This window comes from Rhodococcus sp. NPDC127593 (assembly GCF_042671975.1).
Lineage (GTDB): Bacteria > Actinomycetota > Actinomycetes > Mycobacteriales > Mycobacteriaceae > Rhodococcus_F.
This window is the reverse complement of sequence record NZ_JBHXWI010000015.1, coordinates 1-56,796: the sequence shown is the minus strand read 5'-3', so window position 1 is coordinate 56,796 and position 56,796 is coordinate 1. Positions and strand designations below refer to the sequence as shown.

Sequence of the window (56,796 nt, the reverse complement as noted above, 5' to 3'; positions counted from 1 at the left end):
TCCACGCCGGCATCCATGACGGTGTGTTCTATTCGCTCTGCTACAGCGGCCACGGTGTCCAGATGGCGGCGCACATGGGCAAGAAGATGGTCGCCTACATGGGCGGCGACAAGACCGCGAATGTCTGGGAAGGCCTGAAGAATCCCCCCGTTCCCGGGCATTTCGGGCCCCCGTGGTTTCTGCCGATCATCGGCGGCGCCGCGAAGATCATCGACCGCATCAAATAGGCAGGGTAGGCAACCTCATGCTCTCATCCACAATTGTCGTTGACGCGCGCCCGGAACCAGATGCCCGTCGGTCAGAGACCCCGGTTCTGCCCGGAGGTGCGTTCGTCGAAGGCCAATGGCAGTCCGCCGACCTGACGCTGGACGTGCGCGATCCCGAGGATGGGGCGCTGGTCGGCCGGGTGTGCACCTCGACGGCGCAGGATGTGCGGCGCGCGATCGCCCACATCCACCGTCACCTGCAGGTCGAGCCGTGGCCGCTGCGTTCGCGCCGGCAGGCGCTCGAGAAGGCGGCTCTGCTGCTGGGCGAGCAGTCCGCGCGGTTCGCCACCATCATTGCCGCCGAAAGCAGCAAGACCATCACCGAGGCGGAGCGTGAGGTCCGCCGCTGCATCGAGACCTTGCGGCTCTCCGCTGCCGCGTCGACCGAACTGTCCGGATCGACCCTGGACTTCGAGGACAGCCTCGCCTCCGGGCACAAGATCGGTTGGTACAGCCGGAAACCGGTGGGAATCGTCGCGGCCATCACACCGTTCAATGATCCCCTGAACCTGGTCGCGCACAAGCTGGGCCCGGCCCTGATCGCCGGCAACGGGGTGGTCCTCAAGCCCTCCGAGCGGACCCCGCTGAGCGGGCTGGCTCTGGTTCAGCTGCTGCTCGAGGCGGGGGTGCCGCCGGGCCGGATCGCGGCCGTCGTCAGCGGCCCGGGTGTGGCCGAGGCGCTGGTGACCGACGAGCTGATCGACCTGATCTCCTTCACCGGCGGACCCCGGACGGCCGAGCGGATCGCCGCCGCTGCCGGGGCCAAGAAGATCCTCTCCGAACTCGGCGGCAACAATGCCACGATCGTCTGCGCCGACGCCGACCCGGCCGCCGCGGCCGACGCGATCGTCGCCGGAGCCTTCGGGGTCGCCGGGCAGAACTGCCTGTCGGTTCAACGGGTGTACGTGCACACCTCGCTCTTCGAGCGGGTCCTCGAGGAGGTCACTCGCGGAACGCAGGCGCTGCGGACGGGGCCGAAATTCGACCGCCGCACCGACGTCGGTCCGCTCATTTCCGAGGACGAGGCCCGGCGCGTCGAGGAATGGGTGGACGAGGCCCTCGCCGCGGGGGCGTCGGTCCACGCGGGCGGGCAGCGGCGGGGCGCCTTCTACGAACCGACCGTCCTGACCGGTGTGCCGGCGCAGTGCCGGGTGCTCCGCGACGAGGTGTTCGGTCCGGTCGTGACCCTCATCCCGTTCGTCGAGGTCTCCGACGCCGTCCACGCGGCCAACGACTCCGAGTACGGACTCCAGGCAGGAATCTTCACACAGTCGATGGATCTGGCCTTGGCGATGGCCGAGAACCTGCACGTCGGCGCCGTGGTCATCAACGAGACCAGCGACCTCCGCATCGATTCGATGCCCTTCGGCGGCTTCAAGAAATCCGGCGTCGGCCGCGAAGGCGTGCGGTACGCCGTCCACGCGATGACCGAACCCAAGAACACCATTGTCAACCTCGGAGAATCGGGGGCACCCTGGCAACTGCTGGGCGGCCTGCCAGAGCGGACCACACCATGAGCACATACAAGATCGCGGTCATCGCCGGCGACGGCATCGGGAAAGAGGTGGTCCCGGCGGCCATCGCCTGCCTCGACCGGATCGCGGAGGTGCACTCACTCGACCTGGAGTTCACGTACTTCGACTGGGGGTCGGAATACTACCTCCAGCACGGCCGGATGATGCCCGTCGACGGCCTCGAGCAGCTCGCCGCGCACCACGCGATCTTCCTGGGAGCGGTGGGTTCCCCCCAGGTGTCGGACGCCGAATCACTGTGGGGCCTGCTGATTCCCATCCGCCGGGAGTTCCAGCAGTACATCAACCTCCGGCCGGTGAAGACCCTCGACGGTGTCACCTCACCGCTGGCGGCCAAGGACCCCATCGATCTGCTCATCGTCCGGGAAAACAACGAAGGAGAATATTCGGAGGTCGGCGGCCGAATGTACCGGGGCCTGCCACACGAGAGCGCGGTGCAGGAAACCATCTTCACCCGACTCGGGGTTACCCGGGTCACGCGCTTCGCCGCCGGTCTGGCAGCCTCCCGACGGGGCCACCTGACGTCGGCGACCAAGAGCAACGGCATCGTGCACACCATGCCGTTCTGGGACGAAGTCGTGGAGGAGACGGCCCGGCTCTACCCCGAGGTGAACCTGACCAGCGAGCTCGTGGACGCCCTGGCCGCACATCTGGTCCTGCGGCCCTGGACCTTCGACGTCATCGTCGCCTCCAACCTGTTCGGTGACATCCTCTCCGACCTCGGAAGCTCCGTCACCGGCTCCATCGGGTTGGCGCCCAGCGCCAATCTGAATCCGGAGGGCGACTTCCCGTCCCTGTTCGAACCGGTGCACGGGTCGGCCCCGGACATCGCAGGCAAAGGCCTGGCCAACCCGGTGGGACAGATCTGGTCGGGGGCGATGATGCTCGAACACCTCGGCCATCCCGAGGCCGCCGATCACCTGCAGGCCGCGTTCGAGTCGGCGCTGCGTGAGGGTTTCGGCACCCGCGATGTCGGCGGAACGTCGTCGACGGCCGAGTTCACGTCCGCGGTCCTGTCCGCCATCGATACCCTCGCCGCGAACCAGGCGGACCCCACGCCATCACCGGTGTCATGACCACGGCAGCGCAGCGCACCCGGCCGGTCGTCGCAGTCCTCTACCGGCAGGCCCTGCCGCCCCGGTTGGCGGAGATCGAGGAGATCGCCAACGTTCGGCTGACCACAGCCGACGGTCTCGCCGAGGCCCTCGACGGCGCGGACGTGCTGTACCAGTGGCACTCGTTCTCATCGGCGCTACGCGAGAATTGGGATGCCGCCAAGTCCGTGCAGTGGGTCCATGTCTCGGCTGCGGGGGTGAGTCAACTCCTGTTCGACGAACTGATTCGCAGCGACATCGTCTATACCAACTCCCGGGGCGTTCTGAGCAGGGCCATCGCAGAGTTCGCGCTCGGATTCGTCCTGGACATGGCCAAGGATGTGCAGGCCTCGTTCCGGCTGCAGCAGCAACACCGCTGGCGACACCGGGTTACCCGCAAGATTCAGGGGCAGTCCGCGCTGGTGGTCGGCACCGGCTCCATCGGCCGCGAAATCGCCCACCTCTTCCGTGCCGTGGGCATGGAGGTCAGCGGCGCCGGCCGCTCCCACCGGTCCGGTGACGACGATTTCCATCAGATTCACTCCTCGAAAGACCTGACCCGGATTGTCGGTGACTACGACTACCTCGTGCTGGCGGCCCCGCTGACCGCCGAGACCAGGGGTTTGGTCAGCGCCGACGTGCTCGCTGCGATGTCACCGACCGCGCGCCTGATCAACGTCGGGCGCGGGGAACTCGTCGACACCGAAGCCCTGACGGACGCAGTGGCGTCCGGCTCGATTGCCGGTGCCGCCCTCGACGTCGTGGATCCCGAACCTCTGCCCGACGGGCACACCCTGTGGGGCATGGACAACGTCATCATCACTCCGCACATGAGCGGCGACACCCAGGATTATCTAGATGATCTCGGCCAACTCTTCGTCGACAATTTGCGGCGGTTCTGCCACGGCGAACCACTGGAGAATGTCGTGGACAAGGCGCTCGGATTCGTGTCCGCTTCCTGACATCACACCACTTACCACACCCTCATTTCGTCCGAGACCACCATCGCGAGAACCGAGAGCCATGGCACAGATGACCGCACCGTCCCTGCTGGAAGCGAATGAAGGCAGGATCGAGACAGACTTCATGGGTGCCCGGGAAGTCCCGGCCGCCGCCTACTGGGGGATCCAGACGCTGCGCGCGGTAGAGAACTTCGCGATCACCGGTACGCAGATCTCCTCGTATCCACTGCTCGTCACGGCGCTCGCGCAGATCAAGCACGCCGCAGTACTGACCAACTTCGATCTGGGCCTAATCGACGAGGTGAAGAAGGACGCCATCGGGCAGGCCTGCCAGGACATCGAACAGGGCCGACTGCTGGATCAGTTCGTCGTCGATGTCATCCAGGGTGGCGCCGGCACCTCGACGAACATGAACGCCAACGAGGTCATCGCCAACCGTGCGCTGGAGATTCTCGGGTTCGACAAGGGCGAGTACTCCAGGATTCACCCCAACGGCGACGTGAACATGGGCCAGTCGACCAACGACGTCTATCCCACCGCGATTCGGATCGCAACCATCCAGGGCGCCCAACAGTTGTTGTCGGCGATGGGTCATCTTCGCCTGGCCCTGGCACGCAAGGCCGTCGAGTTCGACGATGTCGTGAAGGTCGGAAGGACCCAACTGCAGGACGCGGTGCCGATGACCCTCGGCCAGGAGTTCAGCACCTACGCGGTGATGGTCGACGAGGACGAACGCCGGATCCGCGAAGCGCTGGTGCACCTGCACGAGATCAACCTGGGCGCGACCGCCATCGGCACCGGCCTCAACACCCATCCCGACTACGCCGCCCAGGCATGCATCCACCTGCAGCGGATCACCGGGCTGCCGCTGGTGACGGCCGGCAACCTGGTCGAGGCAACCCAGGACTGCGGGGCCTTCGTGCTGTTCTCGGGGATGCTCAAACGAGTCGCGGTGAAGCTCTCGAAGATCTGCAACGACCTGCGGCTGCTGTCCTCCGGACCCAGGGCCGGCTTCGCCGAAATCAACCTCCCCCCACGACAGGCGGGATCGAGCATCATGCCCGGAAAGGTCAACCCGGTCATACCGGAAGTGGTCAACCAGGTGGCCTTCGAAGTCATCGGCTACGACCTCACCGTCACCATGGCGGCCGAGGCGGGACAGTTGCAGCTCAACGCCTTCGAACCGATCATCGCGCGCTCCTTGTTCGCCAGCCTGGCCTCGCTCACCGCGGCCTGCACCAGCCTGGCCGACCACTGCATCGACGGGATCACCGCGAACAAGGAATTCCTGCGCTCCCAGGTAGAATCCAGCATCGGAGTGGTGACCGTCCTCAACCCGCTGATCGGTTACGACGCAGCGACTTCCATCGCCCGTCAAGCGCTGGTCGACGGTCGCAGCGTCACCTCCCTGGTGCTCGAGCGCGGACTGCTCACCGCCGCCGAACTCGACGAGATCCTGCGCCCCGAGCGCCTGGCCAATCCTCTAGCCCGCGCCACGGAACCGCCGCCTACCGCGGTGGCCGTGCCGCGTCCTGACTCTCTGCCAGCCGAGCGAGAAGTGGCGCCACGCGCTGTGACTTCTACGCCGAACACCGAAGGACAGTATTGAACAGACTCACAATCATGCCACCCGAAACTGTTCAGGACCGGCATCGCTCCTGAAACGCACACGTGCCGGCGGGCGGGTGCCTACCCCCGCTCGCCGGCGCTCTTCACCCCGCGTCCCGATGACGGTTGCACAGCCAGCAACTCGCACGACTCCCAGCTCGGGACGTCCGCGGACACACCAGTCATGACAACCCTGCGGCCTGGCTAGTGAGCCGATCAACCTCGCCGGCCGGGCCTCGAACTCAAACCCGCACATCGAACAGAGAAGCCAATGGTTACATCCGACAAGGGGGCAGACCCGGGGGGAAGCCCGGATCAACCGGGCCAGACGGGACCGAACGGATTCGATCCGGTGGAGTCGGATATCCGGCGCTACCGTCGACGGCGCGAACGACGACAGGACGCAGAACGTCGTCGTTCGAAACAGCTCAGCAAACAGGCAAAAGAAGTAGAGGACATCCTCGCGTTCGCTCGGATGTGGGCGCCATTCGGTGGTGTCCCGGAGGACGAGACCTTCATCAAATTTGGCATGCACCCATGGCGGTTCATCGAAAGACTCTGGCACATTATCAGCGAGATACCATGTGACAGAGCTGAAATGGACCAACTGCTGCAGGCCTTCCCGCCGACTGCGGTGGCGGTGACAGGTCCTGACTCCGACGCTCCCACGACTTCTGACAGTCACTCGCTGCCGGGCGGCACGCCGTGATTCCCGCCGCCGAACACCGGAGAAAAGGCATGCAGGTCGCGCAGCCCTACACCAGCGATGACATCCTCGATTTCGCCATCCTCTGGGCACCGATCGGCGGACCGAGCGCGGACCAGATTCACGTGAAGTTCAGCCTCGCCGTGGAGGAATACCGTCGACGACTCTGCGACGTCGTGCAATCGCACCGCAGAACTCGAGCCGAGAAGGGCAGTAGGGCGTTACCGGACCGGGTGTATGCGGCGTCCGTCCTCGAGAGCTTGTTGAGCGAGTGCGCGACGTAGTACGACCTGTGGCGGCCCTTCCTGCAGGCACAGTGAACGGGCGGGTGCCTACCCGCGCCCCGCGCCTTCCATCCCGGGCTCTGACGCTGACCATCAAGACCTTGCCGAACCCGCCATCCGTCTCACATGGATCATGCCGTCGGTTGTCGGCTCATGACCCGGTCGAGCAGACGATCGATGTCCCCCGTGATGGCGACAGAGGAGGCGTCGTGGGGGGCGTGGGTCCTGCGATCATGGCCGCAAGATCGAGCAGCTCGTCGGCACGACCGAGATCAGATCGTGTGTACTACCTCGGCCCGGACCAACCTGGCGAGGAAGTCCGCGGGCACTTCCTGCCACTCGGGCCGCCAGTGCCCGTTCCGCTGGTCCTCATGCAGGCCCCTGAGTGTGGCCGCCACGTATGGTCCGCCGTCGAGGAGGTAGCGGAACGATTCGAGGTGGGCGCACTGGGCGGCAATGGTCGCCAGCACCGTCTTGGCCTCGTCGGTTCGTTCGGCCGCGGCCAGGCAGGCAACCAACAGCCGCCTTGCCCGCAGCAGAGCCTGCGGCCGGTGCCGTTCGGCCAGCCAGTCGACCCATTTCTGAGCCCACCGACAGGCGAGGTCCACTTTTTCCGGATCCTGCTCGACGAGCAGCGTCCGGATCGCGGACGCCTCCTCGTGCTGGACGGTGATCTCGTCGATCGCATCGATCGGACGTCGGCGAGTGTCATAGGACACCACCGGCAACACGCCGAAATCCGGGTGGGCCGGAAGACCCAACCGGATCCGCTCGTTCTCGGCCAGTGCACGCAGACGCGTCAGCGACAACGTCTGCGCGATTTCCGCACCCTCGTGAAGCCGGCGGATCGCGGTCTCCCGGTCACCCAGCAGCGCCTTGACGCGGGCCCCGGACACGTATCGTGCGATCTTGAAATCGACCGGTCCGCCTTCGGGCCCGAGCTTGTACCCCTCGTCCAGGAGCCGTTCGGCTTCGTCGAGCTCCCCGCGGTCGTAGAGCGACTCGCCGAGCAGCGAACTCGCCAGGCGGGCGGTGTATGAGTGACTTCCACCGGACTGTTTGGCCAGCTTCAAGGCCTTGCGGAAGCATTCCTCTGTCGTTCGAGGGTCGAGCAGCAGTCGGTTCGCCAGGCCGGTGAAGCACAGCCCGTGAATGGGGTTGAACGAATCCCGGCCGCGTTCGAAATAGATCGATGCCCAGGCCTGCAGGCGGCTGACCTCGTCGAGGTCGCACCGGTAGGCGGCGGCGAAGGTGGCCAGGTTGGCCGCCTTGCCGATCACGAAGGGGCGGACGGTGTCTGCTCGAGCCAGGCACGGCGCAATGTGTTCGTCGATGCCCTCGAGGTGGTCGGCGCGCAGCGCCATGAGGGCTCGTACGACGTCCGCCTCGGCGCGGACGTCGGCGATCTCATCTGTACTGAGACCGGCTTCTTCCACTGTGGATTCCACCAGTGCCAGCGCCTGGCCGGTGGCTTCGGCGCGGTGCAGCAAGATGTTCGCCCAGGCCAGGGCGAGTTGCAGGCGCGGATGGGTCTGCACGATCGTCGGCGGCAGTTTGCCGACCCAGCCGATCAGTGTCGACATCTGTGAATGCGCGAACATGTAGAGTCCGTCGTTCTCAATGATCTCGACCGCCCGCTGCTCGTCGCCGGCGGCGAGCGCATGATCGATTGCGTCACTGACCAATCGATGCTCGGCGAACCACCCCGAGGCGATGCGATGCAGCCCTGCCACCCGATCCGGCTGATCCCGCTTCAACCGGTTCCGGAGGAACTCGGTGAACAGGTGGTGGTAGCCGAACCACTGATCGTCGATGCGGTTCAGGAACAGATCGTGTTCTTCGACCTCCTCGAGCATCTCCAGTCCATGCGACACCCCGGACAGCGCGGCGGCAAGATCGCCGCAAATTCGGTCGGGAATCGAGGTGGCCATCAGGAAGTCGAGCATCGACGGTTCCAGTGTGTCGAGCACGTTCTCGGCGAGAAACTCACTGATCGCGTGGTGGCCACCGGTCATGGAACTGATCAACTGGGACGGGTCGTCGCAACCCCGTAACGACAATGACGCGAGTTGCAGCGCCGCCACCCAGCCGTCGGTGGACGTCGTGAGGTCCTCGACATCACTGAGATCGAGGGGTAACCCGCGCAACCCGACCAGGAAATGCTCCGACTCGTCGACGTCGAAACGCATTGCGGTGGAATCAATCTCGACGAGTTCGTCCTGCATCCGCATGCGACTCATCTGCAACCCGCTCTGACTGCGACTGGTGACCACGACCTTCAGCGTGGGGCACATATTGTCCAATAGATAGCGCAGCGCCTTGATCGTCGCCTTCGCGCTGATCACATGCCAGTCGTCGATCACCAGAGTCAGCGGTTCGCCGCTCTGGTGGATCTCGTTGATCAGCGAGGTGAGCACGTAGCGCTCGGACTCGTCCCCACGCTCCTCGAGCACGTCGTTCAGTTCGGTGGCCAGCGTGGCGTTGACGGCTCGAATGGCTTCGATCAGATGGGACAGGAACCAGACGAGGTTGTTGTCGTCGTTGTCGACGGTCAGCCACGCGACGGTGACGCCTTCGGCAGTCAGCACTTCGCACCACTGCGCGGCGAGGGTGCTCTTGCCAAATCCGGTGGGCCCGTGGATCACGGTCAACTTCCGGGACCGCCCGGCGCGCAGCGTTTCGATCAACCGGTCCCGTCGCACCAGGGCCCGGGCCGGCGAGGGCGGGCGGAATCTGGTGGCCGGGGCCGGCGGGGTCAGCGACCGTGCCGGGTAGTGGCGCCGCAGCGACCCGGTGGTGGGCCCGGAGACACTGTGCCCTTCCGGGGCCGGAAGCGGAACCGGTATGTCGTCGACCGCAATGCCGTGCCGGCGCTGTACCGCGCGCAGCAGTTCACCTAACTCGGCCGCCGTCGCAGGCCGGTCGCACGGGTCGCGGGACATCGCTTGCTCGATCACTTCGCCGACGTCGGCCGGCAGGCCCGAATCGTGCAGGTCCGGCATCGGATGCTTGGTGATCCGAAGGAACTGGACGACCGCCTGCTCGCCCTTGCGGCGCTCATAGAGCGCATGCCCGGTACCGGCGCAGAACAGAGTCGCCGCCAGGCTGTACACGTCAGAGGTCGCGGCGGATGGTTGGCCCTGCAGAATCTCGGGGGCGGTGTAGGCAGGGGACCCTGTGATCGCCCCGCTGGTGGTTTCGAAGCCGCCGCTGATCCGGGCGATGCCGAAGTCGGTGAGCTGCGGCTCGCCGTACTCGGTGAGCAGAATGTTCGCGGGCTTGACGTCGCGGTGCAGGGTCCCGCGCTGGTGCGCGGTCTCCAAAGCACCGGCCATCTTCACACCCACATGCAGGACCTCCCGCCAGTCGATGGGGCCGCTGTTCTGGATCTTGGCGTCCAGGGAACCGTGCGGGTGATACTGCATCACGATGTACGGCCGCCCGCCCGCGGTCGCGCCGACCTGAAAGATGCTCACGATGTGCGGATGTCCGGACAGTTTCCCCATCGCGACTTGCTCACGGACGAATCGCGCGAGATTGTCCGGATCGAGGTCCGCGGTCAGGACCTTCACCGCCACTGTTCGATCCAGCGCGCGCTGCACACAGCGGTACACGACGCCGAATCCGCCACGTCCGATCTCCTGCGGACGTTCAAACCCTGCGGCTATCAGCTCCGCCGGTATACCGGCGTTTAGATCGCGCTGTGTCGATAGCGGGTCGCCGTGAACCATCCGGTCGCCTCGGTACACATATCGGGGCACGGCTGCCCGCCGTGGCCATGATCCGAGCATAGTCCGAACGAATGCACGTCGGGCCGGACACCGTCTCGGCCTCGCGCCGCACCGGCCGCCTTCGGATCGACCAGACCAGGCAGGACGGCAATTCCCTGCCGGTCACCGTCAGCCGCGGCACAGGCCTGCACGCCAATGCCGAGACCATCGAATCCAACTCATTACCGCGATCCGTCCTGTGTTTCGATGCTTCATGCCCTCGGCGGTAGTCCCACCCCGACTCCGTCGAGCAGTTCGTCGACGCACACATTGATGGAGACACAGGTGACCCGCCGCGTTCGCGGCGTTACTCGAGCAGGGTCGCTGATAGCGGCACCAGCAGCACATCAGTCGAAGTCGGGCGCATTGTGTCGTGGTCGGCCCGGTGAGGAGATCGGTCAGGTACTGGTCGGTGTTGCTTGGTTCCGTGCGACGACGGGGCCGGTGTGCTGGTGCAGTGTGGTGAGTTCGTCGTGCTGGGCGGCCAGGCCCGACAGTGCCCGCGTGCGGAAGGCTTTGAGATCGTCGATTTCTGCTTGCCGCGCGGCCAGTCGTGCCCGCAGCTAGGTGACTTCGGTTTTCAGCCGGTCGATCTGGGCCAGGCGGGGGTCGGGCTGCCGCCCGGCGGCGCGGGCGATGCCGCGTTGCTCCTCGAATTCGGCGCGCAGGTGCGGGTAGGTGCGGTAGAAGGTGGCCCGCGGGACGCCTGAGAGCTGGCAGGCTTTTGACGTCGCATTTGAGCCCGTCGGGAACGGAACCGTCGAGCAGTTGCCGCATCGCGGCGCGGATCCGGTCCTCGGCCGACGCGGTGAGGGTATCGGTCATGGTTCGGTGTCCTCAGCGGCCGTCTGGGCGGTGTCGATCTCGGTGATCACGCGTGCGGCACGATGATAGGCGGTTTGGGCGCGGGCGCGCTCGGGTCGCGCCTGCCGGGGATTGCCCAGAAAGGTCGGTCTCCACGACGAATGGATGCAGCCGAGATCGATCATCGGGTCGGTGGGATCCCAGTGGGCCCGCACCCGTTGGCCGCGCCCGGTCGGGCTGATCCGGTGGGCCGGGATACCGGCGGCGCGGCGGTGTTCGATCGCGCGGCGCAGCCGGTCGACCTCGCCGAGGAAGTATCAGACATTACGTCAACAGTTGAGAGCCTCACCACAGCGCGCCTGACCAGGAACTACGCGTACTTCGTTGGATTTTCGGTGATTACCTCCGGAACCCCAACAACCGGGTCCGCTCACGTTACGTATGGAAGGGAACCCTAACGGACTGTGCCAGAACCTATTCCGTGAATTCTGCGCCGGGCGATCAGGACTGCTCGCCCTGTCTGCGCTCGATGATCCATGCCGCGATCTGGGTACGGGAGGTGAACCCCAGTTTGGCGAGGATGTGCTCGACGTGCCCCTGGGAGGTGCGATGGGAAATGACGAGTTTTTCGGCGATTGCCCTGTTGGTCAGGCCCTCGGCGACAAGTTCGGCTACCTGCCGTTCCCGCCGCGTGAGAGTCGTCGATCCCGGCCCGACCGAGGTAACGGTCGTGCCCTTCTCGTCGAGTGCGTACGCGGCAGCGTCCTCGAACCTCATCCCGAGGCCGTGCCCGAACTCGGTCTCGAACGCTCGGTCACCGATCGTCCCGCGGGCCTTCTCCTCGCACCGGTCGTGACGAACGAGCAGGTTCGGGTAGATGGTGCTCGGGCTGCAGCCGGCCTGGGCGAGGGCCTCGGCGGCACCCATCAGCGTGGCCGCGCGCCGAGGGACTCCCTCATCCAACGCGACCCACGACAGGACCTCGATGCACCCCGCGGCGTTGGTGCGGTCGTCCACCGCCCGGGCGAGCTGCAGTCCCTGCGAGAGTAAATCTTTCGCACGGGGTTGCTCGCCGCGCCGCCACGCCCCCATCCCCGCACCCCACAGCGCCCATCCCCGGTACATGGACTCGTCTCGCGGCTCGGTCAGTGCAAGCATCTCCCGCTGACACTCCTCGCTCCGTGCCCAGTCTCCGTCCGCGTCACTGGCCGCCGCGAGTCCGAGCAGGGACCAGATCTTGTACAGCACGTTGCCGTCCTCGCGGAAGACCACGAGCGAGGATTCGAAGTGCTCACAGGCAGCCCGGGCATCCCGGGTAATCAGTGCGTGATGGCCGGCGGCATCGTCCATCAGCGCCGCGGCTGTCCGATCGCCGAGCTGCGCCGCCAGGGCGCCTCCGCGCTGAACATAGACCGCCGACGCCTCCGGGTCGCCGTGCAGCCCGGACAGCACACTGAGCACGTACAACGCCATGATCTGCTCCACACCGGGTTCGCCGCCCCGAACCGCCAGAAGCTGCGCGAGCCATCGCATCCCCTCGCGTAGCTTGCCCCGCACCCGCCAGTACGGATACAGAGCCGCCGCCATGCGAATCCCGGCGTTCGCCTCATTCTGCCCGGTCAAGCAGAACTGCAGAGCCGCAACGATGTTGGGCTGCTCGGCGTCCAGACGCGCGACCCAGGACACCTGCCGCGAACTCACCCAGTCCGACTCCACCCGCAGCACCAGGCGTGCGTACCAGTCCCTGTGCCGCCGCAACAACGATGCGAACTCGCCGGTTTCCTGCAACCGTTGCGTACCGTAGTCACGCAGCGTCTCGAGCATCCGGTACCGCGCCGCGCCGCCCGTCTCCTCCCTGAGCACGATCGATTTGTCGATCAGCGACGCCACCACGTCCACAACCTGGTCCGACGTCATGCCGCCCGAACAAATGCCTTCCACCGCGTCGAGCTCGAAACCGCCCGCGAAGACCGTCAGCCGTCCCCACAGCTCCCGCTCCGCCCAGGTGCACAACTCATAGCTCCAGTCGATACTCCCCAGGAGAGTCTGCTGCCGGGACGGCGCCCCGCGACTGCCCGTCGTCAGCAAGGTGAAGCGGTCGGTCAACCGTTGCAGGATCTGCTCCACCGACATCACCCGCAGACGCACCGCCGCCAATTCGATCGCAAGCGGCAAACCGTCCAGACGACGGCAGATCGCCGCGACCAGGCCCTCATTGCTCTCGGTGATCTCGAAACCCGGGACCGCGGCCTCCGCGCGTTCGGCGAACAGGTTCATAGCCTCGTAATGGCCGAGCCCACCGCTGACCACCGACCGCTGGTCCGGTTCCGGCAGCGTCAGCGGCGGCACCCGCAGCACGGCTTCTCCCCCGATCCCGAGCGATTCCCGGCTGGTCGCGAGAATCCGCACGTCCGGACAGCTGCGAAGAAGGCTTTCCGCAAGGCCTGCGACCGGTCCGACGAGATGCTCGCAATTATCCAGCACGAGCAGCAGCTTCCGCGCCGTCAGATACTCGACGAGCTGCCTCTCCGGTGACCCCGGGCCCTCACGCAGGTTCAATACCGACAACACCACATCGACAACCGCGCTTGGGTCATACAGTTCACCCAACCCGACCAACCACACACCGTCGTCGAACGCGCGAGACGAATCGGCGGCGACCCGCAGTGCGAGCCTGGTCTTTCCTACACCCCCGACACCAGTCAACGTCACGAGCCGCGACACGGAAAGCAGACGGCGAACCTCAGCGATCTCATGGCGACGGCCGACGAAACTTGTCAGTTCGAAGGGAAGGTTCCCCACGTTCGCCTTGCCACCGGAAGGCATGAAACCGTCACTTTCATCTCGCACACCCTTGCCGACCACGGTACCGCCGCCGCAGCGGCATTCAGCCGTAAATGCGTGGCACGGCGGGGCGGTCGAGGAACGCACTCTTCCCCGTGATCCGCCAAGCATGCGCCGCCCGCGAAAACATCGTCCGCACACTACGGGCGTAACCATCGACGATATAGAACACGTGTCAGATCTATCGCCCGCGATACCTACCGCTGTAGCATTCGGGGATGAGTCGAGTAGGTAGCTACAGTGACGATGACGTGGCAGGTTGGCTGGCGATCTCACCCGAGCTGGGTGGTGCACTCGGGGCTTTCACAGACGCCGTGTACAACCGGAACCGGTTACCGTTACGGGTCCGGGAGATCGCGCGGATGGCGGTCGCGGAGGCCAATGAGTGCGCCGTGTGCCTCGGCACCCGCGACAGGAGTGGAGCCGATGCGGGGATCGACGAGCACTTCTACGATCACGTTCTCGAGTGGGAGTCGTGGCCCGGGTACAGCGCCGAGGAGCGGACGGCGGCGGAGTTCGCCCACCGGTTCGCCACCGATCACACGGCGCTTCGCGACGACGAGGACTTCTGGGCGCGGTGTCACGAGCATTTCACCGACGAGATCCTGACGGACCTGGCGCTGTCGTGCGCGTTGTGGCTGGGGACGGGCCGGGTGCTGCGGGTGCTCGACATCGGTCAGACGTGCAAGCTCACGCTCTGAGCGCTCCGGTTCTCATTCCCATTCCCGCTGTGGGAGGACGTCCTCCATGAACCTGCGCAGCGCGGGGTTCCGGTTGTCCGTCCGCCAGGCGGCGTTCATCTGGACGGGCCGGTCGCGGACGGCGGAGATGGGCCGGAATACGACCCCCTCCGGGTGCATCGTCTGCGCGGACTCGGGGACGAGGGCCATGCCCAGCCCGGAACGGACGAGCACCAGCATGGTGTGCACCTGCGTGACGTACTGGACGTAGCGCGGCGAGGCACCGACGATCGTGAACGTGCTGATCAGCAGTTCGTGGAAGTACCGCGCATCGACGGGCGAATACATGACGACGGGCTGATCGTCGAAATCCTCCACCGCGAGCTGCTCTGCGTCGGCGAGGGGGTGACCGGCGGGCAGCGCGGCGACGAGCCGCTCGTGGTGGATGGAGCGGGTGTCGATGCCGGGGCGGGTGAGGATGGGGCGGATCAGCCCGAGGTCCAGTTCACCGCTGATCAACGACTCGATCTGCACGGAGGTGACCATCTCCCGCAGAACGACTTTCACGTCCGGGAGTCTGTCGCGTGCGGCCTCGAGCAACCTCGGTAGCACCGCGTGCGCGGACGCACCGGTGAACCCGACGACGACGGTGCCGAGGTCACCGGCCGGTACGCGCCGCACCGTCAGGGCGGCACTCTCCGACAGGCTCAGAATGCGCCGGGCGTCGGGCAGAAACGCGGTACCGGCTGCGGTGAGGGTGACGGATCGGCTGGTGCGGTCGATCAGCTGCACGCCGAGTTCGCTTTCGAGCTGCTGGATCTGACGGCTCAGCGGCGGCTGCGTCATGTGCAGGCGCTCGGCGGCGCGACCGAAATGCAGTTCCTCCGCGACGGCGATGAAACACGACAGCCGTGCGAGGGAGAACATTCGATCCACTCCTTTGCCTCGAGGTGGGCCCGAGCCCGAAGCTCAATCTAGCCCACCCGGAAGACGCCGACCGAGACCGCGGTCGGCGCCTTCCGTGAGACAGCTACCAGCGAGGGCAGGTGTTCTCGAACGTCGGGTCCACCGACTTCATGTATCCGGTGTCGTCGCGGTCGCGCACCCCGCAGTCGAGGTACTGCTGGTGCAGGGCGGCGAGAGCGTCCTCGTCGATCTCGACACCGAGCCCCGGAGTCGTCGGCACCGGGACCGCGCCGTCGACGAACTTCAGCACCCCGGGCTTGACGACGTCCTCGGTCTTCCACGGCCAGTGCGTGTCACACGCGTACGTGAGGTTCGGTGTGGCGCCGGCGAGGTGCACCATCGCGGCCAGGCTGATGCCCAGGTGCGAGTTGGAGTGCATCGACAGGCCCAGACCGAAGTTGTCGCAGACACCGGCGAGCAGCCGCGACCGCTGCAGGCCACCCCAGTAGTGGTGATCCGACAGCACGACCTGGACCGAATCCTTCAGGACCGCGGGCTTGAGCTGATCGAACGCGACGACGCACATGTTCGTGGCGAGGGGCATCTTCGCCTCACGCGCGACCTCGGACATGCCGTCGAGGCCCGGCGTCGGGTCCTCGAGGTATTCGACGATGCCGTCGAGTTCCGACGCGACCCTGATCGACGTGTCGACGGTCCACGCCGCATTGGGATCGAGGCGCAGCGGCAGGTCGGGGAACGCGGCCCGCAGCGCCTTGATGCCGGCGATCTCCTCGTCCGGCGAGAACACGCCGCCCTTGACCTTGATGGCCTCGAAGCCGTATTCGCCGATCATCTTCTGAGCCTGACGGACCAGACCGTCGGGGTCGATCGCCTCGCCCCATTCGTCGGGCTCGGCGCCGGGGTGGCCGGCCCACTTGTAGAACAGGTAGGCGCTGAACGGAACGGCGTCGCGCACCTTGCCGCCGAGCAGATCGGACACCGGCCGGCCGAGGGCCTTGCCCTGCACGTCGAGGCACGCCACCTCGAACGGAGAGAACACACGGTCGGTGGTGCTGGCTGTGGTGATCATGCCCGCGACGCCGTCACCGCCCGTGACGGTCAGGGTGGCGATCTTCTGGTCGATCGCCGCGCGGATCGCGTTGAGCGCGAACACATCCAGCCCGACGATCGCCTCGGCGGCCGCTTCGAGCCGGATGAGGTGGGCTGTGTCGGCGTAGGTTTCGCCGAGGCCGACGAGACCGCCGTCCGTGTCGAGCTGAATGATCGCACGCAGCGCGTAGGGCTGGTGCACGCCGACGGTGTTGAGGAGCGGCGGGTCGACGAACGCGACGGGCGTGATCCGTGCGCCGGTGATCCGGATGGGTGCGGCAGTCATCAGACCGCCGCCTGCACGGCGAGGGCGTCGGCGAGAACGGCGCGGCCGGCTGCGATGATCTGCGCGAGTTCCCGCACGTGGGCCGCGCTCGTCGGGACGAGCGGCGGCCGCACCGACCCGGCGTCGATTCCTTCCATCGCGACTCCCGACTTGATCAGCGACACCGCGTATCCGGGCACCTGGTCACGCAGGCGCACCAGGGGGTGGAAGAAGTCGCGGAGCAGTGCGTCGGTGAGCTCCTCGTTTCCGGATTCGAGTGCCTCGTAGAACCCGAGAGCGAGCTCGGGCGCGAACGCGAACGTCGCGGACGAGTACAGCGTGACGCCGATCGCGCGGTACGCCTGCTGGGTGACCTCGGCGGTAGGCATGCCGTTGAAGAACAGGAACGGCTTGCCGGACGGGGCGAGCGCGTCCTTCACCGCGCGGACGATGCGACCCACCTTGTCGAGATCACCGGTGCCGTCCTTGAACCCGACCACGGTCGGGAACTGCGCCACCTCCACGGCGGCCGCCTCGTCGAACCGGGCGTTGCCGCGGTTGTAGACGACGAGCGGGAGGTCGGTGGTGTCGGCGACCGCGCGGGTGTACTCCACCAGTCCGGCCTGCGGCATCGTCACCAGGTACGGCGGGAGCAGCAGGATGCCGTCGGCGCCGTTGGCCTTCGCGCTGGCGGCGAACTCCTTGGCCTGCTGCACCGAGCCGCCGGCCCCGGCGAACACCGGGACGCGTCCGGCGACGACCTCGGTGGCCTTGGCGACGATCTTGCCGAACTCCTCCAGCCCGAGGGCGTGGAATTCGCCGGTGCCACAGGCGATGAAGACACCGCCGGGGCCTGCGTCGACACCCTTGGCGACGTGCTCGGCGAGCCGGTCGTAGTCGACGTCGCCGGATGCGGTGAACGGGGTGACGGGGAAGAACAGGACGCCGTCGAGCATGGGGAACTCCTTCACGAAGGGAAAATCAGGCTTGGGTGAGTCGGCCGTCGATGCGACGCCACAACTGGTCGGGGTTGCCGTCGGCGATGGCGGCGGGGAGCAGCGAGCTCGGAACATCCTGGTAGGCAACGGGACGCAGGAACCGTTCGATCGCCAGCGAGCCGACGGACGTGGTGCGCGAGTCGGATGTCGCGGGGTGCGGGCCACCGTGCACCATCGCGTGGCCGACCTCGACCCCGGTGGGCCAGCCGTTGAACAGGATCCGGCCGGCCTTGAGCTCGAGGACGGGCAGCAGTCGTCCGGCCTCGTCGAGATCGGCGTCGTCGACGTGAACGGTCGCGGTCAGCTGGCCTTCCAGTTTCGACGCCACGGCGCGCACCTGCTCGGCGTCGCGGCACTTGACGATCAGGCTGGAGGCGCCGAATACCTCCTGCTGCAACACCTCCGAGCCCAGGAACGTGTCGGCCTCGCTGCTGAACAGTGCGGCCCGGCACGAATTGGGGGCGTCGGACTCCACGCCGCGGGCCTCCACGGTGGCCGCGCCCTCGAGGGCGGCAACCCCGTCGGCGTAGGAGCCGGCGATGACCGGGGTGAGCATCGGCGTCGGCACCGCCTCGGCGACCGCGGCATTCGCGGCCGCAATGAACTCGGCGAGGCCGGGACCGTCGACGGCGATGACGAGTCCGGGGTTGGTGCAGAACTGGCCGGATCCGAGCGTCAGGGATCCGACGAATGCGCGACCGAGGTCGGCGCCACGGGTCGCGAGTGCGTTCTCGAGCACGAACACCGGGTTGATCGAACTCATCTCGGCGTACACCGGGATGGGTTCCGGACGTCCGGCGGCAGCGGCCACCAGAGCGGTTCCACCGGAACGGGATCCGGTGAATCCGACGGCCTTGATGCGCGGGTCGGTGACGAGTGCGGTGCCGAGCCCACGGCCCGAGCCGAACAGCAGGGAGAACGTGCCCGCGGGCATGCCGGTGCTCGCGGCGGCGTCGGCGATGGCGCGGCCGACGAGTTCGGACGTGCCGGGGTGCGCGTCGTGGGCCTTCACGACGACGGGGCAGCCCGCCGCCAGCGCGGACGCGGTGTCGCCGCCGGCCACGGAGAAGGCGAGGGGGAAGTTGCTCGCGCCGAACACCGCGACGGGTCCGAGCGGCACCTTCCGCTGACGGATGTCGGCACGGGGCAGGGGCGTCCGGTCGGGCATCGCGGGATCGATGCGGGCACCGTTCCAGCCGCCGTCACGCAGGACGCCGGCGAACAGCCGCAGCTGTCCGGACGTGCGGCCCACCTCACCGGTGATGCGGCCCTGGGGAAGTCCGGATTCGGCGCACGCCCGTGCGACGAGCGTCTCGCCGAGGGCCTCGATGTTGTCGGCGATGGCCTCGAGGAACTGGGCGCGCTTCTCGCTGCTCGTGGCGCGGAACGGCGCGAACGCCTCGGCCGCGGCGGTGCAGGCGGCGTCGACGTCCCGTTCGTCACCGTGCGCAAAACCCGGTTCCAGCCGGCCGTCGGTGGTGGGGTCGATCCCGTGGATCGTCGTGCCGGAACCCTGGACGGGCTTCCCTGCGATGATCATCTGTCCGGTCACGTCGGTCCGGTTCACCGTTGCTGTCATGATTCAAATCCTCGAGTTCTCGTCTGCGTTTCGTATGTGCCGGTCAGAGGTCACTTGGTTGCCACGGTGGTCTCGTCGGAGGCCACCTCTGCCAGGTCCGCGACGTCGTCGATGTCTTCCTTGTCCCGCCGGAAGTACGACACCGCCGCGGCCGCGGCCAGGGCGAAGAACGACAACACGACCAGGCCCATCGTCACCGTGCCGGTCTGCTCCTTGATCACACCGAAGCCGAACGGGGCCACGAAGCCACCCAGGTTGCCCAGTGAGTTGATGATCGCGATCGCGGGCGCCAGCACCATCGGGTGGAGCGTGCGCTGCGGAATGGACCAGAAGAGCGGGCTCGCGCTCTTGAATCCCATCGTCGCGATGCACAGCAGCGGAAGCGCCAGCCAGGGTGTGACGAACGCGGCGGCCATCGTGCCGATACCGCCGATGAGCAGCGCGGCGACGAGGTAGGGCTTGTGCCGTCCGGTGCGGTCGGCGGAGCGGTTGGAGAAGTACATCGCGAAGATCGCGCAGATCCACGGCAGCGAGGAGAGCAGCCCGACGGTGACGTCGGTGGTGCCGGGGATGCGGCGGATGATCGACGGCAACCAGAACGTGTTGGCGTAGATCGCCATGGTGATCGCGAAGAAGATGCCGCAGCACACCAGGATCCGCGGCTGCAGGAGCAGCTTCCAGCGCGAGCCCGATTCGCCACGCTTCGCAGACGCCTCACTGCGCAGCACGTCCTCCTCGGCGATGACGGCCTGCAGGTCGTGCTTCTCCGCGCCGGTGAGCCACTTCGCGTCGTCGATCTTCGAGTCGAGCAGGCGGTAGGCGATGCACCCGACGACGACGGACAGCAGGCCTTCCAGCCCGAACATCCACTGCCAGCCGTGGTGCCCACCGAGTCCGTCGAGCGACAGCAACGGTCCGGACAGCGGTCCCGAGATGGCGGCGGCGATGGAGGACCCGGCGATGAACAGCGCCGTGGCGCGGCTGCGGTGGTTGTTCGGCAGCCAGCGGGTGAAGTAGAAGATGATGGCCGGGAAGAAGCCGGCCTCGGCGACACCGAGGAGGAACCGCAGGACGTAGAACATCTCCGGGCCGTTGACGAACACCATCGCCGCGGACACCAGCCCCCAGGAGATCATGATGCGGGTGAGCCACACTTTGGCGCCGAACTTCTCCATGAGCACGTTCGACGGCAGTTCGAAGATCGCATAGGCGATGAAGAAGACACCCGCACCGAAGCCGTACGCCGCAGCGCCGATGCCCACGTCCGCCTCGAGATGCGTCTGCGCGTAACCGATGTTGGATCTGTTGAGCTGATTGCAGATGAGCATGACGATGAACAGCGGGACGACGCGACGGAAGATCTTGGAGACCGCGCTGTCGACTGCCGGGGAAACGGCGAGGGGGAGGGTCATCGGTGACTCCTCTCTGTGCTGGCGCTGGTGGTGCGGGGAACGTTGGAGGACTCCGATCACGCCCGGCTACCAGGCGTGACCTGAGTCATACGAATCACGCTAGAGGGATGTTCGATACATGTCCAAGTCAAAGATTCTCGTTATCGATGCCGAAGTTGAATCGACGGGGTTCCTGCTAGTTTTCCTGTCGTGAGCGCCGACGCAGTCACCTTCGAGTTCGTCCGTACGACGCGCGATTCCTTCCCTCAACTGCAACGATGGCTTCGCGAACCGCACGTCGCGCGGTTCTGGAACCACGACACCGCGGACGCCGACATCGAGCGCGATTTCGGCGGCAGCATCGACGGCACCGAGCCCTGCGAGGACTTCCTCGTCCTCCGAGGCGGCCTGCCGTTCGGATTCATCCAGCGGTACCGGATCGCCGACTACCCCGAGGACCTCGCGCTCCTCACGGCCCTCGTCGAGATCCCACCGGGGAGCATCTCGATCGACTACTACGTCGGCGACCCGCAGCACACCGGCCAGGGGCTGGGAACCGCGATGATCAGCGCGTTCGTCGCCAAGTGCCGCGCCGACCTACCCGACGCCACCGCGATCGTCGTCCCCGTCGTCGTCCCCAACCGGGCGTCGTGGCGCGCGCTCGAGAAGGCCGGCTTCCGCCGCGTCGGCGAGGGCTACCTCCTGCCGGACAACCCGATCGACGACGGCGCCCACTACATCAGCAGGCTCGATCTGGCTGAGAGCCTGCCGATTCAGCCGGTGTCGCCCGCCCGCTGAGCGCGCCAGCGACTCGGGCTGCACCCGAACCGCCCACTGAACCAGCGTGAGAAGTTGCTCGGCGCCGAGAACGCCAGCATGTCCGCGATCTCGGTGAGACTCAGGCGGGGATTCGCGACCATCCGTTCGGCGAGTTCGACGCGGGTCGCGTCGAGGACGGTCGAGAACGTCTCCCCGCTCTCGGCAAGGCGGCGATGCACCGTTCGCCGGTCGACCCCCAGGCTGCGAGCCACTTGCTCGACTGAACAGCGGCCCGTCGGCAGCAGTAGTTCGATCAGCTCGCGGACCCGGCTCACGATCGTCACGTCGTCCGACGGCTCCCAGGACTCGAGGAGTTGCTGAGTGTAGGGACGGAGCAGTGGATCGGACATCTTGTTCGGCGCATCCAGGTCGCCGGCCTCGGTGACGATGCCCGCGAACTCGTGGCCGAAGTTCACGACCGGCCCGAACAGACGTCGGTGGGTCGCCATGTCTGCCGGAGCCGGATGGGGGAAGCAGACGGCGAGCGGTTTCCAGCTGCCCCCGAGGAAGCCGCGCAGCAACCGGTGCAGCACCCCGACGGCCAGTTCCACCGACTGCCGGATCTCGGTCGCCTCCCCCACGTCCAGTTCGACGCGCAGGGTCACGAGCCCGCCGCCCTCCGACATCCGTGTCCGCAACGCCTCGTTGTACGTGTGCTCGTAACGGGTGAGGACGCGCAGGGCACTGCGGACGTCGGGCTCCTCGCGCACGACGAGGCTGAGAGGGCCGAGGTTGGAGAACTGCCTGCGCTCGGCGAGGCGCAGCCCGAAGTCCTCGTACCCGGATGCGCCGACCGACTGCTCGAGCAACCGCGCGATCGCCGCGGCCGGGATCCAGCGGTCCTGCAGTGCGAGGCCGGACGGATCGAGGCCGGCGGACCTCATCAACGGCACCGGATCGACACCGAGCGACCGGCACAGCTCGAGGTATCCGTTCAGCGACGCGTAGCGCGCAAGGGGTTTCATGCCACCTCCAATGCCTTGTCCCAAAATGATAGGCCGCCTGTCCCGTCAGGATAAGCAATCGACCGGATGCGCCCGTACTGTTAGGTGCATCACAGAAGCGGTCGGAGAGGTGATCCGCCACACCGGCTCACCCCCGCCCCGCCCGACCGCGACCGGTTAGGCGGCGGCACCGCACCGATCATCACATCGAAGAGGAGAAATACTGTGGCACAGGCTGTTCGGTTCTACGAGCACGGCGCTCCGGAAGTCATGAAGTGGGAGAACGTCGAGGTCGGGGAGCCCGGTCCCCACGGGGTCCGGATCCGGCACGAGGCCGTCGGACTGAACTTCGCCGACACCTACTTCCGCACCGGCCTGTACCCGGCCGAGTTGCCCGCGGGCATGGGAGTGGAGGCGGCCGGTGTCGTCGAGGAAGTCGGCTCCGGCGTGACCCACGTGCAGGTCGGTGACCGCGTCACCTACACGGGCAGCCCCCTCGGGGCCTACAGCACCGAACGCGTGATGCCGGCCGCACCGCTGATCCCGCTGCCACAAGCGATCCGCTTCGACACCGCGGCCGCGATGACGATGCGCGGTCTGACCACGGCCTACCTGCTGCGCCGCATCCACCCGCTGAAGGCGGGCGACACCGTACTCCTGCACGCGGCGGCCGGCGGCGTCGGCCTGATCTTCACACAGTGGGCAAAGCTTCTAGGCATCAACGTGATCGGCACGGTATCCACCGACGAGAAGGCCTCGATCGCCCGCGCCCACGGGTGTGAGCACGTGATCGTCTACACCCGGGAGAACGTCGCCGAGCGGGTTCGGGAAATCACCGACGGTGCCGGCGTCCCCGTCGTGTACGACAGCATCGGCGAGTCCACCTTCCAGACCTCGCTCGACTGCCTCGCCCGGCGCGGACTTCTGGTGTGCTTCGGAACGGCCTCCGGACCGATTCCTCCGATCAACGCGATGCAGTTGGCCGTCAAGGGTTCGCTGTTCGTCACCCGCCCCGCGCTCGCCGACTACATCGCCGACCCGGCGGAGCGCGCCGAACTCGCCGGTGAACTCTTCGGGCACGTCGAGGCCGGCCGGATCCGGATCGAGATCAACCAGAGCTACGGGCTCGAGGACGCCGTCCAGGCGCACCACGATCTCGAATCCGGCCGCAGCATCGGCTCCTCCGTGTTCCGACTCTGACAGCGCGCCAACACATTCACCCCGACGGAGACACCACCATGACCGACACCGCGCAACTGACCTACTCGCCCGAGCCGCACACGATCCTCTCCCCTTCCGGGTCCTTCCGATTCGCACCGCTCACCTGCTCGATCGGCGCCGAACTGTTCGACGTGAACCTCGGTGACGCCGCCCGTGACGACGCCCTGTTCGCCGAACTGCGGGAACTGCTGCTCGAGTACAAGGTTTTGTTCCTCCGCGACCAGGACATGTCCCGCGCCGAGCACGTGGCGCTGGCCGAGCGGTTCGGCCCGCTCGAGGATCACCCCGTGGCGGGCAGCGACCCCGACCATCCCGGACTCGTGCAGATCTACAAGGACCTCGACAGCCCGGCCGAGCACTACGAGAACGCCTTTCACTGCGACGCCACGTGGCGGGAGAACCCGCCCATGGGCTGCGTGCTCCACTGCGTGGAGACGCCCCCGATCGGCGGAGACACCATCTGGGTGAACATGGCCGAGGCCTACACGAAACTCCCCGACGCGGTGAAGAAGCAGATCGACGGACTCCGTGCCCGGCACAGCATCGAGGCTTCGTTCGGTGCCGCGCAGCCGACGGAACAGCGGCACGCATTGCACCAGCGGTTCCCGGACGCCGAGCACCCCGTGGTGCGCACGCACCCCGAGACCGGCGAAAAAATCCTGTTCGTCAACGCTTTCGCGACCCACTTCGTCAACTACCACACCCCCGAGCACATCCGGTACGGCATCGACTACGCGCCCGGCAGCAGCAACCTGCTCAACTACCTGATCAGCCAGGCATCGATTCCCGAGTACCAGGTGCGGTGGCGGTGGACGAAGAACAGCGTCGCGATCTGGGACAACCGGTCCACCCAGCACTATGCGGTCCAGGACTACTGGCCGGCCGTCCGCAAGATGGAGCGCGCCGGCATCATCGGCGACCGGCCCTTCTGAATTTCTCACTGCCCCTATTCATCAGATCCGATTTCGAACGGAGAACACCCATGCACTTCCACGACGACGCCCTCTTCCCCGAGACCCAGGAGAAGCTGGTCATCACATGTGCCCCGTACGGTCCCGAGTGGGAGCCGGACGACTTCCGCGAAGACCTGCCGCTGACGATGGAGGAGCACGTCCAGAAGGCGGTGGACTGCTACGAGGCCGGCGCCACCGTCCTGCACATCCACGTCCGTGAGCTCGACGGCAAGGGCTCCAAGCGGCTCTCGAAGTTCAACGAGTTGCTCGCCGGACTGCGCCAGGCGGTGCCGGACATGATCCTGCAGGTCGGCGGATCGATCTCCTTCGCACCCGAAGGCGAAGGGGCGGACGCGAAGTGGCTCTCGGACGACACCCGGCACATGCTGGCCGACCTCGATCCCGCACCCGACCAGGTGACGATCGCGATCAACACCTCTCAGATGAACATCATGGAACTCATGACCGCCGACGACATCGCCGGCACCTCGATGGAGCGGCCCGAGCTCGCCGAGGCGTACCGGGAGATGACGGTACCGGCAGGCCCGGCGTGGGTCGAGGAGCATCTGCGTCGCCTGCAGGCGGCCGGAATTCAGCCGCACTTCCAGCTCTCGAGCATCCCCCAGCTCGAGACCGTCGAGCGGCTCATCCGGCGCGGGATCTACACCGGTCCGCTCAACCTGACCTGGGTCGGCATCGGCGGCGGCTTCGACGGCCCCAACCCGTACAACATCATGAACTTCATCCAGCGAGTCCCGGACGGCGCCTGCCTGACCCTCGAAACCCTGATGCGCAGCGTGCTGCCGGTCAACGCGATGGCGATCGCGATGGGCCTGCATCCCCGTTGCGGTAACGAAGACACCATCTGGGGACGCAAGGGCGAGAAGATGACCTCCGTCCAGCAGGTCGAGCAGTTGGTCCGCGTCGCGGGTGAACTGGGTCGCGAGGTGGCCACCGGCAAGGAGGCCCGCGACATCTACCGGATCGGTGAGACCTACGCCGATGCCGACGAGACCCTCGCCAAGCTCGGCTACGCGCCCAACCGCCGCCGCGGCCAGGTGGGCTTCACCCACCACGCCTGAGTTCCGGCGCCGGGGGGATCTCGGTCACGACCGGGGAGAGAGCGGGTAAATCGCTGCTCGCTCTCTCCCCCACCCCTTTATCACTCCTGACGGCCATAGGAGGCCTCATGGGACTGCCTGCCACCACCGCCCTGAACACCACCATCCCGAATACCACCACCGGGAACACCGCTCCGGCCTCCCGGTCCCGGTTCTACCCGTGGATCGTCTTCGCACTCACCTTCGGTCTGCTGCTGTCGGACTACATGTCCCGGCAGGTCCTCAGCGCCGTCTTCCCGCTCCTCAAAACCGAATGGGCGCTCACCGATTCACAGCTCGCGTCGCTCAGCAGCGTTGTCGCGCTGATGGTCGGACTGCTGACGCTCCCGCTGTCGCTGCTGGCCGACCGGTGGGGCCGCGTGAAGAGCCTGCTCCTGATGGCCGTGCTCTGGAGCCTCGCCACGCTGCTCTGCGCGGTGGCGAACAGCTACGAGCAGATGCTCGGGGCCCGCTTCCTGGTCGGCGTGGGTGAAGCCGCCTACGGCAGCGTCGGCATCGCCGTGGTTCTCAGCGTGTTCGCCCCGCGAGTGCACTCCACACTCAGCGGTGCCTTCATGGGCGGCGGATCGTTCGGGTCCGTGATCGGCGTCGCCCTCGGCGGCGTGATCGCCGTCAACCTCGGCTGGCGCTGGTCGTTCGCCGCGATGGCCGTCTTCGGGCTCATCCTCGTCGCACTCTTCCGGGCTCTGGTCTCCGAAAAGAAACTGGCGCAGCACGCGGCCGACGACGACCCGGCCGACGCACCCGGCCCCATCGGATTCCGGGCGCCGATCTCGAGCCTGTTCACCACCCCCGCCGTCGTATTCGCCTACATCGGTGGCGGACTCCAGATGTTCACCGCCGGTGTCCTGCTCGCGTGGCTGCCGAGCTTCTTCAACCGGTCCTACGGCCTCGCCATCGACAAGGCCGGTGCGATGGCGTCGATCTTCGTCCTCCTCGTCGGCAGCGGCATGGTGGTGTGCGGCATCATCACCGACCGCGTGAGCCGCAACGATCCCGCACGGAAATGGACCACCGCGGTGATCTTCGGCGTGATCTCCCTCGTCTTCCTCGGCGCCGGGTTCCAGCTGCCGACCGGCACGCCCCAACTGGTCCTGATCGGCATCGGCGCCTTCTTCTCGGCCGGCTCGTCCGGCCCCATCGCCGCGATGGTCGCGAACCTCACCCACTCGTCGGTGCGTGCCTCGGCCTTCGGCACGCTCACCCTGGCCAACAACCTCCTCGGGCTGGCACTGGGACCCTTCGTCGTCGGGATGCTGGCCGACCGCTTCGGGCTGGTCACCGCATTGCAGATAGCTCCCCTGATCTACATCGTCGCGATCGTGGCCCTGATCCTCGGCAAGCGCGCCTACCCGGCCGGACGCCGCAAGCTCGCCGCCCTCACCGCCGCACCCGCCTGATCCACCTCCGAAGAATTGGAATCGACCGTGACCACCTCCACCTCACCGACCGTCGTGATCGTGCCCGGACTGCGCGACCATGTCGCCGACCACTGGCAGACCTTGCTCGCCGAGAGACTCGACACCGCGCGGACGGTGCCGCCGCTCGAACGGGACAAGCTCAGCCTCGCCGCCCGGGTCGCCGCACTCGACGCCGTCCTCACCGACATCGACGGACCGGTCGTGCTGGTCGCTCACAGTGCGGGAGTCGCGATTACCGTCCACTGGGCGCAGCAGTCCACCCGCCCGATCCAGGGCGCCCTGCTCGCCACCCCACCGGACCTCGAGGAACCACTGCCCGCGGGGTATCCCACCCCCGAGGAGCTCGAGCAGGGTGGTTGGGATCCCGTCCCCCGCCGCCGGCTGCCGTTCCCCAGCGTCGTCGCCGCCAGCACCAACGATCCGATGGCCCGATTCCGTCGGGTCGCCGGGATGGCCGAGTCGTGGGGCAGCAAGCTCGTCGACCTGGGTGCCGTCGGCCACCTCAACCCCGCCGCCGGCTACGGGTACTGGCCGTACGCCGAGGAACTGCTCCGAGACCTCATCGAGAGCACGGTCGTCCCCGGCCTCGCGAACGCGGATGCCCGATGACGCGCAAGGTCTTCGGTTCGGCCGCCGACGCCGTCGCGGACATCACTTCCGGTGCGTCGCTGGCGGTCGGCGGGTTCGGGTTGTGCGGCATCCCGGACGAGCTGATCGCCGCGATCGCCGCCGGTGACGCCACCGACCTGGAGGTGTTCTCCAACAACTGCGGTATCGACGGTCACGGGCTCGGGATCCTGCTCACCCGCAACCGGATTCGACGCGTCACCGCGTCGTATGTGGGGGAGAACAAGGAATTCGCCCGCCAGTATCTGTCGGGTGAACTCGAAGTCGAGCTGACACCGCAGGGAACCCTGGCCGAGAAGCTACGGGCAGGCGGCGCGGGGATCCCCGCGTTCTTCACCCCCGCCGGGGTCGGAACGCCCGTGTCCGACGGCGGGCTGCCGTGGCGGTACGCACCCGACGGATCGGTGGCCCTCGCGTCCCCGGCCAAGGAGATCCGCGAGTTCGCGGGTCGCGACTACGTGCTCGAGGAGTCGATCACCGCCGACTTCGCGCTCGTCCACGCCCGCATCGGTGACAGCGAGGGCAACCTCGTGTTCGCGAAGTCCGCAGGCAACTTCAACCCGCTCGCCGCGATGGCCGGCCGCATCTGCATCGCACAGGTCGAGCAGCTCGTCGAGCCCGGAGTACTCGACCCGGCGCGGGTGCACCTACCGGGGATCTTCGTCGACCGGATCGTCCACACCGGGACTCAGGACAAGCAGATCGAGAAGCGCACCGTCGCCGCGAGGAAGGACTGACATGACGACCACCGTCGAGACGATCGGCTGGACCCGCGAGGACATGGCGGCCCGTGCCGCCGAGGAACTGTCGCCCGGCGAGTACGTCAACCTCGGCATCGGGCTGCCCACGCTGATCCCGAGCTTCCTGCCCGCCGGTGTCGAGGTGACCCTGCACAGCGAGAACGGCATCCTCGGCACCGGCCCCTACCCGGACGAGGACGCGGTCGACGCGGATCTGATCAACGCCGGCAAGGAAACGGTCACCGTCAACGCGGGCGCATCGTTCTTCGACTCGGCGCTCAGCTTCGGGATGATCCGCGGCGCCCACATCGACACCGCCGTCCTCGGTGGAATGCAGGTCTCAGCGGCCGGCGACCTCGCGAACTGGATGGTTCCGGGAAAGATGGTCAAGGGCATGGGCGGCGCAATGGACCTCGTGCACGGCGCCCGCAAGGTCATCGTGCTCATGGAGCACTGCGACAAGTCCGGTACCCCGAAGATCGTCGAGCGCTGCACGCTGCCACTCACCGGCCGCCGCGTCGTGCACCGCATCATCACCAACCTGGCCGTCGTCGACGTCACCGACTCCGGTCTGGTGTTGCGCGAGTGCGCGCCCGGTGTGACCGAAGACCTGGTCCGCGCCGCCACCGCAGCGCCGCTGTCGTAGCGCTTCTCCCACTCCCACCACGAGAAAGTTTCCCGTGCTCAACCTTTCCGTCCTTCTCGAAGACTCCGCCCGCCGATTCCCCGACCGTGACGCCTTGATTCTCGGCGACGCACGGATGACCTACGCCGACCTCGACGCCCGGTCGAACCAGATCGCGAACCTGCTGATGTCGTGCGGCATCGAACCCGGTGACAAGGTCGCGCTCTCCTGCCCCAACATCCCCCAGTTCCCCGTCGTCTACTACGGCATCCTCAAGGCCGGCGCCGTGGTCGTACCGCTCAACGTCCTCCTCAAGGACCGCGAGATCGCCTACCACCTAACAGATTCCGACGCCAAGGCGTACTTGTGTTACGACGGCACCCCCGACCTGCCGATGGGCGAGTACGGGCGCTCCGCGTTCACGGAAAGCCCGCACTGCCACACCATGTTCCGCATCACCACCGACCCGGAGGCACCCGCCGCGATCGACGGCATCGGGACGCTCGCGGACGCCGTCGCGGATCGCGACACCGAGGTCGAGACCGTGGTCCGCGAACCCGGGGACACCGCTGTCATCCTCTACACGAGCGGGACCACCGGAAAACCCAAGGGCGCCGAGCTCACCCACGCCAACATGGTGCTCAACGCGCTGACCGCCAACCGCCTCTTCGACAGCACACCCGCCACCCACGACCGGTACCTGGTGACGCTGCCCCTGTTCCACTCGTTCGGCCAGACCGTCACCCTCAATGCCGGCATCTCGGTGGGGGCGACCCTCGTGCTGCTGCCCCGGTTCGAGGCCGTCGCCGCACTCGACCTCATCGAACGGGAGAACATCACCGTCTTCGCCGGCGTACCCACCATGTACTGGGGTCTGCTCGGCGCCCTCGACGGACACCCCGCCGACATCGATCGCATCGCCGGGAACATGCGGCTCGCGATCTCCGGCGGTGCCGCGCTGCCGGTGGAGATCCTCACCCGGTTCGCCCACCGGTTCGGTGTGCAGATCCTCGAGGGGTACGGACTGTCCGAGACGTCGCCGCTCGCGACGTTCAGCGACCCCGGCGGCGATCCACGGCCCGGCTCGATCGGTGTCCCGGTGTGGGGAATCGAGGCGCGGCTCGTCGACAAGGATTGGAACACCGTCACCGGAGCCGGTGAGATCGGCGAGATCGCGTTGCGCGGCCACAACATCATGAAGGGGTACTACAACCGCCCGGACGCCACCGCGGAAGTGCTGCGCGACGGCTGGTTCCGGACCGGTGACCTCGCTCGCGTCGACGACGACGGCTTCTACTACATCGTCGACCGGGCCAAGGACCTGATCGTGCGCGGCGGATTCAACGTGTACCCCCGCGAGATCGAGGAGGTCCTCCTCGGCCACGACGCCATCTCCCTCGCCGCCGTCGTCGGTGTTCCCGACGACAGCCACGGCGAAGAAATCAAGGCGTACATCATCCTCGAACCCGGCGCACAGGTCACCGCGGACGACGTGATCGCCTGGGCCAAGCAGCAGATGGCGAGCTACAAGTACCCGCGCACCGTCGAATTCGTCACCACCCTGCCGATGACCGCCACCGGCAAAATCCTCAAACGCGAACTCGGCCGCGCCCCGGCCGCACTCTGATACCGAAAGCACCACCGTGAGCAACAGTCCCCTCCCCACCATCCCCGACGAGCTCACCGCTCCCCTCGACCTTCTCCTCACGAGCGGGACCCGCGGCGTCGCCGCCCGCATGCTCCCCGACAGCTCGTGGAGCCGCCTCGGGATCAGCCTCGCCGGCCGTCCGAGGACCCTCGCCCGGCGCGGCGGCGCCCTCGCCCGCGAACTCGGCGCAATTGCCGCCGGCACCTCGGACCGGTCTCCCGCGAAGGCCGACAAGCGCTTCGGCGATGCCGCGTGGCAGCAGAATCCGGCCCTGCGCCGGGCAATGCAGGCGTATCTCGCGACGTCGCACACCGCCGCCGCCCTACTCGACGACGCCGAACTCGACTGGCGTGACCACGAGCGGATGCGGTTCGTCCTCGACAACCTCGTCGAAGGCCTGTCTCCCACCAACAATCCACTCCTCAGCCCGCTGGGCTGGAAGGCAATGGTGGACACCGGCGGCCTCAGCGCGGCACGCGGCGTCCGGGCGTTCGTGCGCGACATACAGTCGAAACCTCGCGTGCCTGCCATGGTCGAGCCCGACGCGTTCGCCGTCGGGGAGGACGTGGCCGCGACGAAGGGTGCCGTAGTCCTGCAGACCCGCACCTTCGAACTGATCCACTACACGCCGCAGACGGAAAAGGTCCACGCCACACCGCTGTTGATCGTCCCGCCCGTCATCAACAAGTACTACATCCTCGACATCGCACCGGGCCGCAGCCTGATCGAGTACCTCCTGCAGCAGGGTCAGCAGGTCTTCGCGATCTCCTGGCGCAACCCCCACGCCCGGCACCGGGATTGGGGTGCCGACACCTACGGCGCAGCGATCGTGGAGGCGCTCGATACGGTGCAGTGCGTCGCCGGGACCGACAGCGCCCACGTCCTGGGCACCTGCTCGGGCGGGATTCTCGCGGCGATGGTCGCCGCACATCTCACCGAGATCGGTGAGGGCGACCGCATCGCCGGCCTCACCCTGGCCGTCACCGTGCTCGACCAGACCCAGGCCGGCACCGCGGCTGCCGTCATGAGCGAGCGCGCCGCCGCGGCCGCGATCCGCGACTCGGCCGCCAGGGGTTATCTCGACGGCCGCACCCTCGCCGAAATGTTCGCCTGGCTGCGGCCGAGCGACCTGGTCTGGCGGTACTGGGTGAACAACTACGTGCAGGGCCGGGCTCCCGCCGCCTTCGACGTGCTGTTCTGGAACTCGGACACCACCCGCATGACGGCGGCACTGCACCGCGACCTCGTCCTGCTCGGCCTGCGCAACGCGCTGACGGCACCGGGCGCGTCGACCATGCTCGGCACACCCGTCGACCTGTCCACCGTGACCGCCGACGCGTACGTCGTCGGCGGCTCCGCCGACCACCTCTGCCCGTGGCAGTCCACCTACCGGAGCGCTCGCCTCCTCGGCAGCAAGGACTCCCGCTTCGTGCTGTCGTCGAACGGACACATCGCCTCGCTCGTGAACCCGCCGGGCAATCCGCGGGCGTCCTTCCGATTCGGGCAGCCCGTCCCAGAGACTCCGGACGAGTGGCTGGCGGCGGCGGAGACCGCTTCCGACTCGTGGTGGCCCGACTACGCGCGCTGGCTGGCCGAGCGCAGCGGACCCGACGTCGACGCACCGCACAGCCTCGGTGCCCGGCAATTCCCGCCGCTCGCCCCGGCACCGGGCACATACATCCATCACAGCTGACCCGCACGACACGATCAGAGGCACACCATGACCATGAACCTTGCCCACCCCACCGATCTCCTCGGGCTCGTCGGACAGACCATCGGAACCACCGGCACGCTCAAAATTGCGCAGGATCAGGTAAATCTGTTCGCCGACGCGACCGGGGACCACCAGTGGATCCACACCGATCCCGAACGCGCGGCCCGTGGCCCCTTCGGCGGCACCATCGCGCACGGCTATCTCACGCTGTCGCTGGCCCCGAGCATCCTCGCCGAGCTTCTCACCGTCGACGGCGTGCACGCCGTCCTCAATTACGGCCTGAACAAGGTGCGGTTTCCGGCGCCCGTGCCCGTCGGTTCCGCTCTCCGCGTCACGATGTCCACCATCTCGGCCGAGCAGAAGCCGGCCGGCATCGAAGCCATCTTCCGATTGACGTACGAGATCGACGGCGGAACGCGCCCGGTGTGCATCGCCGACGTCGTGGTGCTCTACACGTGACGGTGACCGAATTGTTCGGCAGGAGCGACCGGTTCGAGGATACGGTCGTCACAGTCGGCGGCCGGCGGATCCGGGTGCGGATCCGCCGCGGGACCGGTGTGCCCCTGGTTCTGTGCAACGGCATCGGAGCGGGCCTGGAAGTGCTGGACTCACTGGTCGCCGCTCTCGACCCGAACACGACGGTCATCCGTTTCGATGTCCCCGGCACCGGGGGTTCGCCGGCATCACCGGTCCCGTACGGAATTCCTGCCGTCGCGTGCGGCATGGGCCGCCTCCTCGACGAGATCGGGGTCGGTGTCGTCGACGTCCTCGGCTTGTCCTGGGGCGGAGCGCCGGCCCAGCAGTTCGCCCTTCAGAACCCGAAGCGCTGCCGGCGACTCGCCCTCGTCGCCACCGGAACCGGTGCCCTGATGATTCCCGGCCACCCGCGTGTGCTCGCGAAGATGCTGACACCGAGGCGGTTCACCGACCCCGGTTACGCGGCGGCGATTGCCGGCGACCTGTACGGCGGCACTGCCAGACGGGGCACAGACGCCGTGGCGCGAGCCTTTCGAAAACAGAAGCAGGCCGGATCTCGCATCGGCTATCTCCACCAGCTCCTCGCGGGTGCGGTGTGGACGAGCCTGCCGATACTTCCACTCATCCGGCAGCCCACGCTGATCGTCGCGGGCACAGACGATCCGATCATTCCCATCGCCAACGCCCACATCATGAACGCGCTCCTGCCGCACGCGACCCTGCACCTCCATCCGGGCGGTCACCTCGACATCGTCACCAACGCATCCGAACTCGCCCCTGCCGTGAGTGCATTCCTCTCGACGTAGGCACGACCGAACGTGTCAGCCATCGGCACCGATCTCGGCGAGCACGGTCCGCAGGCGGTCGTTGTCCGCCGGACTCCAGCCCTCGGGCGGCAGGATCGCGCTCCACGCATCGGCGATGTCGACGACGTAGGAATGCCCGTGCCCGTCGGGGACCCCCGTCGATACCGCCATGTCGGCCGCCACCTGAAGGAAAGTCACGAATGGGAACCACTGCGTGCTGTCGAGGACGTCGTATCCACGTTCCTCCTTCAGCCAGTCCGGTTCGCTCAGCAGGAGTTCCGGCGACCACCAGACGATCGGGTCCGACGGGTGCTGCAGATAGACCATCCGTGGCCGCCCCCACGGAGCATCGGGGCGCGGCAGGTCCTCCGGCGCCCGTGCACCGAAACGTACGGTCTCGCCCTGCTCGTAGATCGGAAGCCATTCGGGCGAGCCCGGATCGCGGTTCGTGGTGACGTCGGTCCATATCTCGTTCGCGTTCGGCGGGCCCGTGAACAGCACACCGTCGGTGCGGGCCTCGACGTCGTCGACGTTGCCGAATGCGCTCTCGCCCCCGAAGGAGCCGAGGCTCTCGCCCATCACGACGAGCTTCGGACGGGACTCCGGTGGCAATACCTTCCACTTGTCGTACACGGCGTCGAACAACGCCTCCCCGGCCTGGTGCGCACGCTCCTTGTCCACGAGGAAAGACAACCAACTCGGCAGATAGGAGTACTGCAACCCGACCATCGCGGTGTCGCCGTTGTACATGTACTCCAGCGAGGAGACGAGACTCTCGTTGATCCACCCCGTACCGGTGGTGGTGGCCACGCCGACCACCGCACGATCGAACCCGCCGGCGCGTTCGAGTTCGTCCGCTGCCAGTTGGGCGTTCTCCCGAATCGAATCGCCGCCGCTGGCGAGCCCGGCGTAGGTCCGGATCGGCTCCAGCGCCGGCCGTCCACCGTTGAACGCGGACAGATCATCGAGGGCCGGGCCGCGCGAAATGAAGGAGCGGCCCTGCCGTCCCAGCGAATCCCACGTGACCAAAGACTCGGGTCCGCCCGAACTCAGGGACGACGTCGGCGGCTCGTCACCTGCTTTGGTCTCCTGGTTGACGGCGGCGAACGAATTGTTCAGCCCCGTCATGATCACGCGCACCACCGCGCCGTTGACGAGGGCGAACAACAGCGCCACGACCAGCACACCGATCACCGTCGCGGAGATCCGCCGCGGCACCACCCGGCTGATCTTCCGTTCGACCCACGACACCGCCCGCAGCAGCACCCGGGCAACCGCAACAAACAGGACGAAGATCAGCACCGCCACGACCACCGTGACGAGATACCCCGTCCACGGGAACGGCGCGGCGCTCATGATCACCCGCAGCTGAGACTGCCAATTCCCGAACCACACGAGCATCGCCACGGTTCCGACGATCCCGATCGCCGTTGCCACCCGGCGAACCATGATCTTCACGCGTGCCGGTGCCTCCCGCTGCACGAGGTAGCGAACCAACTTGGAGCCCAGAAACCCGATGGCGTAGCCGATCGCCGCCGATACGCCGGTCACGAGCCCCTGGAAGAACGGACCGCGGGGCAGAAGCGTCGGCGTCAACGACAGCCACACGAACAGCACCGCGACCACCAGCCCCCCGAAGGCATAGCGGTCCGGAAGCCAGCGTCGATACCCGGGTGGCCGGGCTGGACCGGCTTCGCGCTCGGGTGGACCGTCGATCACATCGGTCGTCATGCCTCGCATCGTCCTCTCTCGACGGGCAGGGCGTACTTCTTCCGCTGACTCAGAGGTTCTCCTCATAACCCGGATTCCACGTCGCGACAGCCCAGATCACGAATACGTCCAGCACGATCATGACGGCCGACCACCACGGGTAGTGGGGCAACCACAGGAAATTGGCGAGGATCGATACAGCACAGATCACCATGGCACCGACCCGTGCCCACGTCGCCCCAGTGAACAGCATGACACCGACCGCAGCAACGATCACCCCGAGCACGAGGTGAATCCATCCCCACGCTGTCGTGTCGAACTGATAGATGTACTCGGGGCCGGCCACGACGAGGTCGTCCCGCATGAGCGCCGAGATTCCAGAGAGCGCATGCAGAATTCCGATAGTGAGCAAAACTATCGCCGCGACCATGGACGTTGCGCCCGCGACCCCTTGTTTGACCAACGACTCATCGGACATGGCGATCCCCTTCCAGGACATACATTGGCCTGCAGATATTTTCCGCCGCCGCGTAGAGCGAGGTCAATGTGTGTGCGTCCGGGCAACTTCCTGACAACGGGGGATCCGCGGGAGGATACTTACCTACGCCAGTTCATTTCGTACGTTGACGAAAGAGGAACGGTCATGTCCGAGGAATCGCTGGTCAAGCAAGGTGTGGCAAAGGGAACGTCGATGGGCGGGGCGGTTCTACTCGTCACCGTCGGCGTGCTCGAGTTCCTCCAGGGGATCTCCGCGGTAGCCAAGGACGACGTGATCGTCGTCGGCATCGAATACACCTACAAGTTCGACGTCACCACATGGGGATGGATCCATCTCGTGCTCGGAGTGATCGTTGCCGCCGTCGGTGCGGCCCTGTTCACCGGCGCGACGTGGGCACGGGTCGGTGCCATGGTGCTCTGCGCCGTGTCGATTTTCGTGAACTTCCTGTGGTTGCCCTACTACCCGTTGTGGGCGATCACGATCATCGCACTGAACGCCGTCGTGATCTGGGCGGTCGCGACGTGGAATCCCGAAGTGATCTGATTCGCAATGGAAAACGACCCGGGCACCGACCCGCTCGACAAGGACGAACGCGCAGAACTTCTCCGGTTGCGCGACGAGGTGTCGACGCTGCGCGGGCAGGCCGCCGGCGCCGCCGCCGGTGTTCCGGCAGAACCGGTCCCCCGCCCACCCCACAACGGGCTGCGCTGGACCGCGGTGACGATTCTGCTGGTCCTGGTCGCCGTTCTCACGCTCGCATCGGTCACCGCCCGCTTCACCCGCAGCCAGATCCTCGACACCGATCGCTACGTGAGCACGGTGGCCCCCCTGGGGGAGAATCCGGCAGTCCAGGCGGACATCACGAACCAGATCACCGACGAAATCTTCACCCGCGTCGACGTCGAGGGGCTCACCGCCCAGGCCCTGACTGCACTGACGGACGTCACGAACCTTTCCGCGAACGCGCCACGACTGGACGCGGCCGTGGTCGGCCTCGCGCCGGTGATCACCAGCCAGGCAAGGAACTTCGTCCACGACACCGTCAGCTCGCTCGTGAAGTCCCAGCAGTTCGAAGACCTGTGGATCCAGGCAAATCGATCGGCGCACACCGCTCTCGTGGCGGTGATGACGGGCAACTACGGTCTCAGCTCGGTGGAGGTCGACCAGAGCGGCACCGTCAGCATCTCTCTGGGTACCGTCATCGACAAGGTGAAGGCCGCGCTGACCGAGCGTGGTTTCGCGTTCGCCGACAAGATTCCCGCGGTGGACAAGCAATTCGTGCTGTTCCAGTCGCCCGAACTGGTGAAGGCGCAGCGAGCCGTCGCCGCGCTCGACAAGGCGTCGGTGATCCTGCCGTGGCTGGGAATCGCATGCGCCGCCGCCGCTGTCGCCGCCGCCCCCCGCGGGCGGAGGCTGCGGGCACTCTCCCTCGCCGGCCTGTCGATCGCACTGGGAATGCTCGTCCTCGCAATCGGGATTCTCATCGGACGCGCGATCTACCTCGACAGCGTCCCACCCGACATCCTGTCTCCCGACGCGGCGACGGCGGTCATCGACACCGTTCTCGTACCGCTTCGGACGAGTCTGCGTGCGGTCGCGGTCCTCGGTCTGGTGATTGCACTCGGCGCCTACCTCACCGGCGGCTCGTCGTCCGCGACCGCCGTGCGTCGCGGCTATGGGCAGGCACTGGACTTCGTCCGCAAGTCCGGTGCCGGCCGCCCGCCGAACGACGTGGAACGGTGGGCCTACCAGCTACGAATTCCGCTGCGCTGCGCCATCATCGGCGTGGGCGTTCTGCTTCTGATGTTCTGGCGCTACCCCACCGGACTGGTCGTGTTGTGGATAGTGCTCGTCGCCCTCCTGGCGCTCGCCGCGCTCGAACTGCTCATTCGCCCGGCTCGCACGTCCGCTGTGCCGACCGACAACACGCCGGCGGACGCTACGCCAGCGTCTTCGCCTTGATCGCCTGGAACTCGGCGTCGGTGATCGCCCCGGAATCGAGCAACGCCTTGGCATCCGCGATCTGCTGAGCCGGAGACTGTCCGGCGACGTCGCGGATGTAGGAGTCCTGGGCCTGCTTGACCTGATGAGCGGCGGCCATCGATCGCTTCGCCATGCTGTCGCTCCTGACGATCAGGTAGATCAGGGCCGACAGAAACGGAACGAAGAACAGGAAGAAGATCCAGATCGCCTTCACCCACCCAGAAGTCTCGCGGTCCCGGAACAGGTCAGAGATGATCGAGAACAACACGGACAAGTAGGCCGCGAAAGCGAAACAGACGAAGATGAACCAGAAAAACTCCCAGAAGCCTTCCATTTCGACGCTCCGTCCAGTCGGTGTTTCGGTCAGGAGGCCAGGATTTTGGCCTTCTCGGTGTTGAACTCTTCCTCGGTGAGGACTCCCTGATCGCGGAGTTCACCGAGTTGTTTCAGAGTGGCAATGCGATCCGTACCACCGGATGGCGGTGCGGGCTGCGCCGGCGGCGGAGGAGGCGGCGGCGGCGCAGTCTCCTGTTGTGGGGCAGATTGGTTCGCGGCCCACCGCTGACCTTGCCGCCGCGACACTCGGTTGGAGACGGCGGCCGCGGTGCCCGCCACAACGGCGGTTCGGGCAATTCCGCGGAGTAGACCAGGCATCGTGTGTTCCTCGAATCACCGTGCGTCGTCGAGCGCGTCGAGCGCCGCCAGAATACCCTGGACGGGGATGCGCCCGGATGCCACGAGCTGGGCACCCTCGCGACGTAGAGCCGATGCGAACGGTGCGGCCCAGCAGTTCTCGTAGACGAGGATCGCTCCGGAACAACCCGGGGCCAGTATGGCAGCCGCCTCCTCGAGGTCTGTTCGGTCGATCAGACCCGTCGCAGCCTCGGCGAACAGCGTCACGTCCATACCGCCCTCGAGCCCGAGGTCCTCGATGGCGACACCGGCGAGCGATCCGTCGGCTTCCTTGCGGACGAAGATCAGGTCGAGCACTCGAATGATTTCCCGTTCGACGAGATCGAGGAGAAGTGGGAGCGCCGATCCGTCCGGCTTTCGGTCGGCGGGAAACTCGACGACGAGATAGTCGATGGGCCCGAGTTCGTCGAAATCGGTGTCGTTCACTGCAGGACCTCTCTTCTGAAGACAGCAGCGACAGCCACATACGGCTTCTTCACCAGTATTCACCACCCGGGGACGACACCGCTAGAGCGCGATGTCACCGGCAGCGGGTGACGTCAGCGCACGGTCGAGATCACGTCGAGCCGCCTTCTCGACCAGAAGCGGAACGAAATCACGGATCCTGCTTTCCGCGAGCCGCTTGTGGACGGTGCGCACGGTGTGCTCGACGTCCACGGACGAGACGGACGGGTACCGAGTGATCAGACGCTCGATGACCTGTTCGACCTGCAGCAATTCGTCATCGCCGGTCATCGGATAATCGTCGTCCCGCCGCAATCCGCCGTCAAGACACGAAATGGTCTCTCGAACAACACGGTTCGGCGCGAGGACTGTGATTGCGTCTGAGCCTGGAATGAGTCCAGAATTCGAGTAGGCACGAAAACACTGTTTCACGACTGAGACGGGTGGAACGGCGGACAATGAACCTACCGGGCCGCCCGGCTCGCAGAAGGGAAAGGGACGGTCATGTCCGAGACAACGTCGGTGAAGCAGGGTGTCGCGGCAGGCACTTCGATCGGGGCGGCCATCATCATGGTGACCGTAGGCATCATCCAGTTCTTCCAAGGCATTGCCGCGGTGGCCGAGAACGAAGTATTCGTGGCCGGGCTGAACTACGTCTACAAGTTCGACCTGACCACCTGGGGCTGGATCCACATCGTGCTGGGTGTGCTCGTCGCAGGGGTCGGCCTCGCGCTGTTCACCGGCGCGGGATGGGCGCGGGTGTCCGCGATCGTGATCGCGTCCGTTTCCATACTCGCCAACTTCCTGTGGCTTCCGTACTACCCGTGGTGGTCGCTGCTCATCATCGCGCTCGACGTCGTGGTGATCTGGGCGGTGTCGACCTGGAAGCCGGATCGAGTCTGATCCATCGGGCGGGGACACATCGTGGGAAAGAAATCGAAGCAGGCGAAATCCGGGCTCCTGCAGCCCCTACCCGACACTGCCGAGCCGGCCGAGCCGATGAAGAACAAGGAGTACCGCCGCCTGCTCCGGCCGCTCCACGGCGAACTCGTCGAATTGCAGGAGTGGGTGAAATCGTCGGGCGCGAGGATCTGCATCGTCTTCGAGGGTCGCGACACCGCCGGGAAGGGCGGCGTGATCAAGGCGATCACCGAGCGGGTCAGTCCCCGCGTGTTCCGTGTCGTCGCCTTACCCGCCCCGACCGCTCGCGAGAAGTCGCAGATGTACGTGCAGCGGTATCTGCCCCATCTCCCGGCCGGCGGTGAGGTCGTCATCTTCGACCGCAGTTGGTACAACCGCGCGGGCGTCGAACGGGTGATGGGCTTCTGCACCGAGGAGGAGGCGCAGCAGTTCCTCCAACTCGTCCCGACGGTCGAACGCGCGATCGTCGACTCCGGCGTCATCCTGCTGAAGTACTGGCTGGAGGTGAGCGAGGAACAGCAGACGCTGCGCCTGCAGAGCAGGATCGACGACCCGCGGAAGATCTGGAAGCTGTCGGACCTGGACCTGAAGTCGTACACCCATTGGTACGACTACTCGCGGGCGCGGGACGAGATGTTCCACTTCACCGACACCGGCTGGGCACCGTGGTACGTCGCGGTCAACGACGACAAGAAACGCGGTCGGCTCAACATCATCAGCCACCTGCTGAGCCAGATCCCCTACGAACCCCTCCACCGCCCCGACATCACCCTGCCGGAGCGGCGAGGCCCGCACGGCTACGAGGCGCCGAGGCAGCCACTGCACTGGATCCCCACCCCCTACTGAGAATCCGAGCCGGAAAGGACGAGCGGTCATGGTCTCCACGGAACCCGCGCAGGCGCGCACGGCCTGGCACGCCCAGGACGCCGACGCCGTGGTGGCCGCAACAGCGTCCGATCGGCAGTCCGGTCTGACGGCCGGCGAAGCGGACGAACGGCGCCGACGATACGGTCCCAACGAGATCGCCTCCGAGCCGGCGCCGTCGACGTGGGCGATCGCGCTGCAGCAGTTGAAGGACCTCATGAACCTGATGCTGATCGCGGTGGCGGTCGTCAGCGTCGTCATCGGTGAGGTACCGACTGCGATCATCGTCGCGGCACTCGTCGGGCTCAACGTCGTGCTGGGCACTCAACAGGAACTGAAGGCGCGCGCCAGCGTCGACGCGCTCGCGAAGATGCAGACACCACTGGTTCGGGTGACCCGGGACGGGACGCTGGTTCAGTTCGCCGCCACCGACCTCGTACCGGGCGACATCGTGCACCTCGAGGCCGGCGACGTCGTCCCCGCCGACGGTCGACTGCTCACGTCGGCGACCCTCGAGACCCAGGAGGCGGCGCTGACGGGTGAGAGCGCGCCCGTCCCGAAGGACCCTCAGACCCTCGGCGCCGCCGACGTCTCCCTCGGCGACCGCAGCAACATGGCCTTCCAGAACACGTCCGTCACCCGGGGCACCGCCACCATGGTCGTCACCGAAACCGGCATGAACACGCAGATGGGCGAGATCGCGTCGATGCTGTCGGCCGTCGCGCCGAGCAAGTCTCCGCTTCAGCGCGAACTGAATTCGCTCACGAAGGTGCTCGGGATCATCGCCTGGACGGCGGTCGCTCTCATCGTGGTCCTCGGGGTGATCCGCGGACAAAGCCTGACGACGGTGCTGCTGCTCGGTATCTCCATGGGGGTGTCCGCGATCCCGACCGGCCTGCCGACGTTCGTGCAAGCGATGCTGGCCTTCGGGGCCCGCCAGCTGGCCGAGGCGAAGGCCGTCGTGAAGAACCTCACCGACGTCGAAACCCTCGGCGCCACCAGCGCGATCAACTCGGACAAGACCGGCACACTGACGATGAACCAGATGACGGTGCGGTCGCTGTACTTCCACTGCCGGTGGTACACCGTCGACGGCGAGGGATACAGCAAGACCGGGAGGATCACCCACGTCGCGGGTGATGCCGTCCCCGACTTCACCCTGCTCGCGTACGGGCTGTGCCTCGACAGTGACGCCACCGTCTCCGACACCGGGGAGGTCGTCGGCGATCCGACCGAGGCCGCGCTGGTCGTGCTCGCCGCCAAGGTCGGCGTCGACGCCCCACTCACCCGGCAAACGTATCCCCGCGTCGCCGAGGTGCCGTTCGACTCCGCCTACAAGTTCATGGCGACGTTCCACCATCTCCAGGTGGACGGCAGCACCCGGTTCGTGGAGCTCGTCAAGGGCGGCCCCGACGTGGTCCTCGCCCGATGCGCCACCGCCTACCGGCCGGGCCGGCAGGTGGCACCACTCGACGAGGTCCGGGAGGAGCTGACCGAAGCGAACCGGACCATGTCCGAGAAGGGCCTGCGGGTACTGGCGTTCGCCGCCCGCCGGCTCGACGGGCAGGAGGAGGCCGTGGGGGCCGACCCCATGTCGTTTGTGGAGGACCTCACGTTCGTCGGCATGGTCGGCATCATCGACCCGCTGCGGCCGGAGGCGATCGACGCCGTGCGGACCGCCCACGCGGCAGGCATCGACGTTCGCATGATCACCGGCGACCATGCGATCACGGCATCCGCGATCGGCGCCGAACTCGGTCTCGGACCGGGCGCCATCGGCGGGCCCGAACTCCAGGCGATGACCGACGACGACCTGGCGGCGGCCCTCCCGAACCTGCACGTATTCGGCCGCGTCACCCCGCAGGACAAGCTCCGCCTCGCCGACATCATGCAGAAGAGCGGCGCGGTCGTCGCCATGACCGGGGACGCCGTCAACGACGCGGCAGCACTGAAGAAGGCCGACATCGGCGTCGCCATGGGATCGGGCAGCGAAGTCACCAAACAGGCCGGCAAGATGATCCTCACCGACGACAACTTCGGAACCCTGATCACCGCGATCCGATTGGGCCGCAACATCTACGAGAAGATCGTCTCGTACATCCGGTACCAGATGTCCAAACTCTTCTCGCTGGTTCTGCTGTTCCTCGTCGCGAGCATCTTCGACATCAACGACGGCGTCGCGCTCACCCCGCTGATGGTGCTGTTCCAGCACTTCTTCATCACACTGTTCCCGGTCGCCGTCATCATGCTCGACCCGGCGCCGCCGGACCTGATGAACAAGCCTCCGCGCGACCCCCGGCTGCCGATCGCCAACCGGACGGCGTTCGTGCAATGGCTGGCATACGGAGTCCTGCAGTTCGCCGTCACGCTCGCCGCGATGCTCCTCGCGCCGGGCGACATGAGTACGACCGAGGCGAGCGTGCCCATGACTACGGCCTTCGTCGTGCTGTCGTTCGGGTCCATCCTCGCCGGACTCGTCATGCGGCGCGATCCCGAATCCGGTCTCACCGCACCGATCCTCACCGCACTGAAGATCCTGTCGGTTCCGATCGTCGTCACCGTGTTCGCGGTCGAGATCGGCTTCCTCCAGGACCTTCTCATGACGACGTCGTTGACGGGCGGCCAGTGGCTCGCCTGCCTCGGCTGGTCGCTGATCATCCCGATCGTCGTGGAGGCGGAGAAGGCGCTCCGTCGCCGGCGGCACACGCGACCGAGCGCACCGATCCCTGCCTCCGTCGCGGTCGACCCGCGACGCGCACGCTGAGGGTTGTCGCGTCCGCTTCGTCACCGCTGCGCGCGGTCCCGTCGAAGATCCCGCCACCCGACGAGCACCTGGTGCAGGTTCTCGGCGCCGTGCAGCGGGTCGGGCGGTGCTGGCAGATCACCGGGGTAGATGACGAACGGGGTGCTCTGCGGTCCGCCCATGCCACCGTGTGAGCCGACCTGCTCCTCGAACGCCGCGACCTCGTCGGTCTCGGGCCAGTACGTGCCGCCGACCATGATGTCGGCGACGTTGTCGAAGGTGTCGGTGCGTCGCACCTTCACCAGCGCGTCGGGGCCCATCACCGCGAGCGGGTCCTCGCCGGTGACCTCGCCGGTCGTCACGTCGACCTGGCCGTGGGGGCCGAGCACCACGGATCCGCCGGGGGTGGCAACGAGCAGGAAGCCGACCCCGGGATGCTCGCGCAGCCCGGTGAGCAGCCCGGGATGGGCGGCCTCGATGGCGTTGACATCCGCGCGTCCGGGCAGGTGCGGGAAGTAGACCAGACCGAGATTGCCCGAGCCGAGCACGATCGGCTCGCCTGCGGAGGCGTGCGCCTCCTCGCCAGCCGTCGGCGAGTGCACGCTGGCCGCGGCGTAGCCGCGCCCCTCCGCCCCGGGCTGTCGGGAAACGTCGGATTCGCGCTCGTACCAGTGACGCTTCACCGCGGCCGGTTCGCGCTGCGCGGCCAGCCGGGCGACCAACTGCCCCAGAGTTTCCCCGAAGCGTTGCAGGAAGGTCGCGCCCTGACTCTGTCCGTGATCGGACAGCACGACGACGTGGTAGGGCCGATCGGCCTGCTCCACCACCGCGAGCAGCATCTCGACGACGTCGTCGAGTTTGGTCAGCACCGCGAGGGTCTCGGGCCGCGAAATGCCGGAATGGTGCGACACCTCGTCGTAGCCGATCAGGTCGACGTAGACAACGCTGCGCCCCTTGATCAGATCGCCGACCACCGCGGCGGCGGCGACGTCGGTGGCGAGCACGGTCGCGAACGCCCGCACGAACGGATAGACCCCGCCACGCGGCACCCGCGGCTGGATGTCCTTTCGCTTCTGCCGCAGTGACTGGCGTAGTTCCCGTTGCAGTTCCGCGACCATCCGGATGAACGTGCGCAGCGCGCTCGCCGGGTCAGCGAAATAGTCGCTGTATCCGGCACCGCCGCCGAGGCGGGCACCACGCATGCGGCTGACGACGAGCACGTTGTCGTGCGCGCCGCCGGTGAACAGGTTGCCGCGGCTCGCACCGTCGTGCGCCAGCAGGCCGGGGATGTCGGTTCGTTCGAGTTCGCGCCGCTCGTTGTCGGCGGGGTTACTGAACACCGAAAGGTGCTCGGTCGTCTTGTCGTACCAGCGAAACGCAGGCACGTTGTGGTTGGAACCGTGCAGCACGCCCAGCTGGGTTGCACCCGTCTGACTGCTCCAGTCGGTGTGCCACGGCACCAGCCGGTGGGTCTCGCGCACCAACTTCGCCAGCCCGGGCGTCACGCCGTCGGCGATTGCGCGACGCAGCACGTCGTAACCGAGGCCGTCGATCTGGATGCACAGCAGCCCCGGGGACGCGTCCACGAGCGCGGCGTTGCGACGCAACCGGAACCGCTGTCGGCGCACCTGCATCAGTCGGTACGCGGTATCGGAACGGGACGCGATTGCGCCCGAGACCACGGAGGTGACCAGCGAGAGCAGTGCCGCGAGGACGAACGAATCGCTCAGCTGGTCCACTGCCGCGACCGGCACCAGGTACAGCGTCAACAGCATGATTACACCGCCGGCGAGGAACGTCCCGACGAACAGCAGCACTGGGCCGATCCACGACATGAACCGCATCATCACCGGCCACAGTGCGGCGTTGAGCAGGCCGAACACCAGCGCGAGCACCAGCGCGGCCGGGAGCGTCGGTAGCGGAGTGAAGCTCGACTGGTCCAGGGTGATGCCGCCGAGGATGCGGTCGAGCACGATGAGCGCGAGCGCCGACGAGCCCCAGAGCACGAGGAACTCGACGAGCAGTCGCACCACGTCGCCCACCGTGCGCATCGCAACCCTTCCGTCGTCTGGAATCGTAAGGGTCGTGAGCGCGACGCCGGGTTCGAATGCCGCCGCATCCTGGGTGCGGTGGCTCGGACATGCCAGCGCACTGATCGTGGACCGCGGGACGGTCATCCTGACCGATCCGGTGCTCACCGACCGCGTCGCGCACCTACGCCGCCGCCGAGGGCCCGCGCCGATCGGGCCGCACGTGCGCAACCCGGACGCCGTCCTGCTCTCGCACCTGCACGCGGACCATACCCACCTGCCGTCGCTGCGGCTACTCGATCCGGGCGTCCCGATCGTGGCCCCGTGGCGGGCGATCGACGGTCTGCCCGCGCTGCGCCAGTTCGCCGACCGCATGGTGTTGCTGCGCCCCGGCGACGAGACCAGGATCGGCAATGTCGCCGTGCGCGCCGTGCCCGCCCGACACGACGGCCGGCGCTGGCGGCGCGGCCCGGAGCTCGCGCCCGCGGTCGGGTACGTCGTCGAGGGGGACCGGCGGACCTACTTTGCCGGCGACACCGACCTGTACCCGGATCTCGCCGACCACGTCGGCCCGGTGAACCTCGCGCTACTACCCGTCGGGGGCTGGGGTCCGACTCTCGGCAAGGGTCACCTGGACCCGACTCGGGCCGCGGTCGTCGCGCGTCTGGTCGAGGCCGGCCTGGCCGTGCCGATCCACTACGGCACGCTGTGGCCGATCGGCCTGGACGCCGTGCGCCCCCGGCTGTTCTTCGGTCCGGGCGCCGAGTTCGTCCACCACGCCGAGAGGGCGGGTGTCGTTGCAGTGGAATTGCACCCGGGTGGCGAGCTCGGCGAACCAGGTGCCGGCACCGGGTCGCCGGGAAACTGATGTGAACTCGTTTGCCCTGAAATGGCGGACCGTGCCGCGGCGATGGGGCGATAATCCATGAATGGCCTGGACAGGAAGCCTCGCCCGGTTACCCGGAATCGCGACGGCGCGGGCGTACCACCGGGAATGGCTGCGCCCCGACATCACCGCCGGTCTCGTCCTCACGGCCCTGCTCATTCCCGCCGGGATGGGATACGCGGAGGCGGCCGGATTGCCCGCCTACGCCGGCCTCTACGCCACGATCATTCCGCTCCTCGCCTACGCCGCGGTGGGACCGTCGAAAATCCTCGTGCTCGGCCCGGACTCGTCACTTGCACCACTCATCGCCGCGGCGGTACTGCCTCTCGCCGTGGCCGATGACCCGGAGAGCGCACTCGCCCTGGCCGGTGTCCTCGGTGTGCTCGTCGGCCTGATTCTTCTCGTCGGCGGGTTTCTGCATCTCGGTTTCGTGACCGAACTGCTGTCGAAGCCCATCCGGCTCGGCTACCTGAATGCGATCGCGCTCATCGTCGTAGTCGGCCAGTTACCCAAGCTGCTCGGGTTCTCCGTCGACGCGTCCGGCCTCATCGGAGAGATCGGGGAGATCGGACGGTCCGTGGTACAGGGCAACATCGATCCCGTCGCCGCCGCAATGGGCATCGGATCCCTCGCCGTCATCGTCGGGTTCCGCATCTGGCTGCCCCGCATCCCCGGAGTCCTCGTGGCCGTGGCCGGGGCGATCGCCCTGTCCGCCGCACTCGGACTCACCGACGACATCGGAATGGTCGGCGCCCTGCCCGCCGGCCTGCCGTTGCCGTCGTTCGGCGGTGTCGACTGGGGGGACGTGGGAAGCCTCGTCGGCCCCGCCGCCGGTATCGCCCTGATCGCCTTCGCCGACACCGGCGTTCTCTCCCGCACGTTCGCCGCCCGGCACGGCGACGACGTGAACGGCAGCACGGAGATGAAGGCGGTCGGCGTGGCCAACATCGCCGGCGGACTGTTCGGCGGGTTCCCCATCTCCGCCAGCGGGTCACGCACCCCGGTGGCCGAACAGAGCGGCGCCCGCACCCAACTGGCGTGCGTCGTCGGAGCACTCGCCGTCCTGGTCTTCGTTCTCGTCGCCCCCGGGGTCACCACCTACCTCCCCGACGCGACGCTCGGGGCCGTCGTGATCGTCGCCGCCACGGCGCTGGTGGACGTGAACGGCATGATCCGGATGTGGCGCATGAGCACCGTGGAGTTCGGACTCGCCATCGCGGCGTTCCTCGGGGTCGCCCTGGTTGGCGTGCTGCAGGGAATCCTCGTCGCGATCGGGCTGTCCTTCGTCGCGGTGGTCGCGCAGGCCTGGCAGCCGTACCGCACGGAACTCGTCCGGACGACCGACCGCCCCGGCTTCCACGACGTCGAACGCCACCCCGGCGGACAACGCATCCCCGGACTGGTACTGGTGCGCTTCGACGCTCCCCTCTTCTTCGCGAACGGCGAGATCTTCGACGAATACGTGCGCTCGGTGGTGGCGAAGGCCCCGGCCCCGGTCGAATGGGTGATCGTGGCGGCCGAGCCGATCACCGGCCTCGACACGACCGCCGTCGACGAACTCGTCGACCTCGACACCTATCTCGAGGGTAACGGGATCCGGTTGGCGTTCGCGGAGATGAAAGGTCCGATCAAGGACCAGCTCATCCGGTTCGGGGTGGGCGACAGGTTCGATTCGTCGCACTTCTACCCCACCGTCGAGTCCGCCGTGACCGCCTTTCACAGTCGAGCCGACCACACCGGCGATCCGACCGACGGCTGAACCGACTCCGTCAGCCTCGGGGCGCCGACCCGGACGCGACGTGTGGGCGGTACGCCGCCTGCCACAGGCGAACCCAGTCGAACACAGGCGCAGCGGGGCGCACCCCGGGCCTCGTCCTGGGCACGCGCACCCGCAAGGCGTCCGGTTCGACGGTGCACCGCACCGGAGTGCGGAGCAGGAGAGATTCGCCGTCGACTCCCACGGCGATCTCCGGGGCATCGGCGTCGACGACCACCTCGATCGCCGTTTCCTGCGTCAAACCGCGAACATTGGTGCGGCGCAGCAGACCGACCGCCTGCCGGGTGTTCGCCACCGACACGGTGACCGCGCCGAGGACGCCCCGATCGAGACGGTCCCGGCGACTCAGACCCGCCAGATCACTGTTGCCGTAGGGATTGTTGCTCACCAGGACCGCCTGTGGCTCCTCGACGGTAGTCTCACCGATCCGCGCGACCAATCGAGGGCCGGTCTGCCCGGTGAGCAGATCGGGGAGCAACGTCAGGACTGTCGCGGTCTTGTCGTCGCGGTATGCGGGACTGCGCACGATTTCGGCATAGACCCCGAACGAGGCGTTGTTGACGAAGGGTCGGCCGTTGATGGTGCCGAGGTCCACGCGCAACTCGACCCCGTCCCGGAGTGCGTCCAGCGATCGGCTCGGGTCGGTGCGATCGAGTCCGAGATCCATCGCGAAGTGGTTGCGGGTTCCGGCGCTGATCACCAAGAACGGCAGGTGGTGTCGGGCCGCGACCGCCGCAACCAGAGCCTGCGTCCCGTCTCCGCCCGCCACCCCCAGCAGATCGGCCCCTTGCGCGACCGCCTGCTGGGCCAGGGCGGTGACATCGACGGTGTCCGGACCTTCGAGCAGCACGACTTCGGCGCCCAATTCTTCAGCTTTGCGCTTCAGGTCGAACTTCGCGACCTTCCCGCCACCGGAATGCGGATTCATGATCACGAACGGGTGCTGTGGTGTCGGTGCGGGGTATTCGGGCATGCCCGTCTCCGCACGTCTGCGACGCAAGGCGGCGCGGGCGCAGACGACGGCCAGTAGAGCGAGCCCGTACGCGAGCAGCACCACCCACAGCAGGTGCGCACGAATGAACAGGGTCAGAACGACGATCGGTGCGACGATCGCCACTCCCAGTGCGATCCACCTGAGCGCTCCGCGCCGGGTGAGGAACCAGTACAACGCCGCCACCGTCACCACGACGCCACCGGTCCCCACGATGAGCAATGCCACGGTGCCCAGCACTCCGGCGAACAACACGGGTACCGCCGCCGCGCCGACGGCGAACACGAACGCCACACGCGCCCACCAGCGTCGGGCACGATCGCTGGTATCGGCGGCACCTGATCTGTTCACGTGACTACCCCTCACCGGCGGCGTGTCCTTCCTCGCGACGGCACACCTTCCCGTCGTATCTCCATCTTCCGCCGTGCACGGAGGCGATCGCAGCACATTGCCCGTCCGAGGCACAAAGACGACCAATGTGCACCGATCGGCTCCTCGATCGGCGGAAAATGGAGGTAGCGACCTCGGGTCGCACCATCGCCGAGAAGGGGCGCCGTCATGTCCGACGAATCGTTGGCCGACGACGGTGTGCGGAGTCTCGCCCGACATGCGCGGATGCGTGTAGTGGTGCCGGCGGTGCTGCGCCCGGTGTGTGCCACGACCGTGCTGATGACCGCGTACTTCCTGCTGCCCTTCACCACGGTCGACAACCTGCGCACCACGTCGCTGGTAATCGGGGGTCTCGTGGTGGTCTGCACGGTGTACGTCTGGCAGATCCGCATGGTGCTGCGTGCCGAATACCCTCGTGCGCAGGCCGTCGAGGCGTTGGCAGTGACAGTGGGGGTCTACCTCGTCGCCTACGCGACGACGTACTTTCTACTCTCACACTCGGGTCCGGACAACTTCAACGAAGCGTTGACCCGTCTCGACGCCCTCTATTTCACCCTGACGGTCTTCGCCACGGTCGGGTTCGGTGACATCGCAGCCACCACGGAGGCCGCGCGGGCAGTCGTGTCGGTACAGATCATCGGCAACCTGATCCTGATCTCGTTGGGCCTCCGTGTGCTGACAGCCTCTGTTCAGCTGCGGCGAAAACCCGGTATCCCCCCGACTGACGATTTCCGGTGAACTGCGCCATCACCGGTTCCATCAGACCGCCCGAACTGCCTGGCCTCGAAATGTTCTGCGATACGCCGACGGTGGGACGCCGAGCACGGCGCCCATGTGCTGACGCAGTGACACCGCAGTCCCGAAACCGACCTCGCGGGCGATGACGTCGACGGACAGGTCGGTGGTCTCGAGGAGTTGTCGCGCGCGGTCGACCCGGTGAGTGATCAGCCAGCGGTTCGGGGTGGTGCCGACCTCTTCACCGAACCGCCGCGTGAACGTGCGGACGCTCATGTTCGCGTGCGCGGCCATCCGGCTCAGCGTCAGCGACTCAGCCAGCCGATCCAGAGCCCAGTCCCGGGTGGCCGCGGTGGACTCGGCGGTGGTCTCCGGGATCGGCCGCTCGATGTACTGCGCCTGCCCGCCGTCGCGCCAGGGTGGGACGACGCATCGGCGCGCCACCTGATTGGCGACGTCGGAGCCGTGGTCGCGGCGCACGATGTGGAGGCAGAGGTCGAGTCCGGCGGCGACGCCTGCCGAGGTGAGGATGTGCCCCTCGTCGACGAACAGCACGTCGGGATCGACCCGGACCTGCGGATAGGTGCGCTGGAAGTGTTCGGCGTTGCGCCAGTGCGTGGTGGCGCGCAGTCCGTCGAGCAGACCCGCCGCGGCGAGGATGTAGGAACCGGTGCAGATGGAGACGTAGCGCGTGCCGGGACGGACGAAGGCGAGAGCCGCCTCGAGGTTCGGGGGCAGACGACCGTCGTCGTAGGCCGGGCCGAGTTCGTAGGACGCGGGGATCACCACCGTGTCGGCCTCGGCCAGCAACTCGGGCCCGTGGTCGACGGACACCGAGAAGTCGGCGTCCGAACGCACGGGCCGGCCGTCCGCCGTGCAGGTCTGCACCTCGTACAGCGAGTTCCCGTCGGCGTCGTGCGCCCGGCCGAAGACCCGCGACGGAATGCCGAGTTCGAACGGGATCACACCGTCCAGGGCGAGCACGACCACCCGATGACGTTCAACCATGGCCAGATTCTTTCACATGTTGTCATTCCGGCAACTGTTCCGGCGGGACGCCGTCCCGCAGACTTACCGTCGTGACGTCCGAAATCGCGCCCCCGGCACCTCCTACCCAGACGGCCCCGCCGCGCCTCCACTACGCCTGGCTGGTCGCCGTCGTCGCGTTCCTCGCCCTCGTGGGAGCCGCCAGCTTCCGGGCGGCGCCCTCGATCCTGATCGATCCCCTGCACGAGGACTTCGGCTGGTCGCGGGCGAGCATCTCCTCCGCGGTGTCGATCAACCTGGTGCTGTACGGGTTGACCTCGCCGTTCGCGGCGGCGCTCATGGAACGCTTCGGCATGCGGCGGGTGGTCACCGCGGCGCTGGTCCTGGTGTCCGCCGGCAGCGGATTGACCGTCTTCATGACCGCCACCTGGCAACTGGTGCTGCTGTGGGGCGTGCTCGTCGGGCTGGGCACCGGCTCGATGGCGCTCGCCTTCGTGGCCACCGTCGTCGACCGCTGGTTCGTCGCCCGCCGCGGCCTCGTGACCGGCATCCTCACCGCGGGCAGCGCCGCCGGACAACTGGTGTTCCTGCCGATCCTCGCGATGGTCGCCGAGCACTACAACTGGCAGACCGTGGCGCTGACGGTGTCGTTCGCGGCCCTCGCCGTCGTGCCGTTGGTGCTCGTGTTCCTGCGCAACCGGCCGTCGGACGTCGGGACGGTGCCGTACGGCGCCGCGCCCGACTACGTCGCGGAACCACCCGTCCCGACCGGTCGCGGCGGCGCCGCAGGCCGGGCCGTGACGGTGCTGGTGTCGGCGGCGCGGACCCGGGTGTTCTGGTTGCTGGCCGGCACGTTCGCCATCTGCGGGGCGAGCACCAACGGACTCGTCGGCACCCACTTCGTCCCGGCCGCGCACGACCACGGCATGCCGGTGACGGCGGCGGCGAGCCTGCTGGCGGTGATCGGGATCTTCGACGTGATCGGCACCATCGCGTCGGGGTGGTTCACCGACCGGTTCGATTCACGCAAGCTCCTCGGCATCTACTACCTTCTGCGCGGGATCTCGCTGATGCTGCTGCCGATCCTGTTCGCGAACACCGTGCACCCGCCGATGCTCGCGTTCGTCATCTTCTACGGACTCGACTGGGTGGCGACCGTACCCCCGACTGTTGCGCTGTGCCGCAAGCACTTCGGCGGCGACGCACCCATCGTGTTCGGCTGGGTACTGGCGTCGCACCAGATCGGCGCCGGCATCGTGGCGTTCCTCGCGGGACTGGTGCGCGACCAGTTCGGCGGATACGACTCCGCGTTCTACGTCGCGGGCGGGCTTTGCGCGATCGCCGCCGTCATGTCTCTGGCCATCGTCACGAAACCCCGCAAGGTCGCGTCCGAGATCGGTTGACCTGCGCCGAAACCACTCCCCCGAGCGGCCCCGGTTCCTAAGATCGATACATGGCAGCTCAGCGCGCGTCGGACGAGGTCATTGACCGCTCCAAGATCGAGAATCGGGCTCCGTCGGTAGCCGCATTGTTCGTGGATCGGGTGGCCCACTCACCCAACCGCGAAGCCTTCCGGTACGTCGACGCAGCGGACCCGAAGCAGTGGTCCAGCGTCACCTGGTCCGAGGCGGGCGACCGTGTGCGCAACCTCGCGGCCGGACTCATCGTCCTCGGCGTGCAGGCCGAGCAACGGGTGGCGCTGGCTTCCGCCACCCGCTACGAGTGGGTGCTCGCCGACCTGGCCGTCATGTGCGCCGGCGCCGCCACCACCACGGTGTATCCCACCACCACGGCCGGCGACGTCGCCTACATCGTCGCCAACTCCGGCAGCCGCGTCGTCTTCGCGGAGGACGACGCGCAGCTGGCCAAGCTGCGCGAGAACCGCGGCGAACTCGGCGACGTCGAGAAGGTCGTCCTGATCGATGGCAACCCCGGAGACGACGACTGGGTGATCACGTTCGAGCAGCTACACGACCTCGGCGAAGAACTGCTCGCCGAGACACCCGACGCCGTGCACGACCGGATCGAGGCGATCGACCCCGACGACCTCGCCACCCTGATCTACACGTCCGGCACCACCGGCAGACCCAAGGGCGTGCGGCTGTCGCACGCGGCGTGGACGTACGAGGCGGCCGCGATCGACGCCACCGGCATCCTCGACGCCGACGACCTGCAATACCTCTGGCTCCCGCTGTCCCACGTGTTCGGGAAGGTCCTACTCACCCTGCCGCTGCAGATCGGTTTCGCGACGGCGGTCGACGGGCGCGTCGACAAGATCGTCGAGAACCTCGCGGTGGTCAAACCCACGTTCATGGGCGCGGCTCCCCGCATCTTCGAGAAGGCGTACGCGCGGATCGTCTCCACCGTGCGCGACGAGGGCGGACCCAAGGAGAAGATCTTCGACTGGGCCATCGGCGTCGGGCTTCGGGTGTCGAAGGCCAAGCAGGCGGGCAAGAGTCCGTCGCTGCTCGACTCGGTTCAGCACGCCGTCGCGGATCGACTGGTGTACAGCACGATTCGCGAACGGTTCGGCGGACGCCTGAAGTTCTTCATCTCCGGGTCCGCAGCGCTCAATCGTGATGTCGCGCAATGGTTCGACGCCGTCGGCATCGTCGTCCTCGAAGGGTACGGACTGTCCGAGACCAGTGCCGCATCGTTCGTCAACCGCCCGTCGGCGTACCGGTTCGGCACCGTCGGCTGGCCCATCCCGGGCACCGAGACCCGGATCGCCGACGACGGCGAAATCCTCGTCAAGGGTCCTGGCGTCATGAGCGGATACCACGAGAACCCCGAAGCCACAGCCGAAGCGCTCACCGACGACGGCTGGTTCCACACCGGCGACATCGGCGAACTGGACGACAGCGGCTACCTGCGGATCACCGACCGCAAGAAGGACATGTTCAAGACGTCCAACGGCAAATACGTCGCACCCTCCGCCGTGGCGGCCACGTTCAAGGGCATCTGCCCGTACGTCGGTGAACTCATCGTCGACGGCGAAGGGAAGTCGTACTGCGTAGCCCTGATCTCCCTCGACGCCGAATCGATCGGCGAATGGGCGAAGAATCACGACCTGGGTGGCAAGTCTCTCGCCGAGATCGCGAACGCCCAGGAGACCCGCAACCTGATCGGCGGTTACGTCGAGGAACTCAACGCCGGACTGAACCGGTGGGAGCAGATCAAGAAGTTCCGCATCCTCGAACGGGAACTCACCGTCGAGAACGGCGAGATCACACCGAGCATGAAGCTCAAGCGCAAGGTCGTGATGACCAATTTCTCCGACGAACTCGAAGATCTCTACAACTGACTTGACCCTCACGCGACGTAAGGCTGCACGGTAGAGGACGTGAGCGAGAGACACACGGTCGGCGTGGTCGCCAGGCTGGTCGGAGTGAGCGTGCGCACGCTGCACCACTACGACGAGATCGGTCTGGTGACACCGTCCGACCGCACACCCGGTGGGTACCGCAGCTATTCGGACGCCGACGTGGAACGTCTGCACCGCGTGCTGACATACCGCGAACTGGGTTTCCCCCTCGAGGAGATCGCAGCCCTGCTCGACGACCCGGACGTCGATGCCCTCGCGCATCTACGGCGACAGCACGCGTTGCTGAGCGAACGGATCGATCGCTTACACGAGATGGCTGCTGCCGTGGAGAAGATGATGGAGGCGAGAAGCATGGGCATTCAGCTCACCCCCGAAGAGCAGAACGAGATCTTCGGCGACAACTGGCCGGGCGAGGAGTACGCCGCCGAAGCCGAAGAGCGCTGGGGCGACACCGACGCGTGGAAGCAGTCCCAACAGCGGTCCGCGAAGATGGGCAAGGAGGACTGGAAGCGAATCAAGGCCGAGGGAGACGCATTCGAGGCCTCGCTCGCGCAGGCGATGGCCGACGGCGTCGAACCCGGGTCCGATCGGGCCAACGCACTCGCCGAGGAACACCGCACCGGCATCGAACGGTTCTACGACTGCGATCACGCAATGCAGGTGAACCTCGCCGAGATGTACCTCGCCGACGACCGCTTTCGCCGGCACTACGACGACGTCGCCCCCGGTCTGGCGCAGTACGTCCGGGACGTCATCGTCGCGAATGCGGAGCAGCAGTAGCGGGAACGGAGCGAACTCGGCCACGCACCGTCGTCGAGTTCGCTCCGTCTGTCAGCACTATCCTGAAACCCATGTCCGATGCGCAGCGTCCCAGCCCCAGTCAGTACGTCGGGTATCTGTTCGGTCGCACGCTGCCGGATTCGATGCAGGACTGGGTCCGCAACGACCTCGTCGGGCCGGGCGCATCGGTGCGATACGTCCTCCGTTTCATGCTTCCCGTCGTCGCGGTACTCGCGTTGTTCCTCCTCATCCCCGGTCCGATCTGGATTCCGCTGGCGATGATGGCCCTCCTGCTGCTCCCGCTGCTCTACTTTGCAGTCGCGCTGATGAACATCTACCGTCGCCACCGTCTGCTCAGTCACGGCCTCGATCCGGACCTCGTGGGCGAGAAGGCGCAGCGCCGCGCCGACCGCACGCGCGAGGACTACGAGCGCCGCCACGGCCGCACCGAGGACCAGTAGCAGCAGCACGGTGCATCACATCTCCGCGAGGAGAGTGATGCAGCGCACGTGAACGATCGATAAGTAATGCGTTAAAGTGGCGGCGTCCGAGTGGGTACTCCCACGAACCGCGTACCCCACGGGGTGCAGCGCAGGTTCCGACAGCCTCGACGGGAAGAGCAGTCATAGATGACAGTCACAGATTCGGCGGTCACGCCCGATATTCACACGACGGCGGGAAAGCTCGCCGACCTGCGTAATCGTCAGGCCGAGGCGCAGCACCCGAGCGGTGAAGCCGCGGTCGAAAAGGTCCACGCCAAGGGCAAGCTCACCGCCCGCGAACGCATCACCGCCCTATTGGACGACGGCAGCTTTGTCGAACTCGACGCCCTCGCCCGGCACCGCTCGGTGAACTTCGGCCTCGCCGACAACCGCCCCGTCGGCGACGGCGTCGTCACCGGCTACGGCACCGTCGACGGCCGCGACGTCTGCGTGTTCTCCCAGGACGCCACCGTCTTCGGCGGCTCATTGGGCGAAATCTACGGCGAAAAAATCGTCAAGGTCATGGACCTCGCCCTCAAGACCGGGCGCCCCCTGATCGGCATCAACGAAGGCGCCGGCGCCCGCATCCAGGAAGGCGTCGTCTCCCTCGGCCTGTACGGCGAAATCTTCCACCGCAACGT

52 protein-coding genes (1 of these 52 only partly in view) are annotated in these 56,796 nt (G+C 67.0%); 34 read left to right on the top strand and 18 right to left on the bottom strand.

Features of this window, described 5'->3' with window-relative positions:
- The 7 genes from ACFVJ3_RS16160 to ACFVJ3_RS16130 all read left to right on the top strand — a co-directional run.
- Positions 1 to 227: the 3' end of an NAD(P)/FAD-dependent oxidoreductase gene (locus ACFVJ3_RS16160; protein WP_378452980.1), read on the top strand. The gene continues 1,051 nt to the left of window position 1, outside the view; 227 of the gene's 1,278 nt are visible here — the last part of the coding sequence; its start codon lies off the left edge, out of view; its stop codon occupies positions 225 to 227.
- Positions 228 to 244: 17 nt separating this feature from the next.
- A complete protein-coding gene (locus tag ACFVJ3_RS16155; protein WP_378452979.1) occupies positions 245 to 1,783 on the top strand; it encodes an aldehyde dehydrogenase family protein in 1,539 nt (512 codons plus the stop codon).
- On the top strand, positions 1,780 to 2,874 hold the full coding sequence (locus ACFVJ3_RS16150; protein ID WP_378452978.1) for a tartrate dehydrogenase: 1,095 nt from the start codon (positions 1,780 to 1,782) through the stop codon (positions 2,872 to 2,874). The genes ACFVJ3_RS16155 and ACFVJ3_RS16150 overlap by 4 nt, the downstream gene beginning before the upstream one ends.
- Positions 2,871 to 3,854 (top strand): D-2-hydroxyacid dehydrogenase, encoded by a 984-nt coding sequence (locus ACFVJ3_RS16145; protein WP_378452977.1) that lies wholly within the window; start codon positions 2,871 to 2,873, stop codon positions 3,852 to 3,854. Before ACFVJ3_RS16150 ends, ACFVJ3_RS16145 begins: the two co-directional genes overlap by 4 nt.
- A 61-nt stretch (positions 3,855 to 3,915) precedes the next feature.
- Positions 3,916 to 5,463, top strand: a complete 1,548-nt coding sequence (gene aspA / locus ACFVJ3_RS16140; protein WP_378452976.1) for an aspartate ammonia-lyase — start codon at positions 3,916 to 3,918, stop codon at positions 5,461 to 5,463.
- Between the two features lie 270 nt (positions 5,464 to 5,733).
- Positions 5,734 to 6,171 carry a hypothetical protein gene (locus tag ACFVJ3_RS16135; RefSeq protein ID WP_378452975.1) on the top strand — a complete coding sequence of 146 codons (438 nt, stop codon included), beginning with the start codon at positions 5,734 to 5,736 and terminating at the stop codon, positions 6,169 to 6,171.
- Positions 6,172 to 6,200: 29 nt separating this feature from the next.
- Entirely contained in the window at positions 6,201 to 6,452 is a 252-nt protein-coding gene (locus ACFVJ3_RS16130; protein WP_378452974.1) for a hypothetical protein, read from the top strand.
- Between the two features lie 272 nt (positions 6,453 to 6,724).
- On the opposite strand, the gene ACFVJ3_RS16125 is transcribed toward ACFVJ3_RS16130, so the two are convergent.
- Complete coding sequence (locus ACFVJ3_RS16125) at positions 6,725 to 10,183, bottom strand: protein kinase (RefSeq protein WP_378452973.1); 3,459 nt, start codon at positions 10,181 to 10,183, stop codon at positions 6,725 to 6,727.
- A gap of 485 nt (positions 10,184 to 10,668) precedes the next feature.
- Here ACFVJ3_RS16125 and ACFVJ3_RS16120 point away from each other — a divergent pair, with 485 nt between their 5' ends.
- Positions 10,669 to 10,932: a hypothetical protein gene (locus ACFVJ3_RS16120; protein ID WP_378452972.1), complete on the top strand. Its 264-nt coding sequence runs from the start codon at positions 10,669 to 10,671 to the stop codon at positions 10,930 to 10,932.
- 111 nt (positions 10,933 to 11,043) lie between these two features.
- Here ACFVJ3_RS16120 and ACFVJ3_RS16115 read toward each other — a convergent pair whose 3' ends face one another.
- Positions 11,044 to 11,211 (bottom strand): hypothetical protein, encoded by a 168-nt coding sequence (locus ACFVJ3_RS16115; protein WP_378452971.1) that lies wholly within the window; start codon positions 11,209 to 11,211, stop codon positions 11,044 to 11,046.
- Positions 11,212 to 11,527: 316 nt separating this feature from the next.
- On the bottom strand, positions 11,528 to 13,852 hold the full coding sequence (locus tag ACFVJ3_RS16110) for an ATP-binding protein (protein WP_378452970.1): 2,325 nt from the start codon (positions 13,850 to 13,852) through the stop codon (positions 11,528 to 11,530).
- 236 nt (positions 13,853 to 14,088) lie between these two features.
- On the opposite strand from ACFVJ3_RS16110, the gene ACFVJ3_RS16105 reads away from it, so the two are divergent.
- The gene (locus ACFVJ3_RS16105) at positions 14,089 to 14,571 is read left to right on the top strand and encodes a carboxymuconolactone decarboxylase family protein (RefSeq protein ID WP_378452969.1); all 483 of its coding nucleotides are present in this window, start codon (positions 14,089 to 14,091) and stop codon (positions 14,569 to 14,571) included.
- Positions 14,572 to 14,583: 12 nt separating this feature from the next.
- Here the strand turns inward: ACFVJ3_RS16105 and ACFVJ3_RS16100 are convergent, their stop codons facing one another.
- The 5 genes from ACFVJ3_RS16100 to ACFVJ3_RS16080 form a co-directional block, all read right to left on the bottom strand.
- Positions 14,584 to 15,477, bottom strand: coding sequence for a LysR substrate-binding domain-containing protein (locus ACFVJ3_RS16100; RefSeq protein WP_378452968.1), 894 nt, complete (start codon positions 15,475 to 15,477; stop codon positions 14,584 to 14,586).
- Between the two features lie 103 nt (positions 15,478 to 15,580).
- Positions 15,581 to 16,852, bottom strand: coding sequence for a glucarate dehydratase family protein (locus ACFVJ3_RS16095; RefSeq protein WP_378452967.1), 1,272 nt, complete (start codon positions 16,850 to 16,852; stop codon positions 15,581 to 15,583).
- Positions 16,852 to 17,787, bottom strand: coding sequence for a 5-dehydro-4-deoxyglucarate dehydratase (locus ACFVJ3_RS16090; protein WP_378452966.1), 936 nt, complete (start codon positions 17,785 to 17,787; stop codon positions 16,852 to 16,854). Before ACFVJ3_RS16090 ends, ACFVJ3_RS16095 begins: the two co-directional genes overlap by 1 nt.
- A gap of 25 nt (positions 17,788 to 17,812) precedes the next feature.
- Positions 17,813 to 19,408 (bottom strand): aldehyde dehydrogenase (NADP(+)), encoded by a 1,596-nt coding sequence (locus ACFVJ3_RS16085; RefSeq protein WP_378452965.1) that lies wholly within the window; start codon positions 19,406 to 19,408, stop codon positions 17,813 to 17,815.
- 50 nt (positions 19,409 to 19,458) lie between these two features.
- Positions 19,459 to 20,820 carry an MFS transporter gene (locus tag ACFVJ3_RS16080; protein ID WP_378452964.1) on the bottom strand — a complete coding sequence of 454 codons (1,362 nt, stop codon included), beginning with the start codon at positions 20,818 to 20,820 and terminating at the stop codon, positions 19,459 to 19,461.
- A 189-nt stretch (positions 20,821 to 21,009) separates the two neighbouring features.
- On the opposite strand from ACFVJ3_RS16080, the gene ACFVJ3_RS16075 reads away from it, so the two are divergent.
- Positions 21,010 to 21,597, top strand: a complete 588-nt coding sequence (locus ACFVJ3_RS16075) for a GNAT family N-acetyltransferase (RefSeq protein WP_378452963.1) — start codon at positions 21,010 to 21,012, stop codon at positions 21,595 to 21,597.
- Here the strand turns inward: ACFVJ3_RS16075 and ACFVJ3_RS16070 are convergent.
- Complete coding sequence (locus ACFVJ3_RS16070; protein WP_378452962.1) at positions 21,573 to 22,583, bottom strand: AraC family transcriptional regulator; 1,011 nt, start codon at positions 22,581 to 22,583, stop codon at positions 21,573 to 21,575. The genes ACFVJ3_RS16075 and ACFVJ3_RS16070 overlap by 25 nt on opposite strands.
- Positions 22,584 to 22,787: 204 nt before the next feature.
- Here ACFVJ3_RS16070 and ACFVJ3_RS16065 point away from each other — a divergent pair, with 204 nt between their 5' ends.
- The 11 genes from ACFVJ3_RS16065 to ACFVJ3_RS16015 all read left to right on the top strand — a co-directional run bounded on the left by ACFVJ3_RS16065 (position 22,788) and on the right by ACFVJ3_RS16015 (position 33,915).
- Positions 22,788 to 23,762 carry a quinone oxidoreductase family protein gene (locus ACFVJ3_RS16065; protein ID WP_378452961.1) on the top strand — a complete coding sequence of 325 codons (975 nt, stop codon included), beginning with the start codon at positions 22,788 to 22,790 and terminating at the stop codon, positions 23,760 to 23,762.
- Between the two features lie 38 nt (positions 23,763 to 23,800).
- Positions 23,801 to 24,715 carry a TauD/TfdA dioxygenase family protein gene (locus ACFVJ3_RS16060; RefSeq protein WP_378452960.1) on the top strand — a complete coding sequence of 305 codons (915 nt, stop codon included), beginning with the start codon at positions 23,801 to 23,803 and terminating at the stop codon, positions 24,713 to 24,715.
- Positions 24,716 to 24,765: 50 nt separating this feature from the next.
- Positions 24,766 to 25,818 carry a 3-keto-5-aminohexanoate cleavage protein gene (locus tag ACFVJ3_RS16055; RefSeq protein ID WP_378452959.1) on the top strand — a complete coding sequence of 351 codons (1,053 nt, stop codon included), beginning with the start codon at positions 24,766 to 24,768 and terminating at the stop codon, positions 25,816 to 25,818.
- A 107-nt stretch (positions 25,819 to 25,925) separates the two neighbouring features.
- Positions 25,926 to 27,257 carry an MFS transporter gene (locus tag ACFVJ3_RS16050; RefSeq protein WP_378452958.1) on the top strand — a complete coding sequence of 444 codons (1,332 nt, stop codon included), beginning with the start codon at positions 25,926 to 25,928 and terminating at the stop codon, positions 27,255 to 27,257.
- Positions 27,258 to 27,284: 27 nt separating this feature from the next.
- Complete coding sequence (locus ACFVJ3_RS16045) at positions 27,285 to 27,887, top strand: RBBP9/YdeN family alpha/beta hydrolase (RefSeq protein ID WP_378452957.1); 603 nt, start codon at positions 27,285 to 27,287, stop codon at positions 27,885 to 27,887.
- Positions 27,884 to 28,642, top strand: a complete 759-nt coding sequence (locus ACFVJ3_RS16040; protein ID WP_073366195.1) for a CoA transferase subunit A — start codon at positions 27,884 to 27,886, stop codon at positions 28,640 to 28,642. Before ACFVJ3_RS16045 ends, ACFVJ3_RS16040 begins: the two co-directional genes overlap by 4 nt.
- 1 nt (position 28,643) lies before the next feature.
- Positions 28,644 to 29,291 (top strand): CoA transferase subunit B, encoded by a 648-nt coding sequence (locus ACFVJ3_RS16035; protein ID WP_378452956.1) that lies wholly within the window; start codon positions 28,644 to 28,646, stop codon positions 29,289 to 29,291.
- Between the two features lie 34 nt (positions 29,292 to 29,325).
- The gene (locus tag ACFVJ3_RS16030; protein ID WP_378452955.1) at positions 29,326 to 30,897 is read left to right on the top strand and encodes a long-chain fatty acid--CoA ligase; all 1,572 of its coding nucleotides are present in this window, start codon (positions 29,326 to 29,328) and stop codon (positions 30,895 to 30,897) included.
- A gap of 16 nt (positions 30,898 to 30,913) precedes the next feature.
- The gene (locus ACFVJ3_RS16025; protein WP_378452954.1) at positions 30,914 to 32,611 is read left to right on the top strand and encodes a PHA/PHB synthase family protein; all 1,698 of its coding nucleotides are present in this window, start codon (positions 30,914 to 30,916) and stop codon (positions 32,609 to 32,611) included.
- A 27-nt stretch (positions 32,612 to 32,638) separates the two neighbouring features.
- A complete protein-coding gene (locus ACFVJ3_RS16020; RefSeq protein WP_378452953.1) occupies positions 32,639 to 33,091 on the top strand; it encodes a MaoC family dehydratase in 453 nt (150 codons plus the stop codon).
- On the top strand, positions 33,088 to 33,915 hold the full coding sequence (locus ACFVJ3_RS16015; RefSeq protein WP_378452952.1) for an alpha/beta fold hydrolase: 828 nt from the start codon (positions 33,088 to 33,090) through the stop codon (positions 33,913 to 33,915). Before ACFVJ3_RS16020 ends, ACFVJ3_RS16015 begins: the two co-directional genes overlap by 4 nt.
- A gap of 15 nt (positions 33,916 to 33,930) precedes the next feature.
- Here ACFVJ3_RS16015 and ACFVJ3_RS16010 read toward each other — a convergent pair whose 3' ends face one another.
- The gene (locus ACFVJ3_RS16010; protein WP_378452951.1) at positions 33,931 to 35,646 is read right to left on the bottom strand and encodes an alpha/beta hydrolase; all 1,716 of its coding nucleotides are present in this window, start codon (positions 35,644 to 35,646) and stop codon (positions 33,931 to 33,933) included.
- A gap of 49 nt (positions 35,647 to 35,695) precedes the next feature.
- Positions 35,696 to 36,103, bottom strand: a complete 408-nt coding sequence (locus ACFVJ3_RS16005; protein WP_378452950.1) for a hypothetical protein — start codon at positions 36,101 to 36,103, stop codon at positions 35,696 to 35,698.
- 165 nt (positions 36,104 to 36,268) lie between these two features.
- Here ACFVJ3_RS16005 and ACFVJ3_RS16000 point away from each other — a divergent pair, with 165 nt between their 5' ends.
- Both ACFVJ3_RS16000 and ACFVJ3_RS15995 read left to right on the top strand, forming a co-directional pair.
- On the top strand, positions 36,269 to 36,667 hold the full coding sequence (locus ACFVJ3_RS16000; protein ID WP_378452949.1) for a hypothetical protein: 399 nt from the start codon (positions 36,269 to 36,271) through the stop codon (positions 36,665 to 36,667).
- Positions 36,668 to 36,673: 6 nt separating this feature from the next.
- Positions 36,674 to 38,086 (top strand): hypothetical protein, encoded by a 1,413-nt coding sequence (locus ACFVJ3_RS15995; protein WP_378452948.1) that lies wholly within the window; start codon positions 36,674 to 36,676, stop codon positions 38,084 to 38,086.
- On the opposite strand, the gene ACFVJ3_RS15990 is transcribed toward ACFVJ3_RS15995, so the two are convergent.
- The 4 genes from ACFVJ3_RS15990 to ACFVJ3_RS15975 all read right to left on the bottom strand — a co-directional run bounded on the left by ACFVJ3_RS15990 (position 38,064) and on the right by ACFVJ3_RS15975 (position 39,535).
- Positions 38,064 to 38,441 carry a PLDc N-terminal domain-containing protein gene (locus ACFVJ3_RS15990; protein WP_378452947.1) on the bottom strand — a complete coding sequence of 126 codons (378 nt, stop codon included), beginning with the start codon at positions 38,439 to 38,441 and terminating at the stop codon, positions 38,064 to 38,066. The two genes, ACFVJ3_RS15995 and ACFVJ3_RS15990, sit on opposite strands and share 23 nt — an antisense overlap.
- Before the next feature lie 29 nt (positions 38,442 to 38,470).
- Positions 38,471 to 38,761 (bottom strand): SHOCT domain-containing protein, encoded by a 291-nt coding sequence (locus tag ACFVJ3_RS15985; RefSeq protein ID WP_378452946.1) that lies wholly within the window; start codon positions 38,759 to 38,761, stop codon positions 38,471 to 38,473.
- Positions 38,762 to 38,776: 15 nt separating this feature from the next.
- Positions 38,777 to 39,226, bottom strand: coding sequence for a DUF6325 family protein (locus ACFVJ3_RS15980; protein ID WP_378452945.1), 450 nt, complete (start codon positions 39,224 to 39,226; stop codon positions 38,777 to 38,779).
- Between the two features lie 81 nt (positions 39,227 to 39,307).
- Positions 39,308 to 39,535, bottom strand: coding sequence for a three-helix bundle dimerization domain-containing protein (locus ACFVJ3_RS15975; RefSeq protein ID WP_378452944.1), 228 nt, complete (start codon positions 39,533 to 39,535; stop codon positions 39,308 to 39,310).
- Between the two features lie 213 nt (positions 39,536 to 39,748).
- Here ACFVJ3_RS15975 and ACFVJ3_RS15970 point away from each other — a divergent pair, with 213 nt between their 5' ends.
- Genes ACFVJ3_RS15970 through ACFVJ3_RS15960 form a run of 3 tightly spaced genes read left to right on the top strand, consistent with a single transcriptional unit; the run spans position 39,749 to position 43,793 of the window.
- A complete protein-coding gene (locus tag ACFVJ3_RS15970; protein ID WP_378452943.1) occupies positions 39,749 to 40,147 on the top strand; it encodes a hypothetical protein in 399 nt (132 codons plus the stop codon).
- A 21-nt stretch (positions 40,148 to 40,168) separates the two neighbouring features.
- A complete protein-coding gene (ppk2, locus tag ACFVJ3_RS15965; protein WP_378452942.1) occupies positions 40,169 to 41,011 on the top strand; it encodes a polyphosphate kinase 2 in 843 nt (280 codons plus the stop codon).
- Between the two features lie 28 nt (positions 41,012 to 41,039).
- Positions 41,040 to 43,793 (top strand): cation-translocating P-type ATPase, encoded by a 2,754-nt coding sequence (locus ACFVJ3_RS15960; protein WP_378452941.1) that lies wholly within the window; start codon positions 41,040 to 41,042, stop codon positions 43,791 to 43,793.
- A 20-nt stretch (positions 43,794 to 43,813) separates the two neighbouring features.
- On the opposite strand, the gene ACFVJ3_RS15955 is transcribed toward ACFVJ3_RS15960, so the two are convergent.
- On the bottom strand, positions 43,814 to 45,823 hold the full coding sequence (locus ACFVJ3_RS15955) for an alkaline phosphatase family protein (protein WP_378452940.1): 2,010 nt from the start codon (positions 45,821 to 45,823) through the stop codon (positions 43,814 to 43,816).
- Positions 45,824 to 45,857: 34 nt separating this feature from the next.
- Between ACFVJ3_RS15955 and ACFVJ3_RS15950 the strand changes: the two genes are divergently transcribed.
- Positions 45,858 to 46,670, top strand: a complete 813-nt coding sequence (locus ACFVJ3_RS15950; RefSeq protein ID WP_378452939.1) for an MBL fold metallo-hydrolase — start codon at positions 45,858 to 45,860, stop codon at positions 46,668 to 46,670.
- A 61-nt stretch (positions 46,671 to 46,731) separates the two neighbouring features.
- Positions 46,732 to 48,447 carry a SulP family inorganic anion transporter gene (locus ACFVJ3_RS15945; protein ID WP_378452938.1) on the top strand — a complete coding sequence of 572 codons (1,716 nt, stop codon included), beginning with the start codon at positions 46,732 to 46,734 and terminating at the stop codon, positions 48,445 to 48,447.
- A gap of 10 nt (positions 48,448 to 48,457) precedes the next feature.
- Here ACFVJ3_RS15945 and ACFVJ3_RS15940 read toward each other — a convergent pair whose 3' ends face one another.
- Complete coding sequence (locus ACFVJ3_RS15940) at positions 48,458 to 49,807, bottom strand: diacylglycerol/lipid kinase family protein (protein WP_378452937.1); 1,350 nt, start codon at positions 49,805 to 49,807, stop codon at positions 48,458 to 48,460.
- 207 nt (positions 49,808 to 50,014) lie between these two features.
- Here ACFVJ3_RS15940 and ACFVJ3_RS15935 point away from each other — a divergent pair, with 207 nt between their 5' ends.
- Positions 50,015 to 50,584, top strand: coding sequence for a potassium channel family protein (locus ACFVJ3_RS15935; RefSeq protein ID WP_378452936.1), 570 nt, complete (start codon positions 50,015 to 50,017; stop codon positions 50,582 to 50,584).
- A 21-nt stretch (positions 50,585 to 50,605) separates the two neighbouring features.
- Here ACFVJ3_RS15935 and ACFVJ3_RS15930 read toward each other — a convergent pair whose 3' ends face one another.
- On the bottom strand, positions 50,606 to 51,589 hold the full coding sequence (locus ACFVJ3_RS15930; protein WP_378452935.1) for a GlxA family transcriptional regulator: 984 nt from the start codon (positions 51,587 to 51,589) through the stop codon (positions 50,606 to 50,608).
- Between the two features lie 71 nt (positions 51,590 to 51,660).
- Between ACFVJ3_RS15930 and ACFVJ3_RS15925 the strand changes: the two genes are divergently transcribed.
- The 5 genes from ACFVJ3_RS15925 to ACFVJ3_RS15905 all read left to right on the top strand — a co-directional run.
- The gene (locus ACFVJ3_RS15925; protein WP_378452934.1) at positions 51,661 to 52,971 is read left to right on the top strand and encodes an MFS transporter; all 1,311 of its coding nucleotides are present in this window, start codon (positions 51,661 to 51,663) and stop codon (positions 52,969 to 52,971) included.
- Between the two features lie 50 nt (positions 52,972 to 53,021).
- The gene (locus ACFVJ3_RS15920) at positions 53,022 to 54,872 is read left to right on the top strand and encodes an AMP-dependent synthetase/ligase (protein WP_378452933.1); all 1,851 of its coding nucleotides are present in this window, start codon (positions 53,022 to 53,024) and stop codon (positions 54,870 to 54,872) included.
- Between the two features lie 39 nt (positions 54,873 to 54,911).
- A complete protein-coding gene (locus ACFVJ3_RS15915; protein ID WP_378452932.1) occupies positions 54,912 to 55,673 on the top strand; it encodes a MerR family transcriptional regulator in 762 nt (253 codons plus the stop codon).
- 71 nt (positions 55,674 to 55,744) lie between these two features.
- Positions 55,745 to 56,134, top strand: coding sequence for a DUF5313 family protein (locus ACFVJ3_RS15910; protein ID WP_378452931.1), 390 nt, complete (start codon positions 55,745 to 55,747; stop codon positions 56,132 to 56,134).
- A gap of 168 nt (positions 56,135 to 56,302) precedes the next feature.
- A partial coding sequence (locus tag ACFVJ3_RS15905) for a carboxyl transferase domain-containing protein (RefSeq protein WP_378452930.1) occupies positions 56,303 to 56,796 on the top strand: 494 nt, incomplete at its 3' end.

What these genes read in the sequence shown, in the direction of transcription:
- ACFVJ3_RS16155 (WP_378452979.1), top strand. Translation starts at nt 245, where the DNA reads ATGCTCTCATCCACAATTGTCGTTGACGCGCGCCCGGAACCAGATGCC.
- ACFVJ3_RS16150 (WP_378452978.1), top strand. Translation starts at nt 1,780, where the DNA reads ATGAGCACATACAAGATCGCGGTCATCGCCGGCGACGGCATCGGGAAA.
- ACFVJ3_RS16145 (WP_378452977.1), top strand. Translation starts at nt 2,871, where the DNA reads ATGACCACGGCAGCGCAGCGCACCCGGCCGGTCGTCGCAGTCCTCTAC.
- aspA (WP_378452976.1), top strand. Translation starts at nt 3,916, where the DNA reads ATGGCACAGATGACCGCACCGTCCCTGCTGGAAGCGAATGAAGGCAGG.
- ACFVJ3_RS16135 (WP_378452975.1), top strand. Translation starts at nt 5,734, where the DNA reads ATGGTTACATCCGACAAGGGGGCAGACCCGGGGGGAAGCCCGGATCAA.
- ACFVJ3_RS16130 (WP_378452974.1), top strand. Translation starts at nt 6,201, where the DNA reads ATGCAGGTCGCGCAGCCCTACACCAGCGATGACATCCTCGATTTCGCC.
- ACFVJ3_RS16125 (WP_378452973.1), bottom strand. Translation starts at nt 10,183, where the DNA reads ATGGTTCACGGCGACCCGCTATCGACACAGCGCGATCTAAACGCCGGT.
- ACFVJ3_RS16115 (WP_378452971.1), bottom strand. Translation starts at nt 11,211, where the DNA reads ATGATCGATCTCGGCTGCATCCATTCGTCGTGGAGACCGACCTTTCTG.
- ACFVJ3_RS16110 (WP_378452970.1), bottom strand. Translation starts at nt 13,852, where the DNA reads ATGCCTTCCGGTGGCAAGGCGAACGTGGGGAACCTTCCCTTCGAACTG.
- ACFVJ3_RS16105 (WP_378452969.1), top strand. Translation starts at nt 14,089, where the DNA reads ATGAGTCGAGTAGGTAGCTACAGTGACGATGACGTGGCAGGTTGGCTG.
- ACFVJ3_RS16100 (WP_378452968.1), bottom strand. Translation starts at nt 15,477, where the DNA reads ATGTTCTCCCTCGCACGGCTGTCGTGTTTCATCGCCGTCGCGGAGGAA.
- ACFVJ3_RS16095 (WP_378452967.1), bottom strand. Translation starts at nt 16,852, where the DNA reads ATGACTGCCGCACCCATCCGGATCACCGGCGCACGGATCACGCCCGTC.
- ACFVJ3_RS16090 (WP_378452966.1), bottom strand. Translation starts at nt 17,787, where the DNA reads ATGCTCGACGGCGTCCTGTTCTTCCCCGTCACCCCGTTCACCGCATCC.
- ACFVJ3_RS16085 (WP_378452965.1), bottom strand. Translation starts at nt 19,408, where the DNA reads ATGACAGCAACGGTGAACCGGACCGACGTGACCGGACAGATGATCATC.
- ACFVJ3_RS16080 (WP_378452964.1), bottom strand. Translation starts at nt 20,820, where the DNA reads ATGACCCTCCCCCTCGCCGTTTCCCCGGCAGTCGACAGCGCGGTCTCC.
- ACFVJ3_RS16070 (WP_378452962.1), bottom strand. Translation starts at nt 22,583, where the DNA reads ATGAAACCCCTTGCGCGCTACGCGTCGCTGAACGGATACCTCGAGCTG.
- ACFVJ3_RS16060 (WP_378452960.1), top strand. Translation starts at nt 23,801, where the DNA reads ATGACCGACACCGCGCAACTGACCTACTCGCCCGAGCCGCACACGATC.
- ACFVJ3_RS16055 (WP_378452959.1), top strand. Translation starts at nt 24,766, where the DNA reads ATGCACTTCCACGACGACGCCCTCTTCCCCGAGACCCAGGAGAAGCTG.
- ACFVJ3_RS16050 (WP_378452958.1), top strand. Translation starts at nt 25,926, where the DNA reads ATGGGACTGCCTGCCACCACCGCCCTGAACACCACCATCCCGAATACC.
- ACFVJ3_RS16040 (WP_073366195.1), top strand. Translation starts at nt 27,884, where the DNA reads ATGACGCGCAAGGTCTTCGGTTCGGCCGCCGACGCCGTCGCGGACATC.
- ACFVJ3_RS16035 (WP_378452956.1), top strand. Translation starts at nt 28,644, where the DNA reads ATGACGACCACCGTCGAGACGATCGGCTGGACCCGCGAGGACATGGCG.
- ACFVJ3_RS16020 (WP_378452953.1), top strand. Translation starts at nt 32,639, where the DNA reads ATGACCATGAACCTTGCCCACCCCACCGATCTCCTCGGGCTCGTCGGA.
- ACFVJ3_RS16010 (WP_378452951.1), bottom strand. Translation starts at nt 35,646, where the DNA reads ATGACGACCGATGTGATCGACGGTCCACCCGAGCGCGAAGCCGGTCCA.
- ACFVJ3_RS16005 (WP_378452950.1), bottom strand. Translation starts at nt 36,103, where the DNA reads ATGTCCGATGAGTCGTTGGTCAAACAAGGGGTCGCGGGCGCAACGTCC.
- ACFVJ3_RS16000 (WP_378452949.1), top strand. Translation starts at nt 36,269, where the DNA reads ATGTCCGAGGAATCGCTGGTCAAGCAAGGTGTGGCAAAGGGAACGTCG.
- ACFVJ3_RS15995 (WP_378452948.1), top strand. Translation starts at nt 36,674, where the DNA reads ATGGAAAACGACCCGGGCACCGACCCGCTCGACAAGGACGAACGCGCA.
- ACFVJ3_RS15990 (WP_378452947.1), bottom strand. Translation starts at nt 38,441, where the DNA reads ATGGAAGGCTTCTGGGAGTTTTTCTGGTTCATCTTCGTCTGTTTCGCT.
- ACFVJ3_RS15985 (WP_378452946.1), bottom strand. Translation starts at nt 38,761, where the DNA reads ATGCCTGGTCTACTCCGCGGAATTGCCCGAACCGCCGTTGTGGCGGGC.
- ACFVJ3_RS15975 (WP_378452944.1), bottom strand. Translation starts at nt 39,535, where the DNA reads ATGACCGGCGATGACGAATTGCTGCAGGTCGAACAGGTCATCGAGCGT.
- ACFVJ3_RS15970 (WP_378452943.1), top strand. Translation starts at nt 39,749, where the DNA reads ATGTCCGAGACAACGTCGGTGAAGCAGGGTGTCGCGGCAGGCACTTCG.
- ACFVJ3_RS15960 (WP_378452941.1), top strand. Translation starts at nt 41,040, where the DNA reads ATGGTCTCCACGGAACCCGCGCAGGCGCGCACGGCCTGGCACGCCCAG.
- ACFVJ3_RS15955 (WP_378452940.1), bottom strand. Translation starts at nt 45,823, where the DNA reads ATGCGCACGGTGGGCGACGTGGTGCGACTGCTCGTCGAGTTCCTCGTG.
- ACFVJ3_RS15945 (WP_378452938.1), top strand. Translation starts at nt 46,732, where the DNA reads ATGGCCTGGACAGGAAGCCTCGCCCGGTTACCCGGAATCGCGACGGCG.
- ACFVJ3_RS15935 (WP_378452936.1), top strand. Translation starts at nt 50,015, where the DNA reads ATGTCCGACGAATCGTTGGCCGACGACGGTGTGCGGAGTCTCGCCCGA.
- ACFVJ3_RS15930 (WP_378452935.1), bottom strand. Translation starts at nt 51,589, where the DNA reads ATGGTTGAACGTCATCGGGTGGTCGTGCTCGCCCTGGACGGTGTGATC.
- ACFVJ3_RS15920 (WP_378452933.1), top strand. Translation starts at nt 53,022, where the DNA reads ATGGCAGCTCAGCGCGCGTCGGACGAGGTCATTGACCGCTCCAAGATC.
- ACFVJ3_RS15910 (WP_378452931.1), top strand. Translation starts at nt 55,745, where the DNA reads ATGTCCGATGCGCAGCGTCCCAGCCCCAGTCAGTACGTCGGGTATCTG.